Genomic DNA, 57,522 nt, shown 5'->3' with positions numbered 1-57,522 from the left:
TCGTCCAGGCGGACGGCTCGAGCGCCGCTTAACTCCAGCGCCAGGGCTCAAGCATGCAGACCGCCACTTCAACGGTCACCTGGATGTCAGCTGCCGCCTTCGTGGCCCTGTGGTTTGTGGCCGCATACTGTCTCGCGCGCGCTTACCCCCTCATCAAACAGCATGGGCGTCCATCACTACGAGCCGCCCTTTCGCTGTCATCGCACCGAGATCGCTCACATCCTGCGCATCGCCATGTGCACTGCTTTCTGTTCGCATGTATATTTTCCTTGGCTTCATGGGTTATCGCTGCCACGGTGGGCGTGTCAAGCGGCGTGTTTCACTAGCGCGCCACCCTGATGTCCCGTTCAAGGCGGACGGCTACGCCACTGCTTGACTCCAGCGTCAGATCTGTAGGGGAAGCATTGTGATCAGACAAATCGGGCTTGCACTACTTCTTCTACTTGCGCTGTCGGCCTGCTCTACGATGCAGTACACGCCGAATATGCAATCCGCGTCAGACGGCGGCGTTCGTGTCCTATACCGTTACCCGCACGCCAGTTACACAATTCTCCGCACATCCGATGTCGACTACTACTATCCACCGGGTAACCGCGAGCCATCCGTCACTGATGCGTTGCCATCACTCAAGGAGAAAGTCCTGTCGGCAGGTAGTAATGCGCTCATTGTGCGCGATCACCGCATGTGTAGTATCAATCGGTGCATCAGCATTTCGGCTGAGGTTCTGCGTGTAGACTGGTCGACGTTGGGGCGCACACAGCCCTGACATGTTGTTCAATGCGGGCAGTTATGCCACCGCTTAATTCCATCGTCAGGTCCTCCATGGGGCATCCATGAATTCCGAACAAGCCAATTCAGTCGCTGAGGCGGTCTTGCAGGAGCCGCAAGCTCAACAGGCTGCTGTCGCGCAAAACAGCGCTAGCCGTGTCCGCCTCCTTTCGGCCCGTCGTCGTGCAGCCATCTACGGTCTCGTGGGCTTTGCCGCTGGTGCGCTGGCGGGTTACTCGATCTTCCCCAGGGTTCTCCCTGCTGCGATCATCGGCATGGGGCTTGGTACGGTCATCGGGCGCTGGTTCGTTGGTCGCGGGGCCTGACCATTCATTCGAGGCGGACGGCTGCGCCGCCGCCCAACTCCATCGATATTCCTCAGGAGTAGCCATGTTGCAGCCCATCAAGAGCTTCGCTACCGGAATCGTGTCGGGCGCTCTCACTTATGCTGCATCCATTTACGTACTCGCTCATACGAATGCCCTCGTCATGCCACGTGGCTTTCCTCCTGCGTTGTGGATTGGGGTGGTCGTCTTTGGTCTGGGTGCGGCATTCGTGGCGTTCCTGATTCACTGCGTTGCAATTCGGGTACTTGCCGCAAGAGACATGCCCGCCTTCATCGGATTCGCAGCAACAGTTGTCGTTGTCATGGCTGCGACTGGTTTGCTGGCCAACAGTGGCAAAGCGATTGCCTCGTGGCTTGTCGGGGCGCTGTTGGCATCGTTGGTCCGAGGTCTTCGGAGGTCTGACCGGTCGTCCGCGCGGATGCGTGAAAAGCCGGGTCCTGCTTGAGTCCAGTGGCAGGCATCGCATGAGCAGCATCGCCATTCGAGAAATTCTGGAGAGCGACCACGCACAGTGGCTGCAACTCTGGGCTGGATACAACGCCTTTTACGGGCGGTCTGGCGCCAGCGCCTTGCCGACTGCGGTCGTGGAGACCACCTGGCAACGCTTCTTCGACCCGTCGGAGCCCGTCCACGCGCTGGTCGCGGAATGCCGTGGCCAGCTGGTCGGGCTTGCGCACTACCTCTATCACCGCAGCACCATACAAATTCAGCCCACTTGCTACATGCAGGATTTGTATACCGCGGAACAGTCACGCGGCCTCGGTGTTGGTCGCAAGCTGCTCCAGGCCGTGTACGACCGGGCCCTGGCAGCGGGTGCTCCCAGGGTCTACTGGCAGACGCATGAAACCAACAGCACTGCCATTCAGCTGTACGACAAGGTGGCGGAGCGCTCCGGATTCATCGTCTACCGCAAGCTGTTGTAGTCCTGGCGTCATTGGCGCCGTTTGCCCGGCATGTCGCTGCAGCCGACGTGCGACGGGCGAGGCAAGACGAGCATCGAGTTCGCCGCCCGCGGCGGAGCGGCAGCGCCCCGGTCGACCCCGGCACGCGTCACTCACAACAGCCGCAGCAGTTCCTTCATCAGCGGCAACCGGCGCACGCGGACGGCGCTGGCGCGGAACACCGCATTGGCCAGGGCCGGCGCGGCGGTGGGCATGGCCAGGAAGCTGGCGCCCGCCGGGGGCCGATCGTCCGGCACGGTGATGACTTCCACCGCGTTGGGGAGCTGGGCCACGCTGGCCAGCGGGTAGTCCTTGAAGCTGTGTTGCTGGACGCGGCCGTCCTTGAAGGTGATGGCCGGGTTCAGCGCGTTGGACAGCGCGTCGAGGGTCGCGCCGGCGACCTGGCCCTGCAGGCCCAGCGGATTGATCACCCGGCCGACATCGACGGCGCAGACGACGCGCTGGATGATCAGCTTCTCGCCCTGCATGGCGGCCTCGATGGCATGCGCCACGTACGCGCCGTCGATGTGCCAGCAGGCGATGCCGAGTCCGTTGACGCTGCGCAGCCAGTTCTTCCACTCGATGCGGTCGGCGACCAGTTGCAGCACGTTGAGCAGGCGGCCGATGTCGAGCATGCCGCCGCTGCTCAGCGGCAGCTGGCGTGCCTCGCCGAGGATGCGCAGGCGGGTCTTCAGCGGGTCCTCGTGCAGGAGATGGGCGATTTCGTCGATGAAGCTTTCCACCGCGAACGCGTTGCTCAGGTGCGGCATGCCGCGGAACGGGCCGCGCGGGATCGCACTGGCCTGGCTGTACCAGTCGCTGCGGTAGTTGGGGATCAGGCCGGCGGGCAACTGGTCGGCCTGCAGCTCGGACGTCCACAGGCGGTCGTCGGGCACGTTGCGATGAGCCAGTGCGGAGGCGCTGGCCATGCGCTGGTTCCAGCCGGTGACATGGCGCTTGCGGTCGATGATCGCGTTGAGCTGGTGCACGCTGCCGGAACGGTAATAGTCGTGACCGAAATCCTGCTCGCGCGTCCACAGCAGACGCACCGGTTTGTCGACCGCCTTGGCCAGCATGACGGCCTCGGCCACGTAGTCGTGGTCGAGCCGGCGACCCAGGCCACCGCCGACGCGGGGCACGCGGATGTCGATCTGGGCGGGGGCCAGGCCGGTCAGGCGCTGCACCACGGCCCAGGCTTTCTGTGGTGCCTGGGTCGGCACGACGAGACTGGCCTGATCCTTGTCGAGTCGCACCAGGCAGTTCATCGGCTCGGCGGTGGCGTGGGCCAGCCACGGCTGGAAATACGTGGCGTCGAGCCGCCGCGCGGCCTTCTTGCCGGCGGCCTCGATGTCGCCGTCGTTGCGTACGCGGGTGGTCGGGTCGGTCTGCCCGCCGAGCAGGGCGCTGGCCTGCTGCTCCAGCGCATAACTGCTTTCGCTGCCGCTGGCGCCGGGCTTCCATTCAAGCTTGAGTTTCTCGCGGCCCTGCAGCGCGGCCCAGGTGTCCTCGGCCAGCACCGCCACGGCCGGAGCGATCACCGTGCTGCCCCAGGGCTGGTTCGGCTCGGGTTTCAGCTGCACCACCTTGACCACACCCTTGACCGCGAGGGTATCGGCGGTGTCGATGCGCGCCAGCGTGCCGTCCGGCCAGGGGCAATGCACCAGCACCGCGACCAGCGCGTCGGCATAGTCCTGATCGATCGCGTAGCGGGTCTGGCCGGTGACGATTTCGCGCGCGTCGACATCGCCGACCGGCTGGCCGATCAGGCGATAACTCGCCGCGTTCTTCAGCGGCGGCAGCTTGGTGGGCAGGGCGATCTGGCTGGCATCGGCGGCCAGGCTGCCATAGGTGACGCGACGGCCGTCCGGTGCGATCACCGTGCCCGAATCGCAGCGCAACCGGTTGGCCGGGACGCCGAGCCGGCGTGCCGCCGCCTGCAGCAGCAGCCAGCGCGCGGTCGCGCCGACCTGGCGCAGGTCGTTCCAGGCGGCGGGAATCGAGCCGCCGGTGCCGCCGATCTGGCGCCCGTAGGTCCAGCGCGGCTGGCCGTCGTTGTTGCTGACGCCCAGGCCCAGCGGCACCACGTCGACCCGGTTCCAGTCCGCGTCGAGTTCGTCGGCAATGATCCGCGGCAACGCGGTGGCCACACCGGTGCCGGTGTCCGGGTCGCGCGCGCCGATCAGCACGGTGCCGTCGACGTCGATGCGCACGTAGGCACCGAGGTCGTAGAAATGGTCGCCGAGCAGGGCCGCCGGCAGCGGCGCATCGGCCGCGTCGGCCATGCGGATGCCGACCACCAGCGCCCCGGCGGTACCGGCGAGGACCTGCAGGAAGCGGCGGCGCGAGAGGCGGATCTGGTTGGTTGGCTGGCGATCGCGCGGCTGGCTCATGGCTGGCCCGCCTTGCCGGCGGCGACGCGCTTGATCGCGCGACGCACGCGGGTCTGGCAGCCGCAGCGGCACAGGTTCGGCAACTGGTCGATGTCGTCGTCGCCGGGTTTGCTCTTGCGCCTGAGCAGGTCGACCGCGGCGATCAGCCAACCGGGCGTGCAGTAGCCGCAGCCGATCGCATCCTCGTCGATGAAGGCCTGCTGCACCGGATGCAGGGTGCCGTCGTTGGCGGCCAGGCCTTCCACCGTGGTCACCTGGCTGCCGGCCAGCGTGGTGACCGGCTGGCCGATAGCCGACACTGCCTTGCCATCGACCAGCACCAGGTCGGCGCCGTTCTCGCCATGCTCGCCGGCGTACTTGGTGCCGGTCAGTCGCAGGATGTCGCGCAGATACCACAGCAGCGGCATCTGCGGATCGCCGGTATGACGGTAGTGCTCGCCGTTGATCTGAAGATCGATGCCGTCGCGCACCTTCTCGGGCACGATGCCGCTGGGCGGACTGGTCGGCAGGATCTGGGCTTGCACGGGCGTCATTCAAGCATTCCTCGAAAACTGTCCGCGTATTGTGGCATTGCCGCCGCTGCGTTAGGGGCGTGCGTGGCTGAACAGCCGGCGCCAGAAGAAATACACCGGCACGCCGGCGGCCATGATCAGCAGACCCATGCCCGCGTTGCGCGGATTGTCGCGCATGGTCATCGCCACCACCCACGCCACGATGCCGATGAACAGCAACGGCAGCCACGGGTAGCCAGGCACGCGGAAGCTGGTGGCCTGGTTCGGCTGGCGGCGATACCAGAACAGCGTGGCCACGCCGACCGCGCAGGCCAGCCAGTCGCCGAAGGTGGCGTAGTCCAGCAGCTGGCCGTAGCTGCCCGACAGCGCCAGCACGATCGACCAGCCGGACAGCAACAACAGGGCGGTATTCGGCGTGCGGTAGCGCGGATGCAGCCGCGCCACGGCGCGGAAGAACAGGCCGTCCTCGCCCATCACCTGCAGCACGCGCGCGCCGGCGACCAGGGTGATGTTGCAGAAGCCCAGGGTGGAGATCGCCACGCCGAGCGCGATCAGGCGGGCACCGAAGGAGCCGAACACCTGCTGCATCACGTCGGCGGCCGGCGCGTGGCTGGCCGCCAGGCCGGCATGGCCCAGCACCGCCAGGTAGGCCACGTTGACCAGCGCGTAGGCGGCGATCACCAGCAGCATGCCCAGGGTCAGCGCGCGCGGCAGGGTGCGCTGCGGCTCGCGCACTTCGCCGGCCAGGTTGTTGAGATAGGTGAAGCCGGAATAGGCGAACAGCACCGGCAGCGCCGCGCCGATGAAGCCGACCCCCGCGTGCGCCGGGTCGGCGGCCAGCACGCCGGCATGGCCGGCGCCGGCGAAGAACAGGCCGCAGACCACCAGCACCGCCACTGCCAGCAGCTTGAGCAGGGCGAACACGTTCTGGATCTGCGCGCCCAGGCGGATGCCGAACAGGTTGATGCCGCTGACGAAGACCAGCGCGCCCACGGTCAACGGCAGCGCCATCGACGGCGGCAGGCCGAACAGCGCCGAGGCGTAGCTGGCGAAGATCGTGGCCACCGCCGCGGTGGAGCCGGAATAGATCACCAGCAGCATGGTCCAGCCGAACAGGAAGCCGGCCAGCGGCCCGAACGCCTCGCGCAGGTAGACATAGGTGCCGCCGGCGTGCGGCCGGCGGGCGCCGAGCTCGGCAAAACACAGCGCGCCGATCAGGGTGAGCAGGCCCGCGCCAACCCAGATCAGCAGCAGCGCCAGCCCGGATTCGGTGCGCTGGGCGGCGATGCCCGGATTGAGGAAGATGCCGCCGCCGATGATGCCGCCGACCACGATCAGGGCGGCGTCCCACGGGCGCAGGCTGCGCAGGTAGGTGGATGAGGGCGGGGTCTCACTCATGCTGCGGTCGCTGCGGGAAGGGCAGGCGAGCATGGCGATTCGGCTGGCCGGCGGCAAGTCCCCCGAACACGAAGGCGGGCCGGATGGCCCGGCCCGCCATTGGAGTGCACATGCTGCGTGGAACGCGTGGTTCCTTCAGCGACGCGGGCGGCTAGAAGCCGCTGCGCAGGAACAGATCGAAGTTGGCGACGTTCAGCGTGCCGATGCCCGCACCCGGGTCGTAACCCGGTTTCCCGTCGTAGAACCAGTCGTCACCGGCCCGGATGTCGTGGAACGAGGTATACCGGCCCGAGCCGAAGATCGCGTGCAGCAGGTAGACGTGCGGGTTCCAGAAGCCGATGCGGTGGCGGGAGCTCTGCGTCAGCAGCGCGCTGATGCCGTTGAGCTGCGGCGCCACGAAGCTGGTGCCGCCCGAACTGCCCCATCCGCCATCCGTGCTGGAGTACACCGCATAGCCGGTCTCCGGATCGGCATTGAGCGAGATATCCGGGACGTTCCGGCCACGGAAATTGCCGGGCAGCTTCAGCAAGGTGGTGGGGCCGGCCTGCGGGTCGTTGTAGACCAGCGACTGCCTTTTCTCGCTGCGCCGGGTACCCCAGGTGATCCGCTGATACCAGGGCTGCCTCCAGTAGACGCTCACCCCGCCACCGCCGCCGACCGAGAACAGGTCGACCGCGCCGGGGCCGAAGTTGGTATCGAAATAGCTCTGCAGATAGCCCCAGCCCCAGACGCTTTCCTTGTCGATCGATCCGGTGGGATTGCCCGCGCCAAAGCTGAAGCTGAAGGGCCGGGTGGTGCCGCCTGCGGCCGTCACGTACGGGTCGGACGCCGGTGAGTCCACCGTCAACGGGGCGCTGAACTCGCCGGGGCCGTTGCCCGCGCCGAGGCTTCGGGCGGTGTCGTAGGCGCCGGAGTCGCCCGAGGCGACAAACACCGACTGGCCCTGGGCGGCGGCTTCCATGAAGATCTGGTCGAACGCCCGCAGGTCACCGACATCGCTGGTGTCGTTGTTGCTGGCGCCGGCGACATTCAGGGCAGCGAAGTTGAAGATTTCCGGGAGACCCCAGCTGGTGGAAATGCTGTCGGCCCGATTGTCCGACACGGCCTGCAGGAACGCGTCGGTGAACCCGTTGCCCGCATTCGGCGCGTCGTATACCAGGATATCGGCGGACGGCGCGATGCCGCCGGACTGCTCCACGTCCAGCACGGTTTCGCCGCTGCCGCCGTCGATGGCCGCACCGCCGTCGACGTGAATCTGGGTGATCCGGTCGGGCTTCGTGGTCAGGCCGATCGCGTCCCAGTAGGTCTGGGCATCGGCGGGGTAGAAGTTCGAGAGGGTGACGATGCCGATGGTCGAGCCTTCGCCCGTCACGCCATGCTTGTACAGCGGGTTGATGTTGTAGAAATCCGCCACGTCGCCCACCGTATAGTTGCCCGGCTGGCCACTGGCGGAGGGATTGCCATCGGCCTTGGCGCTGGTGCCCAGGGCATTGACCGTCGGCGCCAGCTTCATCGTGTTGCCGGGAAGCCGGGGTGCGCTGATGCGATGCGAAAGGTACTGGCGTTCGTTGCTCAAGCCCGTGGCGAACGCCACCGTGTTGGCGATGGCCGTCGGCAGCAGCAGCGATCCGACCGGTCGATGGAAATGCCGCCCCGTTTTCGGCGACGAAAATTCATGGATGGACGTCTGGAACATGTGGCTGAACTGGCTCATCGTGCCACTGGTCTGGATGGCCAGATGGTTGGCCATGATCTTGCTGTCGAGACCCTGGGCTTTGAGGAAGGCCTGGACGTGGGCGATTTCGGCATCGGTGGCGCCGTACGTCCTGGCGAACTGATCGGTGCTGAGGAACTTCTGGAAATTCGGGCTGCCCTGGGTGGTTGTCTGCTGGATGAACCTCTCCAGCGCCGTCTGGTTGTGCAGCTTGAGCATCAGCGTGACGTGGATCGGCTGGGCCGCCGGCGCCAGGCCCATGTCGGTTGCTGCTTGCTGACCGTTCGCCATGGCGACGGTGGTGAAGCCGGCGAACAGCAGCGTCAGTGATGCTGCCAATGCCTTGCGATGAAGCTTTGCGTGCATGAATTGAAACCTCCGAGTTGTCAGAATTTCTGCCGGGCAGCGAATGTCGTGCCGATGAATGGCCAAGGCACGGCCAACCCGCTTCCGGTCAGGCCGTGAAGCACGTCATCAAGAGCAGAAGTGGAGCCGTAGCTATCTACGGCAGTAGCGCTGCCCCCCGGCAGCGCATGACCCCGACCGAGTCTTGCACGCAAGCGGACGTGGTTGGAAGGCTTTTGCGCTAGGAAAGATTCCTAGCAAGGCCCGCGCATAGTCTCGTATCTGTTGGCTGCCAAGCGATGATGGATCCGGTCATTCCACGCACGTCGATTGAGTCATGCGCGACGTGCATGTGAAGACCTGCGCGCAGCTTTGCCTGGCCTGGGCCCGAATGGCCTGGCCTGGTGGCTTCCGATTGCACGCGAGCGGATCACACCATGCACGTCAGAGGCCTGCCTTCGGCTTGTCGGTCGATTTGCGGCACAATAAGAGGGTTGTGCGTCGCCAGCGGCCGTTGGCGCCGCGGCATTTTTCCGGAGCCGAAGCCAGCGCCATGACCCTCATCAAGCAAGACGATCTGATCCAGTCGGTAGCCGACGCCCTGCAGTACATCAGCTATTACCACCCGGTCGACTACATCAAGGGCCTGGCCGCCGCGTACGAACGCGAGGAAAGCCCGGCCGCGAAGGACGCGATGGCGCAGATCCTGATCAACTCGCGGATGGCGGCCGAAGGCCACCGGCCACTGTGCCAGGACACCGGCATCGTCACCGTGTTCCTCAAGGTCGGCATGAACGTGCAGTGGGACGCCACGCTGTCGCTGGACGAGATGATCAACGAGGGCGTGCGCCGCGCCTACAACGATCCGGACAACAAGCTGCGCGCCAGCATCCTGGCCGATCCGGCCGGCAAGCGCATCAACACCAAGGACAACACCCCGGCGATCATCAACGTGTCGATCGTGCCGGGCGACACGCTCGACGTGATCGTGGCCGCGAAGGGCGGCGGCTCGGAGGCGAAGTCGAAGTTCGCGATGCTCAACCCGTCCGACTCGATCGTCGACTGGGTGCTGAAGACCGTGCCGACCATGGGCGCCGGCTGGTGCCCGCCGGGCATGCTCGGCATCGGCATCGGCGGCACTGCCGAGAAGGCGATGCTGCTGGCGAAGGAGGCGCTGATGGAGCCGATCGACATCCAGGAGCTGATCGCGCGCGGTCCGTCCAGTCGTGCGGAAGAGCTGCGCATCGAGCTGTACGAGAAGGTCAATGCGCTGGGCATCGGTGCGCAGGGACTGGGCGGTCTCACCACCGTGCTCGACATCAAGATCAAGGACTATCCGACCCACGCGGCGAACCTGCCGGTGGCGTTGATTCCGAACTGCGCGGCGACCCGGCATGCGCATTTCACCCTGGACGGTTCCGGTCCGGTGATGCTCGACCCGCCGTCGCTGAAGGACTGGCCGCAGCTCACCTACGACAGTTCCAAGGGCCGTCGGGTGAACCTGGACAGCGTGACACGCGAGGACGTGGCCAGCTGGAAACCGGGCGAGACCCTGCTGCTCAATGGCAAGCTGCTGACCGGCCGCGATGCCGCGCACAAGCGCATGGTCGAGATGCTGAACAAGGGCGAGCCGCTGCCGGTGGATTTCAAGGGCCGCTTCATCTACTACGTGGGCCCGGTCGATCCGGTGCGCGACGAGGTGGTCGGCCCGGCCGGCCCCACCACGGCCACGCGGATGGACAAGTTCACCGAGCAGGTGCTGGCGCAGACCGGCCTGCTCGGCATGGTCGGCAAGGCCGAGCGCGGCCCGGCGGCGATCGAGGCGATCAAGAAGCACCAGTCGGTGTATCTGATGGCGGTCGGCGGCGCGGCCTACCTGGTGTCCAAGGCGATCAAGGCCTCGCGCGTGGTCGGCTTTGCCGACCTGGGCATGGAGGCGATCTACGAGTTCACCGTCGAGGACATGCCGGTGACGGTGGCGGTGGATTCGGCCGGCACCTCGGTGCACCAGACCGGACCGAGGGAGTGGCAGTCGCGGATCGGCAAGATCCCCGTGGTTGTTCAATAGGGAAAAGTCGTGCGCGCAGCGCACGCGTTCGCCTCCTCGCCCCGCCGGGGAGACGACTGAATGGATGCAGGAGGTAGAGCGATGCAGGGAGCGATTGCCGAGGATTGAGGTGAGGGCGGGTGCTCGCGGGAAGGTCTGGCAAACGGCTTTCCTCTGATGAGATTGCGTGGCGGCGTGTCCCCTCACCCCAGCCCTCTCCCCGGAGGGGAGAGGGGGCAAGGCAGGCGCCTCGGAAAGATTGGAAGTCTAAACGGCCAAACGAGAAATTCACGCCGGCCATTGCATTTGTTTTGCCGCAGCGCAACACTGGCGCGACGAATTTTTCGACCACACGACGACACCGGATAACCGTGAGCCTGCCAACCCCTGCGCCGCTGCCCGCCAACGCCCCCTGGATCGTGATGAAGTTCGGCGGCACCAGTGTCGCGACGTTGCCGCGTTGGCAGAACATTCGTGAGCTGGTCGCCAGCCGCCATGCCGAAGGCGCCCGCGTGCTGGTGGTGGTCTCCGCGCTGACCGGCGTCACCGACGCGCTGAAACAGCTGTGCGTCGAAGGCGAGCGGGGCCGGCGCAACGATGCCGCCAGGGCCATCGCGCAGCGCCACTACGAACTACTCGAACACATGCAGCTGGCCCTGCCGGACACGCTGGGCGCCCGGCTCGGTGATCTGGCCGGGCTCGCCGATGCCGGTGCCGCCGCCCTGGGCGAGCTGGCCTGGCAGGCGCAGGTGCAGGCGCATGGCGAGCTGATGTCCAGTGCGCTGGGAGCGGCGTTCCTCAGTCACAGCGGGCTGCCCACCGAGTGGCTGGATGCCCGCGACTGCCTCACCGCGGTGGCCTTGCCGAACCAGAACGAGCGCACCCGGCTGCTGTCCTCGATGGTCGACTCGCGCCCCGATCCGCAGCTGGCCGCGCGGCTGGCCGGGCAGGGCGAAGTGTTCATCACCCAGGGCTTCATCGCGCGCGAGGCCGGCTCGGACGCGCGCGCCGGCCGCACGGTGCTGCTCGGGCGCGGCGGTTCGGATACCTCGGCGGCGTACTTCGGCGCCTTGCTGAAAGCGCAGCGGGTGGAAATCTGGACCGACGTGGCCGGCATGTTCACCGCCAACCCGCGCCAGGTGCCGGGCGCGCGCCTGCTGCAACGACTGGACTACGAGGAGGCGCAGGAAATCGCCTCCACCGGCGCCAAGGTGCTGCATCCGCGCTGCCTGCAGCCGCTGCGCGAGCCGCGCGTGCCGTTGCTGATCAAGGACACCAACCGGCCCGAGCTGGAAGGCACGGTGATCGGGCCCGAGGTGCGCGCGCATGCGCCCAGCGTCAAGGCGATCAGCGCGCGCAAGGGCATCACCCTGGTCTCGATGGAATCGGTCGGCATGTGGCAGCAGGTCGGCTTCCTCGCCGATGTGTTCACCCATTTCAAGCAGCACGGCCTGTCGGTGGACCTGATCGGTTCGGCCGAGACCAATGTCACGGTGTCGCTGGATCCCACCGAGAACCTGCTCGACTCCGACGCCATCGCCGCGCTGGCCACCGACCTGGCCAAGGTGTGCCGGGTCAAGGTGATCGCGCCGTGTGCCGCGATCACCCTGGTCGGCCGCGGCATGCGTTCGATGCTGCATACGCTTTCCGGCGTGCTGGCCGAGTTCGGCCAGCTGCGCGTGCACATGATTTCGCAGTCCTCGAACAACCTCAATCTCACTTTCGTGGTGGACGAGGAGGTGGTCGACGCGCTGCTGCCGCACCTGCACGAGTTGCTGATCACCGCCGGCGCCCTGCGCACCGACGACAGCGACCTGTTCGGTCCCAGCTGGCAGACGCTCTACGGTGGCGGCGAAACGGCCGGCGCGGCGACCGCCTGGTGGCGCGGAGCGCAGCGGCCGGCGCTGCTCGAGCTGGCCCGCGAGGCCACGCCGCGCTACGTCTATCACCTGCCCACGGTGCGCCAGCAGGCGCACGCGCTGAAGACCCTGGCGGCGGTGGACCGGCTGCACTACGCGGTGAAGGCGAACACGCATCCGGCGATCCTGGCCGCGCTGGCCGCGGAAGGCTTCGGCTTCGAATGCGTGTCGCCGGGCGAGCTGAAGGCGGTGATGGCCGCGGTGCCGGAGTCGGCGCCGCTGCTGTTCACGCCGAACTTCGCCCCGCGCGAGGACTACGCCCGGGCGCTGGGAACCCGCGCCACCGTGTCGCTCGATTCGCTGTATCCGCTGGAACACTGGGGCGAGTTGTTCCGCGATCGCGAGATCGTGCTGCGGGTCGACCTGGGCCGTGGCCTGGGCCATCACGAAAAGGTGCGTACCGGCGGCAGCGGCAGCAAGTTCGGCCTGCCGGTGGATCAGCTCGATGCGTTCCTGCGCCTGGCCGATGCGCATGGCGTGAGCGTACGCGGCCTGCACGCGCACCTGGGCTCGGGCATTCTCGACGAGGCCCACTGGGGCGAGGTGTACGCCCAGCTGGCCAGCCTGGCCGAGCGCATCGGCAGCGTCGGCTTCATCGACATCGGCGGTGGCCTCGGCGTGCCGTCGCATCCGGGAGAGGCCGCGCTGGACATGGTGGCGCTCGATCGCGTGCTGCGCGAGGTGAAGGCCGCCTACCCGCACTACCAGCTTTGGATGGAGCCGGGCCGCTATCTGGTCGCCGACGCCGGCGTGCTGCTGGCGCGGGTGACCCAGCAGAAGGGCAAGGGTGCGCTGCGTTACCTCGGCCTGGACACCGGCATGAACAGCCTGATCCGCCCGGCGCTGTACGACGCCTGGCACGAGATCGTCAACCTGAGCCGATTCGACGAACCGGCCACCGGCCTGTTCCAGATCGTCGGCCCGATCTGCGAGAGCGGCGATGTGCTCGGCACCGACCGCCGCCTGCCCGAGGCGCAGGAAGGTGACGTGATGCTGATCGCCCAGGTCGGCGCCTACGGCAAGGTGATGTCCTCGCGCTACAACCTGCGCGACGAGGCCGATGAGGTCATTATCGATTGACGCCTATCCTCCTCTCCCCTTTGGGGAGACGACTGCATGGATGCAGGAGGTAGAGCAATGCAGGGAGCGATTGCCGAGGATTGAGGTGAGGGGCACGCCGCCTCAGGCTCACATCAAAAGGAGCGCTTTCAAGGATGAAACGCCAGAACGTGGATCGGGCGCGCGGACTGCGCCAAACCATGACCGATGCCGAACGCAAGCTTTGGTACCACCTGCGCAACCGGCATTTGTCAGGACACAAATTCCGCAGACAACATGAAATCGACCCATACATCGTCGATTTCGTGTGCGCCGACAGCATGCTGATCGTCGAGCTGGATGGCGGCCAGCACGCAGATCAGGTGAATTATGACGAGCGCCGCACGCGACATCTGCAAGCCGGGGGATACCTCGTGCTGCGTTTCTGGAACAATGACGTATTGATGAATATTGAAGGCGTGCTTACGGTGATCCTGGCTTCCCTCGCTAGCCCGACCCCTCACCCCAGCCCTCTCCCCGCAGGGGAGAGGGGGTAAATGCGCGGAGACCGATGCCTGTGACCACAACGATGCAACCGCGCCTGACCCAGGTGTTCCGCTTTACCCGTGTCAGCTATGCCGATGGCGTGGCCGAGCTCGGCTATGCGTTCGATGACGGCGAGGAGCTGGTCGAGCGAATCCGCTTTCCGCATGCGCCGGCGCTGCCGGCCGGGCGCCGGGAGGCGTTCGATGCCGCGCTCCGGATGCTGCATCTGATCGCCGGGATCAGCTATTACAAGGCCGGCGTGCCGCCGAAGATCGACGTGGCCGAGGGCCCGCTCGACGACGCCAGCGCCGAGCTGCTCGACGAGTTGTATCTGCACGGGCTGGCCGAATTCGCCTACCGCAACGGGCTCGACCTGCGCGGACGCATCCAGTTTCCGCGAAGCACAACATCTCCCTCTCCCCTGGGGGGAGAGGGTCGGGGTGAGGGGCTGGTCTCGCCGCAAGCCAACGATCGAAGCGCGGCGCCCAACCTCAACCTGCCCAAACGCACCCTGGTGCCGATCGGCGGCGGCAAGGATTCGCTGGTCGCGGTGGAAGCAATCAAGTCGATCGGTGGCGAGGCGACCGCGGTTTGGGTCGGCAATTCCGCATTGATCGCGGCCTGCGCCGAACGCACTGGCCTGCCCCTGCTGAACATCCAGCGCGAACTGGCGCCGGCGCTGTTCGAGCTGAACCGGCTCGGCGCCTGGAACGGGCATATCCCGGTGACCGCAGTGAACTCGGCGATCCTGGCGGTCGCGGCGATCCTGTACGGCTACGATTCGATCGCGTTCGCCAACGAACGCTCGGCCTCGGCCGCCACGCTGGAATACGACGGCCAGCTGGTGAACCACCAGTGGAGCAAGGGCTACGCGTTCGAGCAGTTGCTGGGCAACTGGCTGCACACGCACGTGGCCAGCGACCTGGATTACTGCTCGCTGCTGCGGCCGTATTCGGAGCTGGCGATCACCCGCGCGTTCGCGAAACTGACGCCGTACTTCGACGGCTTCTCCAGCTGCAACCGCAACTTCAAGCTGCTCGGTCCCAAACCGGCCGACCGCTGGTGCGGGCAGTGCCCGAAATGCCACTTCGTGTTCCTGGCGCTGGCGCCGTTCCTGCCCAAGCCGCGGCTGCTGTCCATCTTCGGCCGCAACCTGCTCGATGACGAAAGCCAGGCGGGCGGCTTCGATGCGCTGCTGGAATACCAGGATCACAAGCCGTTCGAATGCGTGGGCGAGGGCGCCGAGGCGCGCGCGGCGATGTACGCGCTGAGCCAGCGGCCGGAGTGGCAGGAGGACGCACTGGTGGCGCGCTTCCGCAGCGAGATCCTGCCCCAGCTCGACGCCAGCCAGCTGGCGCTGGAACCGTGGCTGGAGCCGTCGCCGGAACATCGCGTGCCGCCGCGCCTGCAGCCCGCGCTGGCGATGATCGGCTGATGCAGCTCGCCGCGCTGGCCGACCGTCGTGTCGCGATCTGGGGCTTCGGCCGCGAAGGTCGCGCCACGCTCGCCGCCTTGCGCCAGCGCTTGCCGCAGCAGCGCTTCACCCTGTTCTGCAGCGCCGCCGAAGTGGACGCGGCCCGCGCGTTCGATCCGACGCTCGAGGTGATCGGCGGTGAGCCGGATGCCGCCGCGCTGGGCCGCTTCGAGGTGGTGCTGAAGTCGCCCGGCATCTCGGCCTACAAGCCGGCGTTGCTGGCCGCGCAGGCGCAGGGCACGCACTTCACCTCGGGCACCGCGCTGTGGTTCGCCGAAAACCCCGACGCCCGCGTGATCGCGGTCACCGGCACCAAGGGCAAGAGCACCACCAGCGCGATGCTGGCCCACCTGGCGCGCAGCCTCGGCGTGCGCACCGCGCTGGCCGGCAATATCGGCTTGCCGTTGCTGGAACTGCGCGAGCAGCACGCCGAGCTGTGGGTGATCGAGCTGTCCAGCTTCCAGACCGCCGAAGCGGGCACACTGGAACTGGGCGTGCTCACCAGCCTGTACGAGGAACACCTCGACTGGCACGGCTCGCGCGAGCGCTACGTGGCCGACAAGCTGCGTCTGGTCGCGGTGTCGCGGCAACTGCTGGTCAACGCGCTGCAGCCGACCCTGCTCGAGCACACGCAGGCGCATCCGCACCGGCTGCTGTTCGGCCAGCCGCACGGCTGGCACGTGGCCGACGGCTACATCCGGCGCGGCACTCAGGACGTATTCCCGATCGACGCGCTGGCCGCGCCGGGCCTGCACAACGCACTGAACGCCTGCGCCGCGCTGGCCGCGCTGGCCGCGGTCGGCATGGATGCGCTGGCCGCCGCACCGGCGCTGGCAACCTTCCACCCGCTGCCACATCGGCTGCAGCCGCTGGGTCAGCACGACGGCTGGCACTGGATCAACGACTCGATCAGCACCACGCCGCTGGCCACCCTGGCTGCGCTGGAAAGCCTGTGCGGCCGCGCCGTCACCGTGCTGGTCGGCGGTCACGATCGCGGCCTCGACTGGACGCCGTTCGTCGAGGCGATGCGTGAAGCGCCACCGCACGCGATCGTCTGCATGGGCAGCAACGGTAGCCGCATCGCCGAGGCGCTGCGCATCGCCGATGTGCCGTGCCCGCTGGCACTGGTCGACCACCTCGCCGCCGCCGTCGCCGAGGCAAAGGCACTGACACCCGCCGACGGCGTCATCCTGCTGTCGCCCGGCGCACCCAGCTTCGATCAGTTCAGGGACTATGCGGAGCGGGGAAGGCGATTTGCGGAACTGGCGGGATTCGATGGCGCGGCCATCGTCGGGATCGATGGGCTGGGGATCGCCTGAAAACCGACGATGCGGTCACTTGGTCGGATCTGGCTCGAGGTGTCAGGCGGCGGCTTCCGACCCATTTGAGTCGGTCGGGAACGGCTGCTTTGGGGATGGCCAATTTGTGTCTGGGAGTGTTCCTCTGCCCGCCGAGGGCACACTATGAATCTGCTAAACCAACAAGAGAGTTCCCCCGGCTCTGCCGGGGAGGCAGTAGAAGTTTGACGTTTACAGAAGTACCCGTCGGCATTGAGGTTGTTCAAGTGTAGATATCGAACCGACGGCGCATTCGGGCTTGGAATGTCGTTTATTTGGCATGCCCGATAAGCGCGCGACTCAAGGCATGGATCAGCTCCATCCAGCCGTCTCCACAAGCAAAAAGGAGGTGACGAACTGAATCCAGTTAGTCGAGTGATCGAACGAACCGACACGCCGAATTTGATTTGCCACCACCTCCTTGTTCGTAATTTCTTGCTTGTTGACAACGACCTAAGCTTGGCAGGAACGTATAAAGAGATAGCCGCTGCCTTGGGTCCGATGAAGGCCAGCAGGACTAAGGACAGGGGGAGTCGCTGATGTTGGGGAGGACAGGGAATGGGTGCACTGTCATAGCTCGCGCACCAGGTAAAACGCGCGCGATCCGACCCACGTCGTCTCTCCCGCACTACGAGCCCTGATTCACCCCGCCTGCTCCCAATGTCGTGGACGCAACACCCTTGCGTCGACTGCCTTTTCGTCTGCCGTTTCCAATTCACCGTTTGCTGGGAGGGAACCCTTTCATGATGCACGCTAAGTCCCGCTGGTGCGCCGTATTTCTTTCCGCCTTCCTGTTGACGATCCTGTCGGGCGCAGTGAGTGCGCAAGACCAGGGTGCCGGGCAGCCGGCGAAGCAGAAAAATGCACCACCGCCAGTTCCCCCTCACAACCTCCCCACCGTCACTGTGAATGGAACACCTTACGATTCTGCTTCGCATGACGTTCATGGCTCTGGAACCGTGGCTCCGAACGCAGGGCCTTCGCACTTTATCGACCTACCGCCGGTGGAGGTCTTTGCGTCGGCCAACCGTTCTCCCGCTCAGGACAACGATCCTAGTGGCTGCCAGAACAAAACGGGTAAACCGATTCAGATAAGCAGCGGAACCAAGATGGAAACCTATCCCATCTTCGCCATGCCGGGCGAGATGGGTCTGAATTACACCCTCTACTACAACACCTCCACGTCGCCATCGCATTGGACAAGCAATTTTGATTATTGGCTAGACACGGCGTGCACAACCCAGGTCAATAACAATGGTCGCTGCGATCAGACCATTGCTCATTTTCCGGATGGCTCAGTTCTGACATTCAGCGGTGGTCCAACTGGCACGGTCTATATCGAGCAGTTCAATAACGGGCAGCACGTTATTGACCCCGTCGCCGTCCTGACGCGTAACACCACAACGGGTAATTACACGCTGACGGATGAAAGTGCTACGACCGAGGTTTTTTCATCAACCGGGCAGATTCAATCCCTCACGGACGCGTCGGGCATCGGCTGGACATTTACGTATTCAGCGGGGTCGCTGGTTCGTGTCACTCATACAGATGGTCAGTACATGACCTTTGCTGCAGGTCCACTTACCCAAAGCCAGCAAAATGGCCGAAACGTATTGGGCCAAGTCCTCACGGTGACCGATCCGGCGGGAAATGCGTACACGTTTGACTATGGCAGCGCCTACTCCCCCAATGCCTCAATCAATGATGTCGCCTCCATCACTTTTCCAGGTGCCCCTACCACCGTCATCTCTTTCAAGTACAACTCATACACAACGCCCCCGTATACGGAACAGATGATTGAAGCCGATTACAACGGAGTGCCCTATTCATACACCTCGTATGTCGCTGCATCCACCAGCCCTTACTATGAGTGGGCCAACAGCACGTCGCTGGCCGATGGCTCAGAGTTGGATTCGGTGGCCTACGCGCACGATAGCGCGGGCAATCTTGCCGCAACGATTACCAATCCGCTCGGCCAGGTGCGGGTCAACACCTACGATGGCACCAATGGTGCCGGCGGCGCTTACAACGGGCAGTTGAGCTCGGTGAGCAGCAATGCCATGTCCGATTGCGGGGCAACAGTGAACGCCCGAACCTACGATGCGAACGGCAATCTCTCGCAAACCGTGGACAACAACGGCAACGTGCATACATATACCTATGCGGCAAACGGCCAGCTGCAGACGGAAACCGAGGCTTACGGCACCAGCCTAGCGCGCACGACCGATTACACCTGGGACCCCAACGTCCAGCTCAATCGCCTACTCAGTGTGACGGTCGAGGGCTGGTCAAGGACGACCTATACGTACAACGCCCAAAATCGCCTCGCATCCATTGTGGTCACCAATCTGTCCGGCAACGGCATCGCGAACCAAACCCTGACGACGACCTACAATTACACCCTGTATGCGAATGGCATGGTGCACACGATGTCAGTGGCGGAGCCATCTCCGAACAACAGCGACAGCGTTGTCTATACCTATGACGCGATGGGCAACATCACCTCCCTGGCCAATGGGCTGGGTCAGGCCACGACCTACAGCAACTACAACGGACTCGGTGAGCCGCAACATATCGTCGGCCCCAACGGAGACGCCACCGACTACGTCTACGATGCACGTGGTCGCGTACAGACCAAGACGACTTATCCGAACGGCACGGCGGCGCACTGGCAATACACCTACGACGGATTCGGCCTGCTCCATACGCTGACCATACCCGACAACGAAGTCACCACTTGGAACCGCGATGCCGAGATGCGGGTCACGTCGATTACCCGCAACGACAAAGACGGGACCTCGACCGAGACTCTTGGCCACGATCCCAATAGCGATGTCACCAGTGACGTGGTCACGCGCGGGAGCGTGGTGGGCCTGTCGCAAACCATGCAGTACGACGCCTTGGGCCGCCTCTACAAGAAGCTGGGCAACCACGGGCAGGCGTTGACCTATGGCTACGACGGCAACGGCAATGTGATCTCCGTCACCAACGCCACCGGACATCTGGTCAGCTATCAGTACGACGCGCTTGACCGGGTGACCAAGACCGTCGAGTCCGGCGGGGCCAGCCCGCCGATGCCCAGTGTGGCGCCGACGCTGACCGTGCCGGCGACCAGTACCAACGGCAGCTATACGGTGAGCTGGAATGGCGTGAGTGGTGCTACGACGTATCTTTTGCAGGCGTCGGTGAATGGCGGCAGCTGGGCCAACGTGCAAAACACTAGTGCGACCAGCCTGACCACGAGTGGATTCAGCGGCGGCACCTACAGCTATCGCGTGCAGGCCTGCAACGCTACTGGCTGCGGTCCCTTGAGCAACGAGGGTAGCGTGACCGTCACCCACGTCATCGGCACGATCGATGGTGTGTCCTTCGATGGGTCGGGCAACGCCAGCGTCACCGGCTGGGCGTGCTCCACCGGATTACCTCAATCCATCGGCGTGGAGGTGTTCGCCGGCGGACCGTCCGGGGGCGGTGGTACGCGGATCACCACTGCGACGGCCAATGTGGCCAGCGAACCGGCGGTGGCTACAGCTTGCCAGAGCACTGGATCGGCTTACCGCTTCAGCATTGCGCTGACCAGCACCATGCGCAGCCAGTATCCGGGTGCCGCCATTTACATGTACGGTGACTCGCCGTTAAGTCTTGGTAATCTGGTGCTAGGCCAATCCGGCAACTTTGTTGTCCCGGTCAACGAACCGGCTGGTGCGCCTAGCCTGAGCGTGCCCGTCAGCACCAACGTCAGCCACTACACGGTGAGCTGGAGCGCCGTCACCGGAGCGACCAGCTATACCTTGCAGGAGCAGGTGAACGGCGGCGGTTGGACGTCAGCGCAAAGCTCCGCCGCGACCAGCTGGAATGCCACGGGCAAGAGCAACGGCACCTACGGCTACCGGGTGCAAGCCTGCAACAGCTCCGGCTGCAGCGTGTGGAGTTCGACGGGCACCATCACCGTCGCGATTCCGCCGATCCCGGCAAGCGCTCCGGCGCTCAGCGTACCCAGCGTAAGCTACACCGGAGGCTATACGGTCAGCTGGGGTGGCGTGAGCGGGGCAACCAGCTACACCTTGCAGGAACAAGTGAACGGGGGCGGCTGGAGCACCGTGCAAGCCACTGGGGCGGCCAGCTGGGGGACGAGTGGTCGCGGCGCGGCCACCTACGGTTACCGCGTACAGGCCTGCAACATCACCGGTTGCGGCCCGTGGAGTGGTACAGGCACGGTCACCGTGACGGCGCCCACGACGGCCCCCGGTCTCAGCGTGCCGGCCAACAATGGCACCGGCGCCTATGCGGTGTCCTGGAGCGGCGTATCAGGTGCCACCAGCTACACCCTGCAAAGGCAGGTCAACGGGGGTGCCTGGTCGACGGTGCAGAGCAGCGCGGCCACCAGCTGGGGCGCCAGCGGGCAGAGCAATGGAAGCTACGGCTATCGGGTCCAGGCCTGTGATCCGGTGGGCTGCGGCCCCTGGAGCGGTGTCGGCACGACGGTGGTGACCATCCCGGTTCCGATCGCCATCAATGGGCAAAGCTACTACTCCAGCTACATGATTACTTCGGGTGGTGGCTCGGCGCAGATCGGTTTCGAGATCAACGGTGGTAGTAGCTGGGAAGTGTTCACATCTACGCAGAGCGGAAGCGCGGTGCCGGTTGTCACCGGCAACGTGCCGTCCGGCGCCACCACGGTGCAATACACCTGGACCTTGATCGGTCTCGCCAACGGCGCCAATCTCGGCGGGGGCGCTGTAACCAACTATGCCAGCTCACCGACCGCGCTCAGCAGCAATCCTTTCAGCGAGTACAGCGTCGCGATGGGCAGGAACAGCACCGACGTCAAGGGGCAGACGTATCACCTTACCGTGACGTTCTACAACGCGGCCGGCATCAACGTGTCCAGTTCTACCTGCACGATGACGGCTGTCGTGGGAGGGTCGCTGTGATGAGAGATCAGCCCTGCCACGAGGTGCCCGCCGCTCTGACGTTGCGCAGAGATCCAAACAAACGTGCCCTTTCACGGAGGAAACCGAGCATGGAACTTGCCTTCGCCATCCGTCACCTTCTATCCCGGCATCGGGCGCTGCCTATCCTGCTGCTAGGTGGATTGATGGTTGCCCAGGCGGCCCACGCCGATAGCCCGGTGGTCACGCAATACACCTACGACGCGGGCGACCACGCAGCCACCGTCACTGATCCACGCGGCCTGGTCACCACCTACACCCATGACGGGCTGGGGCAGCTCTGGCAACAGGCCAGCCCGGATACTGGCACGACTAGCTACGTCTACGACGGATACGGGCGAATGGCCAGCATGACCCGGGCCGATGGTGTGCAGACCACCTATACCTACGATGGCATGAATCGGGTCACTAGCGTCAGTGCGGGTGGGCTCACGCAAAGCTTCGCATACGATAACTGCACCAACGGTGTAGGCCGATTGTGTTCGGACCGTGATGCCACTGGGGCGACGTCCTACACCTATACCCCGGAAGGGTGGGTCGCCGGTCGTGGGTTTTCGATCGGCGGAACGACCTACGCCATCGGTTACGGGCATGACACCGTCGGCCACGTCACAACAGTGGACTACCCGGATGGCAACCAGGCCAATTACACCTATACCAACGGCGTCGTCTCGAGTGTGGCGCTCACCGTCGGTGGCACGGTGGTGAACGGCGCCACGTCGATCAGCTATCAGCCGATGAACCTGGGGATGGCCTCCTGGACCTCCAGTAACGGTTTGGCCAACAGTATGAGTTACGACACTGACGGTCGCCTCACCGGCATCAACGCAACGGGAGTGGAGAGCCTGGGCTTGACCTATGACAATGCCGACCGCATCACGCAGCTTACCAACGGCATCAACACCAACCTGACCCAGAACTTCGGCTACGACGCCATGTCGCGTCTGGTCTCGGTGTACTCCGGTGTCGAAAACGAGAGCTACCAGTACGACGCCAACGGCAACCGCATCACGCAGGTGGTGAACGGCGCGTCGTCGATCCTCAACATCAGCGCCACCAGCAATCGGATCGCCAGTGCGTCTGGTGCGGCCAATGGGTCCTACGGCTACGACGCCAAGGGCAATACGACCACGCTGTCGTCGGTACCCACGTACAGCTACGACCCCTTCAACCGGCTCAGCAACGCCGGTGGGATGAGCTACTACGTGAACCCCGAAGGGCAGCGTCTGCGCAAGACAGGAACGGCGGGGACCAGCTATTTTGCTCCCGATCGGGGCGGCGCGATGCTGGCGGAAGACCCGAATGGCACCTGGATCGACTACGTCTGGCTCAACGGCCGGTTGATCGGACGGGTCAGTGCCGGCACGGTCGACGCCGTTCACGATGATCAGGTGGGCCGCCCAGAAGAGATGACCGATGCCTCTCAAGCGGTCGTGTGGCGTGCGCAGAACTACCCGTTCACGCAGCAGGTGACGGTGGCCAGCGCCACGCTCAATATTGGCTTCCCGGGGCAGTACTATGATGCAGAGACCGGCAACTGGAACAACGGGTTTCGCGACTACAATTCGGGACTAGGCCGGTATATCGAGAGTGATCCGATGGGGTTGGGCGGCGGCGCGAATACGTATGCCTATGTGCTCAATAATCCACTGAGTGGATCCGACATCTTTGGTTTACAAGAAGATAGCGTTAATAAGCAACAGGCTGAAGGTGCTGTTCAAGGCGCAGTAAACGAAGCATCAGCAGTGGTCATTCCCGACCGGGCAGGAGCAATCTCAGATGTAGGCGGGGATCTCGCGGCGGGTGCTATAGCGTTTGGGTCTGTGTTGCAGTCGGAGGCACAGTACGATTACTCAATGTCTAAGCAAGACCCCGGCAACCATTTTTATGCGAAGTTTGATGACATGGACTGGTCACAATACCCAAGTTTCTCCGAAGCATGGAAAGCATATCTAAAAAAGCATATGAAGGGAAAGAAATGCCCATAACCTATCAGCTTAATGTTGTTCTGCCTTCGACAGTTTGTCACTTTTTGTTGGCGTCATTTACCAAATTTTCCATAGCGCGATTTAACTTATGAGTGGACTATCACTATGGGATCTTTTAGGGCCAATCCTTCGGCCGTGGCCGTATCGCCTGCTGTTCTATGGAGTACTTATTATTGTTATGACCATTCTGTCACGCAGGCACATAGAACGAAATGGTGAGCTCCTTATCTCAACGGAGCATTTCGGACTTGCTTTGTTTGGCAGCCAATTTCTGGCGGCAGCCGCAACAATCTTATTTGTGGTTTGGGGCATCGGTTGGCAGACGCATCCTAATCCCGCGGTTTTCGAGAATTGGACTGGGACGTCCTGGCATTTTTACGTAGATAACTTTATTTCGGAGATTGGCCTCGGCTTGACAGTATTCACTATCGTATGGTTGCGCGATGCCACATGGGAATCACTTGGAGTTAGGCGACCCAATCTTTCTATTCCGTCAATTTTAGTTGCCGTTGCCACGGCTTACATTGTTCTGCATTTTCTAATAGGTCCAGTCAGCTTGAGTCTTTGGAAATATTGCCTCAGCTTTTTTGGAATTAATTTAACTCAAGGCTATGGCGATGTTGACCCATTGCAGTGGGAAGTATGGAGCTTAAGACAAGCTGCTGGTCAGATTGGCGTTTGGGGGGCAGCTCTTTTTGTGTTTTGCGTAGGTGTTTTGGTACCAGTATTTGAGGAGCTTTTTTTTCGTGGCCTCATCCTTACAGCCTTGTTAGAAAGGACTTCAGCTTGGGGCGCGCTGGTCAGTCAAGCATTTCTGTTTGCAGCATTGCACATCGATTTTATTCGACTTCCATATCTAATTGCGCTTGGCTTGATCCTTGGCTATCTGGTAAAGAGAACATCTTCCCTAGTGCCTGCGGTGCTTCTGCATATCTTAGTTAATGTTATTTCATTGACATCCGTTATAGATTAACGCATCGACTCGAGTATTGGTGCCACATTTTCTTGAAAGTAAGATCAATGACAATGAATTAGTATGGAATTTGAAAATTATATGGTTCATCGCATGATTGGTGTCGTTGTACTGATGGCTTGGCTGTGGATGGTCCTCCATATGCAAAGCTTGGCTCCTGGCTTGGATGTTGCAGCATCCTCCAATATCACCTTATACGCAGGTCGCGGCGGTGGCGTATTCTACGTCTCGCTCATACCACTGCTCGCGGCCGCCCTGCTGATCTTCCCCGATTTCTTTGCAGGCCACTTTAGCCCTTCATCTGAAATGACCAATGAGCCGCTACTCGGAGCAGGTTTCTGGCGGTTATCGGGATATTTTGCCTTATTGGTAAGCTGGGGTTTACTGCATCTGTTTCGCTGATTGGCACGCTCAAGTTTCGATCTTGAATCGCCCGGGGATTCTCGGAGGCCCCGAAATCCGTAACGGAGGAAGCTAACCTATGGGCAGCACCTCGCTCGGCGTGGCGGGCAACCCCGGCTTATACCCCCGGCGACCGGGCGATGGCGGCTTGGACCTCCAGCAACGGTCTTTCCAACACGCTGGGCTACGCCGCCACACCCAAGGCAAGCTGCTCGATGGCGGTTGGCTGTTCCCCGGCATGAACCGGATCAATCCGTTGACTCCGCGCCAGCTCAACCGCGCCATCCATGCCGCGGCGCAGGCAGCCGGCATCGTCAAGCGCGTGTCGATGCACACGCTACGCCACAGCTTCGCCACCCACCTGTTGGAACAGAAGGCGGACATCCAGGTGCTGCTGGGTCACAAGAAGCTCGAGACGACCGCGCTCTACGAGCGGGTCGCCACCGAGATCCTGCGCCAGGTGATCAGTCCCTTGGAGGGATTGCCGCCTGGATAGGCCCGTGGCACGCCCCGCCCTGGAGGTCGCGGATGTTTTCCGCGCACGTGGGCCGCACTGGCGGCGCGAACAGCGCGGCCATCTGAGCCTGGGCCAGCTCAAGGTGATGTCGGCCATCGAGCAGTGCCGCCATGCGGCGCTGGGTGCCCATAGCCTGCAGTGCCCCGCCTGAGACCACGCCCAGATCGCCTACAACTCCTGCCGCAACCCGCACTGCCCCAAGTGCCAGGGCAGTCTTGCCCGACGCTGGCTGGAAGCCCGGCAGACCGAGCTGCTGCCGGTGGATTACTGCCCCGTGGTCTTCACGCTACTCCCCACGACCTTACGTGCGAGTTAGCACCCCAACCAACATTGTGAGGCCTAGGCAGGCAACGGTAACGAACCCGTACGCCTGCTTAACGCGCCCTGGGCGTTCAGATGGTGGTGGTGCCGACTGATATAGAAGAAGAAGGAATGAAACAGATATTAGTAGGCAGTAAATGATTATTCTAAACACAGACTCACGCAGGAGTAGAGCGATTGTCGGAATGAAAAAGAAGAGCGGCTGAAATGGACTACCTATACTTCCACCAGTGCTGTACACAAGTCGTGTCACTACGACGATGTCCAATACGAAGACAGTGAGCAGCGCAGTCTCATCGCTTAGCCCGGAGAACGACGTACCATGAAAGAGAGGAGACCAAACGGATGACATGGTTACGGTGAAGACAAGTGCGCCCGCAGTGACTAGCAGGAGAACGAGGAGCTCCCACCAAATGGCGCGATACACGCGTTCACCCTTCCACCACGCATTGCGCGTTGACGCGCCGCTGAGGATGCCGCCTCCAACGAACAAGATGGTGACCATTAATATCTGAGACAGCAGAGCTCCAGAAACAATCGATGCCGGGTTCACCGAGACTTTCCCCTGTTGGTATATCTATTGAATCTACGGACCCACGGGTCCGGTTATACGTTTTGTTCAAGACCCCGCGAACGGTAGCACAACCCCATGATGTGGAAGGGACTTCACGGGGCTGTGTCAGCCTTCCGCATGCATCCGCAAGCACCCACTAACCGTCCCTTCAACGACTGCTATTCGGCAACTGTGTGGAAGCCGCGACCGGCAGCTCTTGGCCGAAGAAAGACATTGCGGCAGCCACTGCTTCCAAGAAAAAAGGGCCGCATTCACATGCGGCCCTTCGGCTTTTCAACATCTGAAACCCTTACCAGATCCTCACCCGATCCTTGGGCGCCAGATACAGCTTCTCGCCCGGCTTCACCTTGAACGCGGGGTACCAGGCGTCGAGGTTGCGCACGGTCTGGGCGCGAAACTGCGGCGGGGCGTGAACGTCGGTGGCGAGGCGCTGGCGCAGGGCGGCGTCGCGCATCCTGGAGCGCCAGGCCTGGCCGAAGGCGAGGAAGAAACGCTGGTCGCCGCTGAGGCCGTCGATCACCGGGGCAGGCTTGCCGTCGAGTGACTTGTGGTAGGCCAGGTACGCGATGGTGTCGCACTTCACTGTTGAATCCGCCGCTCCTGGACGTCTCAAATCACGCGACGATGGCTGGGGCTCAACGCCAATCAGGTAACGAAAGACACTTCACGCCGGTTGCACGGATCAGCAAATAACCTGCAAAAAACATTCCAGCGGTCAGTCGGCCGCGACAAGCTACTGCGAAATCTTCAGAGGATGCGGAAAAGCCAAATGCGCAAGATCGTCCGCATGGCGGTTGCTGCACGCTGCTGCAGATAGCAAACAAGCAGATATACACCTTTCAAGCGCGGGCGCGGTTCGATTCGACGTGCGCCGTATATCAGTGTGCCTCCGAAAATAACGTTTGCGACGCGTGCGATGGCGTTCGCGAACGTTTGATTCCGGATCTACCTTCTTGCAAGCGACTTCAGCGCGACGTTACATCTCCGGGCGTTGCTGTGAATGTGTATTTCGCCGCCGCATCCCCGACATCTATCAGCGGCCAAGAAAGTTGCCGCCCGAATAACCGATCAGCGTAATTGCCGCATGGCCTGCGTGAGCAGGTGCGCCAAGTCCGCGCCAGGAAGTCCGACATGAAAACGAAGAGGTTATTGCCGCTGGTGCTGCTGGCGCTGAGTCATGGTGCGCTGGCCCAGCAGGTGCCGGGTGCCGGTAGTCAGCTGCAGCAGCTCCCGCCAACTCCGGCGCCGCGGCAAGCCGCGCCCGACATCCGTATCGAAGAGACGGGCGCACCGACAGCGCCAGGCGCAGGCTCGGTCCGGGTGCTGGTGAAGGCGCTTCACGTGACTGGCGAGCACGTCTTTTCCGAGTCGAAACTGCTGGCCGTCTCCGGGTTCCAGGCCGGCTCGCAGCTGTCGTTGGCGGATCTGCAGGTGATGGCTTCGCGTATCACCGAGTTCTATCACAGCCACGGTTACTTCGTGGCACGCGCGTTCTTGCCGGCGCAGAAGGTCACCGGCAATGTGGTGACCATCGAGGTCAGTGAAGGCCGCTACGGCAGGGTGACACTGCGTAACAGCACCAACCTGTCCAACCGTCTTGCGCAGAGCAAGCTGGACGGGTTGAACAGCGGTGATCCGATCACGATCAAGCCGCTCGAAAGCCATCTGCTGCTGCTCTCGGATGTGCCTGGCGTACGCGTGTCCTCGACGCTGGCACCGGGGGCGTCGCCGGGAACTTCCGATCTGATCGTCAATCTGACACCCGCACCGCGCGTGAGTGGAAGTGTGGACGCGGACAATGCCGGCAATCCCTACACCGGCGTATACCGTGTCGGCGCGACGGTGAACCTCAACAATCCGCTTGGACTCGGCGATGTGGCCAGTCTGCGGGTGCTGACGTCGGGACGCGGGCTGCGCTACGGTCGCGCCTCCTATCAGATGCAAATTGATCGTGCCACGGTGGGCGTCGCCTACAGCAAGCTCGACTACGTGCTGGGCAAGCAGTTTGCCCCGCTCGGTGCGCATGGTTCGGCCGAGGTGGCAAGTATCTACGGCAGCTATCCGCTGCTGCGTTCCCGCGACAGCAATCTCACGGTCGGGCTCGTCTATGAGGACAAGCGTTTTCAGGACGTGATCGACCTGTTCCATTCGGTGACTGACCGCACTGCGCACGTCGTGACGGGGCAACTCTACGGCAGCCACCGGGACGGCTTTGGCGGCGGTGGCGTGAGCAGCTTCTTCGTGGGCCTTTCGGCGGGCTCGCTCAACATCAGCACGCCCGCGGCACGCATGGCAGATGCGGCCGGTCCGCGTACTGAAGGAGCGTATTACAAGCTCTGGTTCAACGCGGCACGAGCGCAGCGCGTCACCGACCTGGTGTCGCTGTATGCCAGCGTCACCGGGCAACTGGCGTCAACCAATCTGGATCCCTCGGAAAAACTCGTGCTTGGCGGGATGGAGGGCATCCGTGCCTATCCGCAGGGCGAAGGTTTTGGCGACGAGGGTTACCTGGCCAGCCTGGAAGCGCGCCTGCTGCTAGCCCGGTTGTCCGAACACGTAGTCGGCCAGGTGCACCTGCTCGGCTTCGTGGATACCGGACACATCACGATCAACAAGGATCCCTGGTATGTCGGATCCAACAGCCGAACGCTCAGCAGTGTCGGCGTGGGCGCCAGCTGGGATGATCCGGGCGACTTCTCGGTGAGGGCGTACTACGCGCGCAAGCTCGGTGGCGAAAGCGCCATGTCCGCGCCTGACAGGTCGGGCCGCTTCTGGATCCAGGTGATCAAGTACTTCTGATCCCCGTTTGGCCCTGGCACAGGGTCCTGAAAAAACATTCGAGAATTCACCATGAATCGTACTGATCACCTGACTCACAAACAGCACATGGATGCCACTGACACGCCATCCGGAACCATTCGCCACAGCGGGATCCGCAGCAGGTTGGTTGCGGCCAGGGCAGTCGGGCTGGCGTCGTTCACCCTGCAGGCCCTGTCGGCGTCGCTGCTGCTGGCGCTGGCCATGCCGGCGCACGCGAGCGGTCCCACGGGCGGTGTGGTCACCGCTGGCCAGGCCAGCATCGGCAGCAACGGCAGTACGACCACGATCACCCAGTCCAGCGCGAACGTCATCATCAACTGGCAGAGTTTCAGCATCGGCGCCGGCGATACCGTGCAGTTCGTGCAACCGGGTCGTACTTCGGTGGCACTGAACCGGGTGCTGGGTGCTGATCCCTCGATCATCCTGGGAAATCTCAAGGCGAACGGCAACGTCTTTCTGCTGAACCCGAATGGCATCCTGTTCGGCAACAGCGCATCGGTGAACGTGGGCGGCCTGGTGGCGTCCACCATGAGTATCACCGACGCCGACTTCATGGCCGGCCACTATGTGTTTGCCAACGCTGGGGACGGCTCGATCGTCAACCAGGGTCACCTTGGTGCGGCCAGCGGCGGCTATGTCGCCCTGATGGGTCGCAGCGTCAGCAACCAGGGTGTCATTTCGGCGCGGCTTGGCAGCGTGGCGCTGGCCGGTGGCGAAGCGGTGACGCTGGACGTGGCCGGCGACGGCCTGTTGAACGTATCCGTATCCAAGGGGGCGGTGAACGCGCTGGTGAGCAACGGCGGCATGATTCAGGCCGATGGTGGCCGCGTGCTGCTGACCGCACAGGCGGCCGGCACCCTGCTCAATACCGTCGTCAACAACACCGGCGTGATTCAGGCGCAGACGCTCGTGAATCGAGGCGGCACGATCTTGCTGCTGGGCGACATGCAAAGCGGTAGCGTGAATCTCGGCGGCACCCTGGATGCCAGTGCCCCGGGCATGGGTGACGGTGGCTTCGTCGAGACTTCCGCTGCCCACGTCAGCATTGGCGACGGCGCGCGCGTCAGCACCTCTGCAGTCCAGGGGCGGACCGGACAATGGCGGATCGATCCGCTGGATTTCACGGTGGGCAGCGCCCCGGGCGACAACATCGCCGGCTCGACGCTCTCGGGTGAGCTGGTCACCACCAACATCACCATCGATACCACCGGCGCTACCGGTGCCGGTAATGGCGACATCTTCATCAATGATGCGGTGAGCTGGACCGCCAGCAGCACGCCAACCACGCTCACACTCAACGCCAATCGCGACGTGAATATCAACGCGGCGGTAACCGCCACCAACGGCAGCTTTTCGGTGTGCTGCGGACGCGATATCAACGTCAAAGGTGCCCTGAGTACCACCAACGGCAGCATCAAGCTCAGCGCAGGCAACGACATCAATCAGCGTGCGGCCCTGACAGTGACGGACGGCAATCTGCTGATATGTGCAGGAAACAACGTCAATGTATTCGCTGCGCTCACGCAGACCCGCAGTACCGCCGACGCCACCCGCAGCCTGGGTCTGCCGTTGGGCATGACCTTGAGTGCCGACAGCGACGGCACCGGACCGGGGACGGCCGGCGGCACGGTCGTGTTCGACTCATTGGCACCCAAGGCCACGGTCACCGCGGCCCCGGCCAATATTTACTACAACCCGGTTTCCTACACGGCGCCGACGGATTACTCCAACAGATTCACCCTTACCAAAGGCGCTACCCTCACCCAATTCATGCTGGTGTTCGCCGCTGGTGGCGACAAGACTTTCGATGGCACCACGACCACCACGCTGACCGGATTGAAGGGCAGTCCGCCGGGGGTAACGCTGGTGAACGGCACCGGCAGCAGCGCAAACTTCGCTTCACCCGACGCAGGTGTGAACAAGGGCATCAGCTATTCCGGTTATACCCTGGCTGGTCCCAACGCAGCTGCCTACGCGCTACCGTTGAATTGCTGTGGACCGGTGTTGGCACATACCACCGGGACGATTGCTGTGGCGGCACCGGCACCGGCACCGGCACCGGCACCGGCACCGGCACCGGCACCGGCGCCAGCGCCAGCGCCAGCGCCAGCGCCAGCGCCAGCGCCAGCGCCAGCGCCAGCGCCGGCGCCGCCGCCGCCGCCTCCGCCCAGGCTGGTAGAGGGAGCGCCGATTCTGGGAGTGCTTCCGCCGCCTGTCCCGGCGTGGTCTGCTGCGCCAGCCACATTGGTTGAAGTGACTCCCGGGTCACCGCTGGCCATGACGATGGTGGAGGCTCCGGTGCCCCCGCCGCCGATCATGAGGGTCATTCCGTACGTGGCGCCGTATCACAAGCCGAAGCCGGAACGAAACTAGTGCGACAGACGGTTCTCGCGGAACCGCTGATGGCTGTGGCTTGTGCAGCAAGACTTCCGGCATATGCGGGTTTTCGCCACCTGCTGGTGGTGCTGACGCTCGTCATTGCGTGCCATTCGGCGACCGTCGCGGCGAGCCCCTGGATCGACTCGGCCTCCATCGGCCTCGGTACCGCGAAGGAGGCTTCGGACGGCGGGCTGAATTCACCGTCAGCGGAAGTCACCGACCTGGCACAGTGGGTAATCGCGTCGCGCAACAACGACGGCATGCCTTACCTGGTCATAGACAAGGTCAACGCCGCAGTGTTTGTCTTCGATGCGGCCGGTCACTTGCAGGCCGCCGCGCCGGCCCTGCTCGGGCTGGCACGGGGCGATCAATCGGTCGAAGGGGTTGGCGACGAGAAGATGTCGGCCATTCGGCCGCAGGATCGAATCACGCCGGCAGGCCGCTTCGTGGCGTCGCTGGGTCACGATCCACACGGCAAGGAGATCCTGTGGGTCGACTACAAGGATGCCATCGCGCTGCATCCGGTGGTCAAGGGCACCCCGCGGGAGCGCCGTGCCGAGCGGCTTCGGAGCCCCACCTCTGCAGACAACCGCATTTCGTACGGTTGCATCAATGTCCCTCTGAAGTTCTACAAAAGGTTCGTCAGTCCTGCATTCACGCACACCAGTGGCATCGTATACATCCTGCCGGAAACAAGCTCGGCACGTCGATTGTTCGGGTCGGGCAAAGTCGAGCCCGGCGCAACCTTGTCTGTTCCGGCGCAGCCGTAGCGGAGCGGCAGCGCGCCCGCTTCCTGTCGTCTGCCTGGGCTTGCAAGCGTCAGGAAACATGCCAGGGACCATTGCAGGATGCCGAGATCAGGGCGCGCATTGCAGTGCCCGCTCCCGATCAAAATCGATCATCGCGATTTGAATTCCACGCACAAGGGCCGCATTCACATGCGGCCCTTCGGTTTTGCAGCGTCTGAAATCCTTACCAGATCTTCACCCGATCCTTCGGCGCCAGGTACAGCTTCTCGCCCGGCTTCACCTTGAACGCGGGATACCAGGCGGCGAGGTTGCGCACGGTCTGGGCGCGAAACTGCGGCGGGGCGTGGACGTCGGTGGCGAGGCGCTGGCGCAGGGCGGCGTCGCGCATCTTGGAGCGCCAGGCCTGGCCGAAGGCGAGGAAGAAACGCTGGTCGCCGCTGAGGCCGTCGATCACCGGGGCAGGCTTGCCGTCGAGTGACTTGTGGTAGGCCAGGTACGCGATGGTGATGCCGGAGATATCGGCGATGTCCTCGCCCAGGGTCTGCTCGCCGCTCACGTGCAGGCCGGGCAGGGCTTCGTACTGGTCGAACTGTTTCGCCAGTTGCGTGGTGGCTGCCTTGAAGTGCGCCAGGTCGGCCGGGGTCCACCAGTTTTCCAGCTTGCCCTGGGCGTCGAACTCGGCACCGGTGTTGTCGAAGCTGTGGCTGATCTCATGCCCGATGATGGCGCCGATCGCGCCGTAGTTGCTGGCGGCGTCGGCGTTGGGGTCGAAGAACGGCGGCTGCAGGATCGCGGCGGGGAAGTTCAGCGCGTTCTGCAGCGGCAGGTTGACCGCGTTGACGGTCTGCGGCGTCATCCACCACTCGCCCTTGTCGACCGGCTGGCCGAGCTTGGCGCGCTGGTGTTCGTACTCGAACTGCTCCGCGCGCAGTTGATTTCCCAGCGCATCGTCGGCGCGGATATCCAGCGTGGCGTAGTCGCGCCAGGTTTCCGGGTAGCCCACGCTGACGCGCAGGGTGGTCAGCTTGGCCTTGGCCTTCTGGCGGGTGGCCGGGGTCATCCAGCTGAGCGTGTCGATGCGCTCGTTGAATGCGGCGATCAGGTTCTGCACCAGTTGTTCCACTTCGGCCTTGGAGGAGGCGGGGAAGTAGTGCTTGACGTAGATCTGGCCGACTGCGTCGCCGAGCTCGTTGTTGGTGGCGGCAACCGCGCGCTTCCAGCGTGGCTGCTGCTGCGGCGTGCCCTGCAGGGTGTGGCCGTAGAAGTCGAAGTGGAGATCGGCATACGCCCTGGGCAGCAGGGCGGCGCTGTGGTCGATGGTGTGGAACAGCAGCAGGTCCTTCCACGCCTGCAGCGGTTCGCTGGCGATCAACGCGGACAGGCCGGTGACGGCGGCAGGCTGCCAGGTGTCGATCTGCTGCTGGTCGTCGAGGCCGGCGGCCTTGAAATAGACGGTCCAGTCCAGACCCGGTGCCTTCCGGTTGAAGTCGGCCATGCGCCACAGGTTGTTGGCCTTGTGCACGTCCTGGCTGTCGAGCAGGCTGGCCTGCGCACTGGCGATTTTCGTTTCCAGCGCCACGATGGTTTTCGCCCGTGCTTCGGCGTCGGCGATGCCGGCCTGTTTCAGCAAGGCGCCGACGTAGGTCAGGTACTGGGCGCGGAACGCGGCCATGTGCGGATCGCTGGACAGGTAGTAGTCGCGACTGGGCATGCCCAGCCCGCCCTGCAGCAGGTAGGCGACATGGTGTTCGGGGTCTTCCAGGCCCTGGGTGACGAACAGGCCGAACAGGTGCTCGGTGTGGAAGTGGGTGGCGTTGATCGGGTCGACGTCGGCGCGAAGGCGGCTGCCCAGCACGCGGGCCAGATCCTGGCGCGAGGCGATCGCGTCGATCTGCGCCAGTGCCGGCTTGAGCGGGGCCAGGCCGTGCCGCTCGATCGCGGCGGTGTCCATCCAGGCGGCGTAGTAGTCGGCGATCTTGCGCGCATTGGAGCCGGCCGCGGGATGGCTGGTGCCGGCGTTGCGGATCAGTTCGGCGGTGTTCTTCTCGGCCCGCTCGAACACCTTGAGGAAGGTGCCGGTGCTGGAGCGGTCGGCGGGGATCTTCGCGGTCTTCAGCCAGTCGCCGTTGGCGTAGCGGAAGAAGTCGTCGCCGGGCTTCACGCTGTGGTCGATGCCGGCCAGGTCGACACCGACCGGACGGGCGGACGCTGGTGGCGTGGCGGCGGGCGAGGCGGCCCAGGCGGTCGGGCCGCACAGGACGGCGGCGGTCAGGATCCAGCGGATGCTTTGCATGAAGGTGTGTCCAGGCGGAAAAGTACCGCCCACCATAACGCCGCGCCGCGGGTTTGTGCGCATGACTGATGGGCTAAGCGGCAGCGATGGCCGCCTCCAGCGTGGCCAGCACCGCGGCCTCGTCCACGCCGGCGACGATCTCGGCCCGGCCGATGCCGCGCCACAGGATCAGCCGCAGCTGGCCGGCACTGTTCTTCTTGTCCAGCCGCATCAGCGCCAGCAGTTGCGCGGGCTCCATGCCGGGCGGAACCGCCACGGGCAGGCCGAGTTTCTCCAGCAGGCGCTGCAGCCGGGCGGTGTCGGCCGGCGCGCTCATGCCCAGTCGCTCGGACAATTGCGCGGCCAGCCGCATGCCGATCGCCACGCCTTCGCCGTGCAGCACGGCGGTGTAGTGGCCGGCCGTCTCGATGGCGTGCCCGAACGTGTGGCCGAGGTTGAGCAGGGCGCGCTCGCCCTGTTCGGTCTCGTCGCGGGCGACCACGCCGGCCTTGTATTGCACCTTGCGCGCGATCGCCTCCAGTACGGTGCCGCTGTCGCGGGCGGCCAGCGCGTCGGCGTGCTGTTCAAGCCAGGCGAAGAATGCCTCGTCGCCGATCGCCGCGCCCTTCACCACTTCGGCCAGGCCGGCGCGGTATTCGCGCTCGGGCAGGCTGGCCAGGGTGTCGATGTCGGCGATCACCGCGCGCGGCTGGTGGAAGGCGCCGGCGAGGTTCTTGCCGACCGGCAGGTTGACCCCGGTCTTGCCGCCGACGGAGGAGTCGACCATCGCCAGCAGGGTGGTTGGCATCTGGATGAAGTCGATGCCGCGCATCCAGCAGGCGGCGCTGAAGCCGGCCAGGTCGCCGACCACGCCGCCGCCGAGCGCGATCACGCAGGCGTCGCGGGTGGCGCCGAGCCGGCCCAGCGCTTCCAGTGCGCGACCGACGTTGGCGAAGCTCTTGTGCGCCTCGCCATCCTCGAGCAGGAACGAGGACCAGTGCAGGCCATCCAGCCCCGCCTCGATCCGCGGCAGGTACAGTGGCGCTACCGTGGTGTTGCTGATCACCAGCGCATGCCGGCCGCGCAGCAGCGCACGCCAGCGCGCATGGTCGGCGAGCAGCCCGGCACCGATCCATACCGGGTAGCTGCGCTGGCCGAGCGCCACGGTGATGTTCTGGGGTGAGAAGTTGCTCATGCGTTGTGCCGGTGCGGGGCGGGGGAGACGCGTTGCCAGTGTCGATCGATCAGCGCGATGCAGCGCTCGCTGGCGGCGGCGACGCTGCCATGTTCGCCGGGCACGGCGAGGTCGGCAAGCTCGCGGTAGATCGGTTCGCGCAGGGTGGCCATCGCCTGCAGCCGCTCGGGTCGGTTCGGCACGGCCAGCAACGGACGGCGGTGGTCGCGCTCCAGCCGCTCCAGTTGCTGCGCGATGCTGGTCTGCAGCCAGACCACGTAGCCGCGTTCGGCCAGATGCCGGCGATTGGCGGCGGCCAGCACGGCGCCGGCGCCGGTGGCGAGCAACACGCCGGGGCGCTGGCTGAACTCGTCCAGCAGGGCGCTCTCGCGGTGGCGGAAGCCGGCCTCGCCCTCGATCTCGAATACCGTGTTCACGTCAACGCCGCAGTGACGTTCGATCTCCTGGTCGAGATCGACGAACGGCAGTCCATAATGGCTGGCGAGCCGGCGCCCGATCGAGGTCTTGCCGGCGCCGGTCGGGCCGATGATGAAAAGATTGCGCGACGGATTCATGGGTAAATGCTAACAGGCGCAAACGGGGAGCAACGGTGGGCGAACGAGTGTTGCTGGCGGGTTGTGGGGACCTCGGCCTGCGTGTGGCGCAGCGGCTGCGCGCCCGCGGCGACGAGGTATGGGCGTTGCGTCGGCATCCTCCGGCGCCGGTCGACGACGGCATCCACTGGCTGCGCGCGGACCTGACCCAGCCACACAGCCTGCACGCGCTGCCGGCCGGGATCACCCAACTGGTCTACCTGCCGACGCCGGACCGGCGCGATCCGGCCGCTTACCGCGCCACCTTCGTGGACGGCCTGGGTCACCTGCTCGATGCGCTCGGTGGCACCTCGCTGCGCCGGGCACTGCTGGTTTCCTCCAGCGCCGTCTACGGTGAGCATGCCGGCGACTGGGTCGATGAGGACACGCCGCCGGCACCGCCGGGTTTCAATGGCGCGGCCTTGCTGGAAGCCGAGCAGCTGCTGGCCGCCCGGGCCGCCTGCCCGATCGTGCTGCGGCTGGCCGGCCTGTATGGACCGGGGCGTATGCAGTTGCTCGACCGCCTGCGCGCGGGACAGGTCGTCGCGCCGCGCCGCGTGCCGCACTGGGCCAACCGCATCCATAGCGACGATGCCGCCGGCGCGATCGTGCATCTGCTGCAACTGGCCGATCCGCTGCCGCTGTATCTCGGGGTCGACAGCACGCCGTTGCCGCAGGATGTGCTGTACGACCACCTGGCCCGACTGATCGGCGCGGCGCCACCGGCCGACGGTCCGGCACCGGCGGGCATCGGCAGCAAGCGGCTCAGCAATGCGCGGTTGCAGGCCAGCGGCTTCGTGCCACGCTGGCCGGACTCGCGCGACGGCTATGCGGCGCTGCTCGATGCCTGAATCTGGCTGACGGTCCGATCCTCAGCGGATCGATCCTGCCTCGAATCAACCCACCCTCGAATCATTCCACCCTCGAATCATTCCACCCTCGAATCAACCGACAAGGAGACACTGGCATGGCCAATACCGTTCCGCATCATCAAGTGACCACGGGCAACGAGATCGTCGGCTACCGGATCGTCCGTTCGCTGGGCATCGTGCGGGGAATCACCGTGCGCTCGCGCAGCGTGGTGGGCAACCTGGGGGCGGCGCTGCAGACGATCGTCGGCGGCAACATCTCGATCTACGCCGAACTCTGCGAGAAGGCGCGCGAGGAGGCGTTCGAACTGATGCTGCGGCATGCCGCCGCGATGGGCGCCAATGCCGTGGTGGCGATGCGCTACGACGCCAACGAGGTGGCCCAGGGCGTCACCGAGGTGCTGGCTTACGGCACGGCGGTGCTGGTGGAGTCGTCCAGCTGATGGCATGACGCGGTGCGACTTGTCCTCACCGATGGCCGCCGCGCAGACTGGGCGTCGGGACAGGGAGCGCCGCGTGCCGCCTGCACGCCTGGAAGGGAGATTCATGCCATGTCAGTAGCCAAGGTCATCGAAATCAATGCGTCATCGGCCAAGGGCATCGAGGACGCCGTGCAGCACGGTTTGCACAAGGCGGCGGAGTCGATCAACAAGATCAAGGGCGCCTGGGTCAACGAGATCAAGGTGGTGACGGCCGATGACGGCAGCGTGACCGAGTGGCGCGTCAACATGAAGATCAATTTCGTCGTCGACTGAGTCCGGCACGGGCCGGAACCGTGGCATGCCGCGCCGGCATCCGATCCGGCGCGCTTCCGGCGTGCGGCGGCACGGCTCAGTCGTGGTTCAATCCGGTCACGTGGCGATCGTCGTCGTATTCCACGCAGGTGTCGGCCACGCTAGGCAGCGTGGCCAGCGCGTGCCGGCTCAGTCGCTCGAAGTGCCGCAGGAATCGCTCCATCGTCTGCGCATCCATCGCCAGCGGCGCATGCCGCGCCAGCAGCTCCTGCTCCTGCTCGCCGCGCCAGCGGCGCACGATCTCCCAGCTCGGCGCCTGCAGCACGATCAGCGCATCGAACTTGCGCCACAGCGGCTGGTAGCTGCGCAGCTGCTTGTTGACCCATTGCCGCCAGCTGCCGTCGGGATCTTCCTCACGCTCCAGCGCGTTGACCGGTCTGGCCAGCGCCGCCTGCGACTGGGGTCGGATGCCCAGTGCCCAGCCTTCCACGATCACCAGCTTTGGCGCTTGCGTGATGCGCGGCCAGCGCGACGGTGAAAAGCGGGTGTCGCGACCCTTGTTGAAGCGGGGATGGGTCACCGGCAACTTGTCCGACGCGTGCGGCAGGGCGGCCAGCACCGACAGCAGCAGCTCGATCTCGTGGGTGCCCGGCACACCGCGGGTGCGCAGCAGCGGGTGCACATCGCGTGCCAGCGCCTCACGGTCGCTGCGGGCGTAGTAGAAATCGTCCAGCGAGAGCACTTCGGTGGGCCAGCCGCGCGTCGTGGCCTGCGCCTTCATCACCCGTGCCAGGGTGCTCTTGCCGCTGCCCTGCAGGCCGGACAGGCCCAGGATGTACGGGCGGCGGGAGCGGGCGATGCGCCCGGCGTAGTGGTCGAGCAGATGGCCGGCAAGCGCCTCGTTCTGCATTTCGGCGAGCGACATCATCCCCGGGTTACCGTGGTTCCGGGAGGAATCTCCGCGACGGGCAGGCAGCGCCAGCGGCCGGGCGGATCGCCGGCGCCTTCACATGTCGGGGAGGAAAATGGGTGGGCCGTCAGCCTCGAAGTGGTACTGGATGCAGGGGCCATTGCACTATCATCGGTCATGTTCATCCGCGCCATGATGGCGCGAGTCGGCCACGATGCAAAAGGAAAGTTTCAAACATCATGCTCAAACCCGAGATCCTGGACACCTTTCTGCGGCTGCTGGACGAGGCCAAGGCCAGCGGTGATGGCGATGCGACGGCGATGAATCTGGCCACCGTGGACAGTTCCGGCCGGGTCGCCTCGCGCATCGTGCTGCTCAAGGGCGCCGACGAGCGCGGTTTCCGTTTCTACACCAATTACGAGAGCGACAAGGGCAGCCAGCTCGAGGCGCATCCGCAGGTGGCCCTGTGCTTCCACTGGAAGCAGCTGCGCGAAGGCGTGCAGGTGCGCGTGGAAGGTCTTGCACGCAAGCTGCAGGGCGATGAGTCGGACGCCTATTTCGCCAGCCGGCCGCGCCTGAGCCAGCTCGGCGCATGGGCTTCGCTGCAGTCGCAGACGCTTCCGGATCGCGACACGTTCGAGCAGCGCATGGCGCGCTACGAGCACGAGTTCGAGGGGCGTGAGGTGAGCAGGCCGCCGCATTGGGGTGGCTACGTGGTCGAGCCGGACATGCTGGAGTTCTGGTACGGCGCCGAGTTCCGCCTGCACGAACGCGTGCGCTGGAGCCGCCACGGCCAGACCTGGACCAGCCGGCTGCTGTACCCGTGACCCGGCCGCTGCCCGCGCAGCACGTGGCGCAGGGCGGTTTCGCCGTGCATACGCGCGGTCGTGGTTTCAGCGACATCACCGCCCAGGTGGGTGATGCGGTGGCCAGCAGTCATGTGCAGACCGGGATCGCGAACGTGTTCACCGCGCACACCAGCTGTTCGCTGCTGCTCGGCGAGAATGCCGATCCCACCGTGCGCGACGATCTGGAGCGCTGGTTCGCCCGCGCCGTGCCGGACGGCGATGCGATCTTCCGGCATGACGCCGAAGGCCCGGATGACATGCCGGCGCACATCCGTTCGATCCTCACCGGGGTCAGCCTCAGCCTGCCGGTGCATGCCGGCAAGTTGCTGCTGGGCACCTGGCAGGGCATCTACCTGTGGGAACACCGCCTCGACCCGCACCAGCGCCGGGTCACGGTGACCGTGCTGGGGCATTGAGCGCATGAGCGACTACCGCGCGCCGGATCGCCCCGCGCCCGACAGCTACCCGCAACGCATCGTCTGCCTCACCGAAGAACCGACCGAGGTGCTGTACGCGCTGGGCGAGGACCGGCGCATCGTCGGCATCTCCGGTTTCACCGTGCGGCCGCCGCGGGCGCGCAAGGAGAAACCCAAGGTCTCCGCATTCACCAGCGCGAAAGTCGGCGAGATCCTGAAACTCGAACCCGACCTGGCGATCGGCTTCTCCGACATCCAGGCCGATATCGCCCGCGAGCTGATCAAGGTCGGCGTGGAGGTGTGGATCAGCAACCATCGCAGCGTCGACGGCATTCTCGCCTATATCCGCCGGCTCGGCGCGATGGTCGGTGCCTACGAGAAAGCCGAGGCCTATGCGCGCCGCGCCGAGCGGCACATCGCCGAGATCCGCGCCGCGGTGGCGTTGCTGCCGCGGCGGCCGAAGGTGTATTTCGAGGAGTGGGACGAGCCGATCATCACCGGCATCCGCTGGGTGGCCGAGATCATCGGCATCGCCGGCGGCGACGACTGCTTCCCCGAGCTCGCCCGCGAGCCGCTGGCCAAGCAGCGTATCCTGCCCGACGGCGACGAGGTGGTGCGCCGCGCGCCGGACATCATCCTGGGCTCGTGGTGCGGCAAGCGTTTCCGGCCCGAGAAAGTGGCCGCGCGGCCGGGCTGGGAGACCATCCCGGCGGTGCGCAACGGTGACCTGTACGAAATCAAGTCGCCGATCATCCTGCAGCCGGGCCCGGCGGCGCTGTTCGACGGGCTGGATGCGATCCACCGGATCGTTGCCGAGTGGGCGCGGCGGTCGTAGGAGCGACTTTGTGGGAGCGACTTCAGTCGCGATGCTTTTGCCATTTCCCGGTTCGGAGCAATTGCACCGCGACTGAAGTCGCTCCCACAGAAAGGCTTCCGGGTTAGCTGCCCATCGCCAGTCGGGCACCGAGGTCGAGCAACGGCGCGGCGATCAGCAGGCGGCCGAGCAGCAGTACGATCATCACGGCCATCGGGGCGAAGTCGATCTGGCCGGCCACCAGCTTGCCGTCGAGCGGGCGCAGCAAGGGCGCCACGATGCTGCCGGCCAGCCGCAGCAGCGGCTGCCGCCGGTCCACCGCGAACATGCTCAGCAGCGACCAGCCGAAGATCAGCACGATGTAGAACAGCAGCACGAAGTCGAGCAGTTCGGCCAGTGCCAGCAACGCCAGGCCGGCCGGGTGCGGCATCACCCCGAGCAGGGCGAACAGCAGCAGCCGTTTCAACAGCATCGCCAGCCACGCCAGCAGCAGCGCGGCCAGGTTGATCCGTCGCCAGTTCGGCAGCACGCGACGGATCGGCGCCAGCACCGGATTGGTGTAGCGGTAGACGAACTGGCTCAGCGGATTGTTGAAATCCGCACGACAGGCTTCGGCCAGCACGCGCAGCAACAGCAACGTGACCACGGCATCGAACGCCAGTTCGATCAGCATGGCCAGCGCATTCAGCAGATAGCTCACGATAGTTCGTCCAGCTCGGCGGCAAGTTCCGCGCCGCGATGGGTGGCGGCGGCGACGGCGCGGGCCACGATGCGCGGCAGCCCGTCGGCACTGAAGCTTTCCAGTGCGGCCTGGGTGGTGCCGTTGGGAGAGGTAACCCGTTTGCGCAACACGGCCGGATCCTCACCGCCCTCGGTGAGCATGCGGCCGGCGCCGAAGCAGGTCTGTGCCGCCAGTGCGCGGGCGGTCTCGCGCGGCAACCCCTGGGCCACGCCGGCATCCTCCAGCGCCTCGACCAGCGCGAAGAAATACGCCGGTGCCGAGCCGGAGATCGCGGTGACGGTATCCATCAGTGCTTCGTCGTCGATCCAGCGGGTCATTCCCGCGGCGTCGAGGATATGCTGCGCCTGCGCCTTCTGCGAGGGGCTGACCCGGCTGTTGGCGCACAGGCCGGTGGCGCCGCTGCCGATCAGGGCCGGGGTGTTCGGCATGCAGCGCACGATCGGCAGGCCGGCGCCGAACCAGCGCTCCAGCTGATCCAGCCGCACGCCGGCGGCGATGGAGATCAGCAGCGGACGGTTGCGTTGCAGGGTGTCGTGCAGCTCGGTGTGGATCGCCGGCATGATCTGCGGCTTGACCGCCAGCAGGATCACTTCGGCTTCCGCCGCGGCGAGCCGGTTTTCCGCATAGCAGGCCACGCCGAAATCCCGTCCCAGGCTCTGGCGGGCTTCGGCCATCGGCTCGGCCACGCTGATGGTTGCCGGGGCGACACCGGTCTTGAGCAGGCCGCCGATCAGGCTGCGCGCCATGTTGCCACCGCCGATGAAGGCTAGTCGTGTCATGCAGGGCTCCTTGGTTTGTCCAGACCGCGTACCTTACCGGAGCGGGCGTGACAGCGCAGTTCCATGCCGGGCGACAACGGCCTGGATGGCGTCGCCGGGCAGCCCGGTGGCGGGTGGTCGTGGATTTTCCGATCGAGTGCACAAACCGGATCGACAGTTTGCGTGATGCGGACGGGAAACACTGGCCGCGCGCCCCGTTGCGCGAGTAGTATCGACGCGGCTACAGGGGATTGGGGTAGTTCGTTCGTTGGGTCGATGGCGCTTGCGCCACGCGCTGCGGCGCACCACGCTGGCGAACGTCGCCCGACCTCCGATGTGGCATCCGAATTCATGCCATCCCAGACGATCGGTTGAGGGGAACGACAGATGGACATTGCCGAACTGCTTGCGTTCTCGGTGAAGAACAAGGCCTCGGACCTGCACCTTTCCGCAGGACTGCCGCCGATGATCCGTGTTGACGGCGACGTGCGTCGCATCAACATTCCCGCGCTCGAGCACAAGCAGGTGCATTCGCTGATCTACGACATCATGTCGGACAAGCAGCGGCGCGATTACGAAGAGTTCTACGAGACCGATTTCTCGTTCGAGATCCCCGGCCTGGCGCGCTTCCGCGTCAACGCGTTCAACCAGAACCGCGGCGCCGGTGCGGTGTTCCGTACCATTCCGTCCGAGGTGCTGACGCTGGAGGACCTGGGTGCGCCACGTATCTTCAAGGAACTGATCGAGCAGCCGCAGGGCCTGATCTTGGTGACCGGCCCGACCGGCTCGGGCAAGTCGACCACGCTGGCGGCGATGGTCGACCACATCAACAAGAACGAATACGGCCACATGCTGACGATCGAGGACCCGATCGAGTTTGTGCACACCTCGCAGAAGTGTCTGGTCAACCAGCGCGAGATCCATCGCGACACGCTGGGCTTCAACGAGGCGCTGCGCTCGGCCCTGCGAGAGGATCCCGACTACATCCTGGTCGGCGAGCTGCGCGATCTGGAAACCATCCGGCTGGCGCTGACCGCGGCGGAGACCGGCCATCTGGTGTTCGCCACCGTGCACACGAGCTCGGCGGCCAAGACCATCGACCGCATCATCGACGTGTTCCCGGCCGGCGAAAAGCCGATGGTGCGCTCGATGCTGTCCGAATCGCTGCGCGCGGTGGTCTCGCAGTCGCTGCTGAAGAAGGTGGGCGGCGGCCGCATCGCGGCGCACGAGATCATGGTCGGCATCCCGGCGATCCGCAACCTGATCCGCGAGGACAAGGTGGCGCAGATGTATTCGTCGATCCAGACCGGCACGCAGTTCGGCATGCAGACGCTGGACCAGTGTCTGCAGGATCTGGTCAAGCGTGGCCTGGTGACCCGCCAGCAGGCCTCCAGCTATGCCAAGAACAAGGACAGCTTCAAGTAAGGCCGGAAGCGGGCAGCGCAGCAGGGGAAGGTCGGAGAATCGCCAAATTCCCTCGCGCTGGCGCTATCCTGATCTCCAGTACTCGTCTCCCGGAGGAGACCCGCCATGAGCGATTTCGATTTCACCTCGTTCCTCAAGCTGATGGTGCACAAGAAGGCCTCGGATCTGTTCATCACGGCCGGCGTGGCGCCGTCGATGAAAGTGCAGGGCCGGATCGTGCCGATCACGCAGAGCCCGCTCAGCGTGCAGCAGTCGCGCGACATGGTGCTCAACGTGATGACGCCCGGTCAGCGCGAGGAGTTCGAGAAGACCCACGAATGCCAGTTCGCGATCTCCGCGCAGGGCGTCGGCCGTTTCCGCGTGTCCTGCTTTTACCAGCGCAATTGCGTCGGCATGGTGCTGCGCCGGATCGAGTCGAAGATTCCCACCCCGGAAGAGCTGAACCTGCCGCCGGTGATCAAGCAACTGGCGATGACCAAGCGCGGCATCATCGTGTTCGTCGGCGCGACCGGCTCGGGCAAGTCCACCTCGCTGGCGGCGATGGTCGGCTATCGCAACCAGAACTCGACTGGCCACATCATCACGATCGAGGATCCGATCGAATACGTGCACAAGCACGAGGGCTGCATCATCACCCAGCGCGAAGTCGGCATCGACACCGACAGCTGGGACAATGCGCTGAAGAACACCCTGCGCCAGGCGCCCGACGTGATCATGATCGGCGAAATCCGTACCCGCGAAGGCATGGATCACGCGATCGCCTTCGCCGAGACCGGTCACCTGGTGCTGTGCACGCTGCATGCGAACAACGCGAACCAGGCAATGGACCGCATCCTGCACTTCTTCCCTGAGGACCGTCGCCAGCAACTGTTGATGGACCTGTCGCTGAACCTCAAGGGCATCGTGGCGCAGATGCTGATCCCCACTCCCGACGGCAAGGCGCGCCGGGTGGCGGTCGAGGTGCTGCTGGGTACGCCGCTGGCGCAGGATTACATCCGCCAGGGCGAGATCCACAAGCTCAAGGAGCTGATGAAGGAGTCCACCCTGCTCGGCATGAAGACCTTCGACCAGGCGCTGGTCGAGCTCTATCACGCCGGCGAAATCAGCTACGAGGACGCCCTGCGTTATGCCGACAGTTCCAACGAGGTGCGCCTGCGCATCAAGCTGGCCCAGGGCGGCGACGCGCATACCCTGTCGCAGGGGCTGGACGGGGTCGAGCTGGAAGAGTCCAGTGATTCGCAGAACTTCAGCGGCAGCAACCTGCTGAATCGATGACGCGAATGCGCCACGATCGACCATGAAAAAGGGGCCCGCGGGCCCCTTTTTCAATTTCGGGGGCGGGCTTCCCGTCGTGCGGGTCAGCGACCGCTCATGCTCGGGGACGGTACGGCTGGCGCGGTGGCCGCGACGCTCAGGCCGGCCGCGTCGACGCTCTTGACGCCCTTGATCTTCCTGGCGATGCGAATGGCCTTCATTTTCTCGCGTTCGCTCTTCACCGTACCGCTGAGCGTGACCACGCCGTCGTTGGTGCTCACCGAGATAGCGGTGGCCGAAACGCCCTTGGCGGCGCCGAATTCGGACTTCACCTTGGTCGTGATCCATGCATCGGCGGCCTTGTCCGGCACGGTCCGGTTGTCCGAGGACTTCTGCATGGCGCCTGTGTCCTGGGCCGCGGCCTGGCCGAGCGGGACCGTGGCAAAAGCCACCACCATGGCAGTGGCAATCAGGCTGGTTCGGATCATTGAATCGTTGCGCATGGCAATCTCCTGGCAGGGAGGGGAGTCTGTCGCGGGGACAGCCGGACGCCGTGAAGCCGGCTTCCGTGAAGGCATGGCAGCAGCCACGGCGTGAAGATCATGTGGTTCGGCGACGTGCCGATTCAGCGGGCAATCATGACTGCGAGGAAGACGTCGCGACGATGTTGGAACGGTGTTCAGTCCCGCCACTGCGGGCATAAAAAGGCCGGGGCGCCGTGGCGCCCCGGCTCGTTTGTTTAGCTATGCGATTACTTCAGGACCGTCTGGCTGCTGATGACCATGCCGCCGCTGTCGACATGCATTTCGGCATCGATGCTGTCGACCCGAGCGGCCTGCGCCTTCATGGCGGCGAACTGGGCCTTGGAGCGTGCCGCGCTGGCCGCCGCCTGGGCGGTGCTGTCCGCAGCGTCGATCGAGGGCTCGTCGCTGCCGCTCATCGCGGCCGCCGCCGAGGCCAGGCTGTCGACTTTCTGTTCCATCAATTGCAGCCAGGTCAGGTACATCGTCCCGCTCAGGTGCATGCGGGTCATCTGGCCGGCACTGCCGCCGGCGTCCTTCAGGGTGTCGGCAAGCTTGGCGTCTTCGCCGACCCCCACGCCCAGTGCGAGCGCCTTGTCGTTCATTGCCACCCATGCCGGCTGGCCCAGCATCTTGATCATGTCCTTCGGCAACGGTTGCGGCTTGCCGTCACTGCCGACTTTCAGTTGGGCCAGTGCGGGCACCATCATCTGGCCCATCGCAAGCAGGCCGGCCGGGTTGTTGGTCGCCAGTATCAGGCGGCCGCTGGACGTGGGCAGACTGGAGGAAGGGCTCGGTACCAGCGAGTCCAGTGCGATGCGCAGTCCGAGCATGTCACCGAACGGCGGAATGGCCGCCTTCTGCATGGCCGGGCCGAGCTTGGCGAAACTGTCGTTGAGGTCGGTCAGCGAGGGGCAGGTGAACGGCTTGGCGGCCACGTCGTCGGCCTGCGCCAGCCAGAACGTGCGCAACGAGGCCACCGGCAACGCCAGGCTCAGGTCGAACGGGGCGGTGCCGGCAGCGCCCAGTCCGGGCAGCGCCACCTGAAGTCCGGCGAAGGCCTGGCTGATGTCGTTCGCCAGCGACACGTCGACACGTACGTCCTGATGTCTGGCATCCAGCCGGGTATACCCAAAACTGATGGCCGGTACGCGGGCCGCGATGCGGGCTGCATCGGTGGCGCAGCTCGGTGAGGTCTGCAACTGGTTGGCCACCGGCTCGCCGGTCTTGGCCGACTCGGCCTCCGCGTGTGCCTTGAGGATCGAGGCGATCAGCGGATCCTTGCCGCTCACCGCGAGCGGCAGCGCACGGGTCAGGTCCAGCTCGCCGACCAGCCATTTTCGGTAGCCCTTGCTCTTGGCCAGCGCCGCCAGACGACCACTGTCCTGCAGGCTGTCCTTCGGTCGATCCAGTCCCAGCGCCTGGCGTAGCAAGGCCGGTGTTGCATCGGCCGGCAACAGCGCGGCCACCGCCTGCTTGTCGACCAGGGCCAGGATCATCTGGGTGCCTGACGCGGCGAACGCATACCTGCGGTAGCTTTGCTTGCCCACGCTGGCCGTATCGAGTTTCTTGCCATAGGCGGTCTCCAGCCGGCTGACGAAGCCCTCGAACGCCGTCGGGTCGCTCAGCTGAAAACGCATGACCGGCGACATGCCCAGGCCGTAGAACGCGGAATAGCCCTTGAGATCCAGGCCGGCCGTCTGGGCGAAGCCCTCGACCGTCTTGCCATTGAACTCGGCGCGAAGCGCCCGCAGCAAGCGCGCGCCGTCCGGGTCCTTTGCGGTCATGCGGTCGGCCGCGGCATCCAGCTGGGTCAGCTGGGACGGCAGCTGCGCATCGGCCTGGGCCAGCAGCGCCTTGCGCGTGTCGTCGTCCATGACCTCCAGGTTGGCGACCACGTAGGGCGTGTCCGCCGGGACGAAAGCCAGCGGTGCATTCCTGTCCTTGTGCCCGCAGGCCGCCAGCATGACGCCGGCAAGACCCAGCGCGAGATAGCGCGTTGTCGATCGCATGAAGTTCCCCGGTGAAGTGGTGAATGGTGCGTCGACAATTATGCCTGTTTGACCCTGTCCGCGCCGATCGGCCGGGGTGCGGGCGGCGGATCAGCGGGCGAGCACCTCGTTGAGTACGGCCATGCGCACGAATACGCCGTTGCCGACCTGCTCGAGGATGCGCGACTGGGCGCCGTCGGCCACCTCCGAGGCGATCTCGATACCGCGGTTGATCGGGCCCGGATGCATCACCAGACAGCCCTTGGCGGCGAGTGCCAGCCGCCGTCGATCCAGGCCGTAACGGCTGAAATACGCGGCTTCGTCCGGCAGGTCGATCGAGGCCATGCGTTCTTTCTGCAGGCGCAGCATGATGACGGCGTCGGCCCCCTCGATGGCCTGGTCGAAACTGTCGTAGCGGCGCCCCTGCGGGACCTCGTCCACCGGCGGCATCAATTCGGCCGGGCCGCACAGGCGAATTTCCTTCACCCCGAGCGTGCTCAGCACGGTGATGTCCGTGCGCGCCACCCGCGAGTGCTTGATGTCGCCGCAGATCACCACATTGAGGTTCTCGAAGTCCGGTCGGTGCTGGCGGATCGTCAACGCGTCGAGCAGGCCCTGGGTGGGATGGGCGCGATTGCCGTCGCCGGCGTTGATCACCGACACGCCGCTCATCGCATGGCGGACCAGTTCCTCCGGTGTACCCGACTCCTTGTGGCGCACGATGATCGCGTCCAGATGCATCGCTTCCAGCGTATGCAGGGTGTCGAACAGTTCCTCGCCCTTGCTGGTGGAGGACAGCCCGATGTCGAAGTTGATCACGTCGGCACCGAGCCGTCGCGCCGCCAGCTCGAACGAGGTGCGGGTGCGGGTGGACGGCTCGAAGAACAGGTTCAGCACGGTGCGTCCGGCCAGCACGTCCAGCTTGCGGGTGCCGTGTGCGCAGGCGTCCCGCAGCGACTCGGCGCGGTCGAGCAGGCGCTCGATCGTCTCGCGCGGCAGGTTTTCCAGGGTGGTCAGGTGGCGCAGGCGAGGACTCATGGCGGCAGCTCTGAAGGGGGAGGGGCGGTGCGCTCAGTGACCGATGGGGTTGGCGGACGGCGAATCGGGATCGCTCAACCAGCGTTCGAGGATGACCGCGGCGGCTTCGGCATCGATGCCCGCGGCGTCGCGTCGGCGCTTGAGCCCGGCGGCGCGGGCGGCGGCAAACCGCTGGGCGGCTTCCTGCGAGCTGTGCCGTTCGTCGACGAAGACAACCGGCAGGCCGTAGCGCTGCACCAGTTGCGCGGCAAAATCGCGGGCGCGGCGACTGGCTGCCTGCTCGGCTCCTTCCAGGGTCAATGGCAGGCCGACGACCAGCGTATCGGGCAGCCATTCCTGGCGCAGCGCGTCGAGCCGGTGCCAGTCCGGACCGTCCTCACGCACGGCGACGGTGGTCAGGGCCCGCGCGCTGGCGGTGAAGGTATTTCCGATGGCGATACCGGTCAGCCGGCTGCCGACATCAAAGCCGAACACGCAGCTCATGCGTGGCCCGCGTAGCCGGACAGCTGGCGCGGATCGACTCCGACCAGGCCCGCGGCGGCACTCCATCGATCTTCCGGCGGCGTATCGAATACCACCCGGCTGCAGGCCTCGGCGGTGAGCCAGGCATTCGCCATCAGCTCCTGTTCCAGCTGGCCGGCATCCCAGCCGGCGTAGCCGAGCACCATGACGGCCTGACGCGGGCCCTCACCGGCCGCCATGGCTACCAGGATGTCGCGCGAGGTGGTGACCGACCAGTCGTTATTGATGCGATAGCTGGACTCCCAGTCGCCGGGCTCGCGGTGCAGCACGAAACCGCGCTCCTGCTGCACCGGGCCGCCGATCAGCACCGGTGCGTCGCCCAGTTCGCTGTCCGCGCAGTCGAGTTTCATCTGTGCCAGCACGTCGCCGAAGCGATATTCGGACAGCTGGTTCACCAGCAGGCCCACCGCGCCATCCTCGTCGTGCTGGCACAACAACGCCACGCCACGGCAGAACGGCGGATCGGCCAGGCTCGGCATGGCGATCAGGAAGTGCCCGGTGAGGGTGGAGGGTTGTATGGCGGCCATGCGCCTATTGTAAGCGCAGCGAGCCACCTGCGCTGCGTTTCAGCGTGTCTGCAGCACGTTGTTCGGCTGGAATTGCCAGGTTCGGGTGATGTTGAGCTCGTCGATGCGCTCGCCGGTCCGCGGTGCGGGCGGGAACGGCGCGGCCAGCCGCACGATGCGCTCGGCGGCGGCGTCCAGGATCTTCTCGCCGGAGCTCTGGATCACGTCGATGCTCTTGATGCTGCCGTCCAGGTTGAGCACCACGGTCAGCAGCACGTCGCCATGCAGGCCGCGGCGCCGCGCCTCCTCCGGATAGTTGAGGTTGCCGATCCGTTCGACCCGGTCGGACCAGCCGCGCATGTAGGCGGCGAAGGCGTATTCCCGGGTGTTCGCGGTGAGGTATTTCACCTTCGGCCGCTTGGCGTAGTCCACCTTCTTCCTGCGCAATTCGGCTGCCAGCTGGGCGATCGTCTGCTGGCGTCGCAGCTCGGCCGCGCTGGCGGTTTGCTGTTGCGGATCGACTTCGGTCTGCGCGGTATCGCTGGTGACGCTGAAATTGCTGGCACCGGTGGTGGTGACCATCCGGGTCGGCGTGGCCGGGCGCGGCGGTGGCGTGGTGGCCTCCACGGGTTGCGCCGCGATACCCGGGTCCGGCTTGGGCAGCGCCCCGGAGAACATCTCGGACGGCCGTGCGACGCGATCGCTCCGGCCGCCACCGCGATTGTTGGCCTGGGCCAGGAAATCCGCCTTGTCCGGCGCCTCCCGGTTGGCCACGTTGACCAGGGTGACATCGAGCGTCGGCAGGCTCGGCGTGGGTTTCACGAAATGGAAGGTGATGCCCAGCAACAGCACGCCGTGCAGCAGCAGCGAGAACAGCAGGGTGGCCCCGATCGGGTCGGGCGAGGAGGTGACGGTTGCAGTGGCGCTCACGCGGTACGATTTCCGATGATGTGCCGCTCGATGACGTCGAACAGCTGACCGGCAATGTTAAGCCCGAACTGCGCATCCAGTTCACGGATACAGGTCGGGGATGTGATGTTGATCTCGGTCAGGTAGTCGCCGATCACGTCCAGCCCGACGAACAGCAGCTTGCGTCGGCGCAATTCCGGCGCCACCTGGTCCACGATCCAGCGGTCGCGATCGGACAGCGGTATGCCCTCGCCGCGGCCGCCGGCGGCCAGATTGCCGCGAAATTCGTCGCCCTGCGGGATGCGGGCCAGGGCGTAGGGCACCGGTTCGCCGTCGACCACCAGGATGCGCTTGTCGCCTGCGCTGATCTCCGGGATGTACTTCTGCGCGATGACCAGCTGCCGGCCGAGGCCATGGGAGTCGCCGCCGAGCAGGGTTTCCAGCATCGAATTGAGATTGCTGTCGCCGGCCCGGACCCGGAAAATGCCGCGCCCGCCCATGCCATCCAGCGGTTTCAGCACCACTTCCCCGTGCTCGGCGGTGAACTTGCGCAATTCCGCCGGATCGCGCGCGACCAGGGTGGGTGCGATGCATGCCGGGAATTCCAGCGCAAACAGCTTTTCATTGCAGTCTCGCAGGGCGTGCGGGTCGTTGACCACGCAGACGCCGCCGCGCTGGGCTGCTTCCAGCACCATCGTGTCGTAGATGAACTGGGCGTCGACCGGCGGATCCTTGCGCATCAGCACGACATCGAGTTCGCGCAGGTCGCGCCATTGCGCCTGACCGAGCGTGTACCAGTGCTGCGGATCGTCGCGCACGCTCAGTGGAGCCAGCCGCGCCCATGGTGCGCTACCGCGCAGCGCCAGGTCGCCCTGTTCGAAGTAGTGCAGCGAGTGGCCGCGTCGTTGGGCCTCCAGCAGCATGGCGAGGGTGCTGTCCTTGGCAGTCTTGATTGCGCTGATGGGGTCCATCAGGACGGCGACCGAAAGGGTCATCAGGGTTCTCCGTTGGAAGCCGGGCTTGTGCGCCAGTGCCGGCAGGCGTGAATCGGCAGGCGGCTATACTAAGGTAAGGCGGACGGTTGCCGAGGTGCCTTGCCGGCAACCGTGGTGTTCAAACGGCTGTTGCCGGTGACCAGATGGTGCCAATATGGGTCACGTTGTGCGAGCGTTGGGCAGTGCCGGTGATTATTGCTTGACAGTTTTGCTGGGCAGGCAGTAAACAACTAGAGCTTGTAGAGCTTGGGATGTGCCGCAACAGAGCGGGTATCGGGCGGCTCGTTTTTGATATTTTTACATGCGCACCGTGCGGCATGGCTGTTGCATGTCTTGGTGCTTATCCTGAGCTCGTGGCGGGCCGCAGGGGGAGTAAGTGAATTTGAACGTGAGTGCTATTGACTTGGCTGGTCTGAAGGTCATGGTGATCGATGACTCGAAGACCATCCGCCGCACAGCGGAGACCCTGCTGAAAAAAGAGGGTTGTGAGGTGCTGACCGCGGTCGACGGATTCGAGGCATTGGCCAAGATCTCCGACCAGAAGCCCGCAATCATCTTCGTCGACATCATGATGCCGCGGCTGGATGGCTATCAGACCTGCGCGCTGATCAAGAACAACCCGCAGTTCCGTGCGACGCCCGTGATCATGCTCAGTTCGAAAGACGGGCTGTTCGACAAGGCGCGCGGCCGCATCGTGGGTGCCGAACAATACCTGACCAAGCCGTTCACGCGCGACGAACTGCTCGGTGCCATCCATCGCCATGTCAGCGCAGCTGCAAGCCACTGACTGCAGATTCTTAGGGGGACCTGTGGCCAATATTCTCATCATCGACGATTCGCCGACCGACGTGCGCGTGTTCACCACGCTGCTGGAACGGGCCGGACATCAGGTTGCCGCGGTCAGTTCCGCGGAGGAAGGCATCGAGCGGGTTCGCAGCGATCTACCCGACCTGGTCATCATGGACGTGATCATGCCGGGCATGAACGGCTTCCAGGCGACCAGGACATTGACTCGCGATCCCGTCACGGCAGCCGTTCCGGTCGTGATGATCACCACCAAGTCAATGGAAACCGACCGGGTCTGGGGGCTTCGTCAGGGCGCCCGCGCGTTCATCACCAAGCCGGTCAACGAAAAAGAGCTGCTGGCCTGCATCAATGATCTGTTGTCGAGCGAGACATGAACCAGTCCGTCAACCGTACCCCGTTCGAAATTCTGGCACGCTACGAGCGGCTGTCGCTGGCGCACGCGTCCGATACGAATGACAAGCTGGAAGCTCCCGGCTTGTGGCGTGGCATCGGTTTTCGTGTCGGTTCGCGCCTGCTGGTCAGCGGTATCGACGAAATCAACGAGCTGTTGGCGGTACCCGTGCTGACCCCGGTGCCGGGTACCCAGCCATGGCTTCTCGGCGTTGCCAATGTGCGCGGCAACCTGGTGCCGGTGGTCGATTTCGCCCGGTTCCTGTTCGGTGAACGGACGCAGCATTCCGATCGCAGCCGGCTGCTGGTGGTGCGCCAGGGTGGCGGCAGCGTGGCGTTGCTGGTGGACGAGGTATTCGGCCAGCGCACCGTGGATGAGGAACAGCGACGCGGGGCCGAACGCGAGGACGACCCCCGCCTCACCCGTTTCGTCGAGAACCGGGTGGGGGAACAGCAATTGGCGGTTTTCAGCATGAACCGGTTGGTGCGTGCACCGGATTTCCGGCATGCCGCGGCCTGAAACAAGGTCCGGTTGGGTATGTGAAGGGCCGGCGCCCACCAGGGCCGGAAACTCGGGACGACAAGTCCCTGGCCAGTAACCGCTTTCGATGATGACGCGGAACCGGCAACGTATTAGTTAGACGGATGAGGTGAACATGAGCACTACAGGGGGCGTCAGCCGGGAACGCGGGTACACCGCACTCATTGTCCTGTTGCTGGTTGCGATTGGTTTTGCGGCACTTGACTTCTTCCTGCTCAACCAGAAGAACGGTGAGGATCGCCAGGCGATCGCGCTGACCACGCAGATTCAGGTGCTGTCGCAGCAGACTGCGAAGTTCGCGCTGGAATCGGCGGATGGCAACATCGACTCCTTCAAGGAGCTCGAAGGAACCCGCAATTCCATTGATTCCGCCGTGCAGCGGCTGAACAAGGGCGATCCCAAGAGCGGCATGCAGCCCTACTCGGACAAGAACGCCACGCCTGCCGGCCGCGCGGTGAGCGCACTGGATGCCTCCTGGAAGCAGCTTGATGCCGACATCGGCAAGATCCTGTCGAACAAGGCGGTCGTGCTCGATTCCGGCCAGCGCGCCGCGACCCTGTCGCAGCAGATGCCCCTGCTCAACTCGAGCATGGAGCAGGTCGTCAACATCCTGCAGCAACGCAACGGCAGTTCCGAGCAGATGCTGGGGACTTCCCGCCAGATGCTGTCCGCCGACCGAATCATCCGACGGGTGCAGGAAGTGCTGCAGGGTGGCGACTCCGCCCAGTCGGCAGCCGATGGCCTGTCACGCGACGCGCAACTGTACGGCAATGTGCTGAAGGGCCTGATCGAGGGCAATCCCGACAGCGGCGTGAAGCCGATCAGCGACTCGAATGCGCGCAAGATACTCACCGAGATGGACGCCAGCTGGACAACCCTGGCCGATCCGGTCGCCAAGCTGGTTGCCGCGGCTGGCAACATCGCCGACGTGAAGCATGCAGGCAACCAGGCGTCACTGGATTCGCAGACCGTGCTGTTGCGCGCGAACGACCTGTCCGAGCAGATCGGCAAATTGCCGCTGCGCCGGCTGTTTCCGAATGTGTGGTGGGGCCTGTTCGGTGCGATCGCCGCGGTGGCGTTTGCGCTCCTGCTGGTCATTACCCTGGTCAGCGATCAGCGTCGCCGTTTTGCCAGCAGTACCGAGCTCAACCAGCGCAACCAGGAGGCGATCATGCGCCTGCTGGACGAAATGGGGTCGCTCGCCGAAGGTGACCTGACGGTCAAGACGACGGTGTCGGAGGACATCACCGGCGCGATCGCCGACTCGGTGAACTACGCCATCGACGAGCTGCGATCCCTGGTGACGACGATCAACGAGACCTCCGAACAGGTCTCGTCATCGGCGCAGGAAACGCAGACGACTGCCCGCCACCTGGCTGACGCGGCAGAGCAGCAGGCGCAGCAGATCAGTTCGGCGACATCGGCAATCAACCAGATCGTGAGTTCGATGGACGTGGTGTCCAAGGATTCCGCCGAGTCGGCCGACGTGGCAGAGCGCTCGGTGAAGATCGCCTCGCGCGGCGCCGAAGTGGTGCGCGAGACGATCTCCGGGATGGACTCGATCCGTGACCAGATCCAGGAAACTTCCAAGCGAATCAAGCGCCTGGGTGAATCCTCGCAGGAGATCGGCTCGATCGTGGAACTGATCAACGACATTGCCGAGCAGACCAACATCCTGGCGTTGAACGCGGCCATCCAGGCCGCCTCGGCGGGTGAGGCGGGTCGCGGTTTCGCGGTGGTGGCGGACGAAGTGCAGCGACTGGCAGAACGTTCGACCAGCGCGACCAAGCGAATCGAGACGCTGGTTCAGACGATTCAGTCCGATACCAACGAAGCGGTGAACTCGATGGAGCAGACCACCGCCGAGGTGGTGGCCGGTGCCCGTCTGGCCGAGGATGCCGGTAGTGCTCTGGGTGATATCGAGCGCGTTTCGCACGATCTGTCCGCGCTGATTCAGAATATCTCCACCGCGGCGCGCGAGCAGTCCGCGGCGGCGACGGATGTCTCGCATTCGATGAACGCAATTCAGGAAATCACCTCGCAGACCTCGCAGGGTGCGAGCCAGACGGCCGACTCGATCGGTACGCTGGCGCAACTGGCGAGTGACCTGCGACGCTCGGTGGCGCATTTCAAGTTGCCGGGTTGAGATATCGGCCGGGTTGATGTCAACCCGTTAGCCGGATTGAAATTAGCATTTTGACGGGGGGCAGTCTCGCTGGTTGCAGGATGTTTGCATTGTGCAACCGCTGAGAGAGGCGCATGAGACTTCAAGACCACATCGATTTCACCACACTGCAGTGGGTCAAGCCGGAGCTCGACGACACGTTGTCGATCGCCCGCGAGGCACTGGAGTCCTACGTCGACAATCCGGCCAAGCGCGATTTCATGCGCACTTGTTCGGATCACCTGCATCAGGTGCACGGCACCTTGCGGATGGTCGAGCTGTATGGCGCGGCGATGGTGACCGCGGAGATGGAGGCCCTCGCCATCGCGCTGCTGGAAGATCGCGTCGCCCACCGCGAAGAGGCCTACGCCGCCTTGATGCGCGGCCTGATGCAATTGCCCGATTACCTCGAGCGATTGTCCAGCGGCCATCGCGATGTGCCGGTGGTGTTGCTGCCGTTGCTCAACGACCTTCGTGGCAGTCGTGGCGAGCCGCCGCTGAGCGAATCGTCGATGTTCCACCCCAATCTCGACGCGTTCCTGCCCGAACAGGCGCCTGCAGCGATGAGCGAGGCCTACGCCGAGGCACATCGTGGCGAACTGGTGGATCTTCGCCTGCGTTTTCAGCAGCAACTGCTGGGCTGGTTCCGGGGGCAGGATACGGCGCAGCAGCTGATCGGCATGCGCAAGACCCTGCTGGCCATCACGGCGCGTTGCCATCACGTGCACGGTCGCCGCTTGTGGTGGATCGCCGCCGGCGTGCTGGAAGGTCTGGAACAAGGGGCACTCAAGGGCTTTGCCGGCGAAGTGCGTCAGCTGATCGGCAAGGTCGATCGCAATATCCGCCTGCTGATCGAGCATGGTGAAAACAGCTTGCGTGCGGGCGATGCGGACGAGGTGGCGAGCAAGCTGCTCTACATCGTGGCCCAGGCCAAGCAAAACAGCCCGCATATGGAGCAACTGCGCGCCACTTACGCGCTGGACAGCCTGCTACCCAAGGCCGGTGAACTGGAGCATGCCCAGGGCTCGATGGCCGGGCATAACCGCGCACTGCTCGATTCGGTATCGCGTGCACTGAAGGACGATCTGTTGCGCGTCAAGGAAGCGCTTGATCTGTTCCTGCGCCAGCACGATGGTGATCCCGCACAACTGGCCGCGCAGGGTGAAGTGCTCGAGCGAGTAGGCGATACGCTGGGCATGCTGGCGCTGGCAGTGCCTCGCCGTGTGGTCAATGAACAGCGTCGGGTCCTGGACGAGATCGCCAATCGCATGCGTGCGGTCGATGAGGAAACCCTGCTCGATGTGGCCGGCGCATTGCTGTACGTCGAGGCGTCGCTGGACGACCACATCGAAAGCCTGGGCTCCGAGGAGCAGCCGGCAACCGCCGATGCCATGCAGGGCTTGCCGCGAAGCGAGGCACTGGGCGTCGTCACTACCTTGATGCAGGAAGCGATCAGGAATACCGGCAAGGTCAAGGAGGCGATCGTTGCGTTCGTCGAATCCGGTTGGGAGCACGACCGCCTCGCTGGCGCGCCGACCCTGATGGACGAAGTTTCCGGCGCCATGCGCATGCTGTCGTCGCCGCGCCCGGCCGAACTGGCCCAGGGTGTCGGTCGCTTCATCGACTATGAGTTGCTGGAGGATCGACGCGTGCCCAGCGGCGCGCAGATGGATCATCTGGCCGATGCGCTGGCCGCCCTGGAGTATTACCTCGAGGCCGCACGCGAGCATCGCGGCGGGCTCGAGCATATCCTCGACGTGGCCGAACACAGCCTCGGTCTGCTCGGCTACTGGCCGGTGCCGTCGATGCGCGAAGTGACCCCGGCGCCGGTCCTGGCTGCAGTCGAGACGGCTGCGGAGGCCGTTGGCGACTTCAGCA

At 64.6% G+C, this 57,522-nt stretch carries 48 protein-coding genes and 1 pseudogene (1 of these 49 only partly in view); 31 read left to right on the top strand and 18 right to left on the bottom strand.

Going from position 1 to position 57,522, the window contains the following annotated elements; genetic code table 11:
• Nucleotides 1-833 precede the first annotated feature (833 nt).
• From ACFPPA_RS13385 to ACFPPA_RS13375, 3 genes are all read left to right on the top strand, one after another.
• Nucleotides 834-1,094 (top strand): hypothetical protein, encoded by a 261-nt coding sequence (locus ACFPPA_RS13385; RefSeq protein ID WP_377320639.1) that lies wholly within the window; start codon nt 834-836, stop codon nt 1,092-1,094.
• Nucleotides 1,095-1,158: 64 nt separating this feature from the next.
• Nucleotides 1,159-1,560, top strand: a complete 402-nt coding sequence (locus tag ACFPPA_RS13380) for a hypothetical protein (protein WP_377320637.1) — start codon at nt 1,159-1,161, stop codon at nt 1,558-1,560.
• Between the two features lie 19 nt (nt 1,561-1,579).
• Nucleotides 1,580-2,038 carry a GNAT family N-acetyltransferase gene (locus ACFPPA_RS13375; RefSeq protein WP_377320635.1) on the top strand — a complete coding sequence of 153 codons (459 nt, stop codon included), beginning with the start codon at nt 1,580-1,582 and terminating at the stop codon, nt 2,036-2,038.
• A 131-nt stretch (nt 2,039-2,169) separates the two neighbouring features.
• Here ACFPPA_RS13375 and ACFPPA_RS13370 read toward each other — a convergent pair whose 3' ends face one another.
• The 4 genes from ACFPPA_RS13370 to ACFPPA_RS13355 all read right to left on the bottom strand — a co-directional run bounded on the left by ACFPPA_RS13370 (nt 2,170) and on the right by ACFPPA_RS13355 (nt 8,436).
• Nucleotides 2,170-4,446, bottom strand: coding sequence for a xanthine dehydrogenase family protein molybdopterin-binding subunit (locus ACFPPA_RS13370; RefSeq protein WP_377320633.1), 2,277 nt, complete (start codon nt 4,444-4,446; stop codon nt 2,170-2,172).
• The gene (locus ACFPPA_RS13365) at nt 4,443-4,979 is read right to left on the bottom strand and encodes a (2Fe-2S)-binding protein (protein WP_377320631.1); all 537 of its coding nucleotides are present in this window, start codon (nt 4,977-4,979) and stop codon (nt 4,443-4,445) included. The genes ACFPPA_RS13370 and ACFPPA_RS13365 overlap by 4 nt, the downstream gene beginning before the upstream one ends.
• Before the next feature lie 51 nt (nt 4,980-5,030).
• Complete coding sequence (locus ACFPPA_RS13360) at nt 5,031-6,356, bottom strand: APC family permease (RefSeq protein ID WP_377320629.1); 1,326 nt, start codon at nt 6,354-6,356, stop codon at nt 5,031-5,033.
• 151 nt (nt 6,357-6,507) lie between these two features.
• The gene (locus ACFPPA_RS13355) at nt 6,508-8,436 is read right to left on the bottom strand and encodes a S53 family peptidase (RefSeq protein ID WP_377320627.1); all 1,929 of its coding nucleotides are present in this window, start codon (nt 8,434-8,436) and stop codon (nt 6,508-6,510) included.
• 532 nt (nt 8,437-8,968) lie between these two features.
• Between ACFPPA_RS13355 and ACFPPA_RS13350 the strand changes: the two genes are divergently transcribed.
• The 12 genes from ACFPPA_RS13350 (at nt 8,969) to ACFPPA_RS13295 (ending at nt 25,924) form a co-directional block, all read left to right on the top strand.
• A complete protein-coding gene (locus ACFPPA_RS13350) occupies nt 8,969-10,483 on the top strand; it encodes a fumarate hydratase (RefSeq protein ID WP_377320625.1) in 1,515 nt (504 codons plus the stop codon).
• Between the two features lie 350 nt (nt 10,484-10,833).
• The gene (locus tag ACFPPA_RS13345) at nt 10,834-13,461 is read left to right on the top strand and encodes a bifunctional aspartate kinase/diaminopimelate decarboxylase (protein WP_377320623.1); all 2,628 of its coding nucleotides are present in this window, start codon (nt 10,834-10,836) and stop codon (nt 13,459-13,461) included.
• 134 nt (nt 13,462-13,595) lie between these two features.
• Nucleotides 13,596-13,976, top strand: coding sequence for an endonuclease domain-containing protein (locus ACFPPA_RS13340; protein ID WP_377320621.1), 381 nt, complete (start codon nt 13,596-13,598; stop codon nt 13,974-13,976).
• Between the two features lie 14 nt (nt 13,977-13,990).
• On the top strand, nt 13,991-15,400 hold the full coding sequence (gene murL / locus ACFPPA_RS13335) for a UDP-N-acetyl-alpha-D-muramoyl-L-alanyl-L-glutamate epimerase (protein ID WP_377320619.1): 1,410 nt from the start codon (nt 13,991-13,993) through the stop codon (nt 15,398-15,400).
• Nucleotides 15,400-16,758 carry a UDP-N-acetylmuramoyl-L-alanine--D-glutamate ligase gene (gene murD / locus ACFPPA_RS13330; protein WP_377320617.1) on the top strand — a complete coding sequence of 453 codons (1,359 nt, stop codon included), beginning with the start codon at nt 15,400-15,402 and terminating at the stop codon, nt 16,756-16,758. The genes murL and murD overlap by 1 nt, the downstream gene beginning before the upstream one ends.
• A 761-nt stretch (nt 16,759-17,519) precedes the next feature.
• Nucleotides 17,520-21,710, top strand: coding sequence for a chitinase N-terminal domain-containing protein (locus ACFPPA_RS13325; RefSeq protein WP_377320615.1), 4,191 nt, complete (start codon nt 17,520-17,522; stop codon nt 21,708-21,710).
• A gap of 89 nt (nt 21,711-21,799) precedes the next feature.
• The gene (locus tag ACFPPA_RS13320) at nt 21,800-23,716 is read left to right on the top strand and encodes an RHS repeat domain-containing protein (protein WP_377320613.1); all 1,917 of its coding nucleotides are present in this window, start codon (nt 21,800-21,802) and stop codon (nt 23,714-23,716) included.
• 178 nt (nt 23,717-23,894) lie between these two features.
• The gene (locus ACFPPA_RS13315; RefSeq protein ID WP_377320611.1) at nt 23,895-24,689 is read left to right on the top strand and encodes a CPBP family intramembrane glutamic endopeptidase; all 795 of its coding nucleotides are present in this window, start codon (nt 23,895-23,897) and stop codon (nt 24,687-24,689) included.
• 63 nt (nt 24,690-24,752) lie between these two features.
• The gene (locus ACFPPA_RS13310; RefSeq protein WP_377320609.1) at nt 24,753-25,091 is read left to right on the top strand and encodes a hypothetical protein; all 339 of its coding nucleotides are present in this window, start codon (nt 24,753-24,755) and stop codon (nt 25,089-25,091) included.
• Between the two features lie 79 nt (nt 25,092-25,170).
• Entirely contained in the window at nt 25,171-25,587 is a 417-nt protein-coding gene (locus ACFPPA_RS13305; RefSeq protein ID WP_377320607.1) for a tyrosine-type recombinase/integrase, read from the top strand.
• A gap of 4 nt (nt 25,588-25,591) precedes the next feature.
• On the top strand, nt 25,592-25,759 hold the full coding sequence (locus tag ACFPPA_RS13300; RefSeq protein WP_377320605.1) for a hypothetical protein: 168 nt from the start codon (nt 25,592-25,594) through the stop codon (nt 25,757-25,759).
• Nucleotides 25,760-25,771: 12 nt separating this feature from the next.
• Nucleotides 25,772-25,924: a transposase zinc-binding domain-containing protein gene (locus ACFPPA_RS13295; protein ID WP_377320723.1), complete on the top strand. Its 153-nt coding sequence runs from the start codon at nt 25,772-25,774 to the stop codon at nt 25,922-25,924.
• Between the two features lie 868 nt (nt 25,925-26,792).
• Here the strand turns inward: ACFPPA_RS13295 and ACFPPA_RS13290 are convergent.
• Nucleotides 26,793-27,074 (bottom strand): annotated as a pseudogene (locus ACFPPA_RS13290) (M13-type metalloendopeptidase); the annotation flags it as partial.
• A gap of 560 nt (nt 27,075-27,634) precedes the next feature.
• Between ACFPPA_RS13290 and ACFPPA_RS13285 the strand changes: the two are divergent.
• Genes ACFPPA_RS13285 through ACFPPA_RS13275 form a run of 3 tightly spaced genes read left to right on the top strand, consistent with a single transcriptional unit; the run spans nt 27,635 to nt 32,472 of the window.
• Nucleotides 27,635-29,302: a ShlB/FhaC/HecB family hemolysin secretion/activation protein gene (locus ACFPPA_RS13285; protein WP_377320603.1), complete on the top strand. Its 1,668-nt coding sequence runs from the start codon at nt 27,635-27,637 to the stop codon at nt 29,300-29,302.
• 51 nt (nt 29,303-29,353) lie between these two features.
• A complete protein-coding gene (locus tag ACFPPA_RS13280; protein WP_377320601.1) occupies nt 29,354-31,696 on the top strand; it encodes a filamentous hemagglutinin N-terminal domain-containing protein in 2,343 nt (780 codons plus the stop codon).
• Between the two features lie 29 nt (nt 31,697-31,725).
• Nucleotides 31,726-32,472, top strand: coding sequence for a L,D-transpeptidase (locus tag ACFPPA_RS13275; RefSeq protein WP_377320599.1), 747 nt, complete (start codon nt 31,726-31,728; stop codon nt 32,470-32,472).
• Between the two features lie 202 nt (nt 32,473-32,674).
• Here ACFPPA_RS13275 and ACFPPA_RS13270 read toward each other — a convergent pair whose 3' ends face one another.
• The 3 genes from ACFPPA_RS13270 to ACFPPA_RS13260 all read right to left on the bottom strand — a co-directional run bounded on the left by ACFPPA_RS13270 (nt 32,675) and on the right by ACFPPA_RS13260 (nt 36,472).
• Nucleotides 32,675-34,744, bottom strand: a complete 2,070-nt coding sequence (locus tag ACFPPA_RS13270; protein WP_377320597.1) for a M13 family metallopeptidase — start codon at nt 34,742-34,744, stop codon at nt 32,675-32,677.
• 73 nt (nt 34,745-34,817) lie between these two features.
• Nucleotides 34,818-35,918, bottom strand: coding sequence for a 3-dehydroquinate synthase (gene aroB, locus ACFPPA_RS13265; RefSeq protein ID WP_377320595.1), 1,101 nt, complete (start codon nt 35,916-35,918; stop codon nt 34,818-34,820).
• A complete protein-coding gene (locus ACFPPA_RS13260; RefSeq protein ID WP_377320593.1) occupies nt 35,915-36,472 on the bottom strand; it encodes a shikimate kinase in 558 nt (185 codons plus the stop codon). The genes aroB and ACFPPA_RS13260 overlap by 4 nt, the downstream gene beginning before the upstream one ends.
• A gap of 35 nt (nt 36,473-36,507) precedes the next feature.
• Between ACFPPA_RS13260 and ACFPPA_RS13255 the strand changes: the two genes are divergently transcribed.
• From ACFPPA_RS13255 to ACFPPA_RS13245, 3 genes are all read left to right on the top strand, one after another.
• Entirely contained in the window at nt 36,508-37,341 is an 834-nt protein-coding gene (locus ACFPPA_RS13255) for an NAD-dependent epimerase/dehydratase family protein (RefSeq protein WP_377320591.1), read from the top strand.
• Nucleotides 37,342-37,457: 116 nt separating this feature from the next.
• Nucleotides 37,458-37,802 (top strand): YbjQ family protein, encoded by a 345-nt coding sequence (locus tag ACFPPA_RS13250; protein WP_377320589.1) that lies wholly within the window; start codon nt 37,458-37,460, stop codon nt 37,800-37,802.
• A 108-nt stretch (nt 37,803-37,910) separates the two neighbouring features.
• On the top strand, nt 37,911-38,114 hold the full coding sequence (locus tag ACFPPA_RS13245) for a dodecin family protein (RefSeq protein WP_377320587.1): 204 nt from the start codon (nt 37,911-37,913) through the stop codon (nt 38,112-38,114).
• A 76-nt stretch (nt 38,115-38,190) separates the two neighbouring features.
• Here the strand turns inward: ACFPPA_RS13245 and ACFPPA_RS13240 are convergent, their stop codons facing one another.
• A complete protein-coding gene (locus ACFPPA_RS13240; RefSeq protein WP_377320585.1) occupies nt 38,191-39,021 on the bottom strand; it encodes a kinase in 831 nt (276 codons plus the stop codon).
• 221 nt (nt 39,022-39,242) lie between these two features.
• On the opposite strand from ACFPPA_RS13240, the gene pdxH reads away from it, so the two are divergent.
• From pdxH to ACFPPA_RS13225, 3 genes are read left to right on the top strand one after another with little or no spacing between them, the layout of a single operon-like run.
• Nucleotides 39,243-39,830: a pyridoxamine 5'-phosphate oxidase gene (pdxH, locus tag ACFPPA_RS13235; protein WP_377320584.1), complete on the top strand. Its 588-nt coding sequence runs from the start codon at nt 39,243-39,245 to the stop codon at nt 39,828-39,830.
• A complete protein-coding gene (locus ACFPPA_RS13230) occupies nt 39,827-40,267 on the top strand; it encodes a secondary thiamine-phosphate synthase enzyme YjbQ (protein ID WP_377320582.1) in 441 nt (146 codons plus the stop codon). The genes pdxH and ACFPPA_RS13230 overlap by 4 nt, the downstream gene beginning before the upstream one ends.
• A gap of 4 nt (nt 40,268-40,271) precedes the next feature.
• Entirely contained in the window at nt 40,272-41,102 is an 831-nt protein-coding gene (locus ACFPPA_RS13225; protein WP_377320580.1) for a cobalamin-binding protein, read from the top strand.
• Nucleotides 41,103-41,205: 103 nt separating this feature from the next.
• On the opposite strand, the gene ACFPPA_RS13220 is transcribed toward ACFPPA_RS13225, so the two are convergent.
• On the bottom strand, nt 41,206-41,781 hold the full coding sequence (locus ACFPPA_RS13220) for a YggT family protein (RefSeq protein WP_377320578.1): 576 nt from the start codon (nt 41,779-41,781) through the stop codon (nt 41,206-41,208).
• Complete coding sequence (proC, locus tag ACFPPA_RS13215) at nt 41,778-42,602, bottom strand: pyrroline-5-carboxylate reductase (protein ID WP_377320576.1); 825 nt, start codon at nt 42,600-42,602, stop codon at nt 41,778-41,780. Before proC ends, ACFPPA_RS13220 begins: the two co-directional genes overlap by 4 nt.
• A 366-nt stretch (nt 42,603-42,968) precedes the next feature.
• On the opposite strand from proC, the gene ACFPPA_RS13210 reads away from it, so the two are divergent.
• Together ACFPPA_RS13210 and ACFPPA_RS13205 are read left to right on the top strand one after the other, a co-directional pair.
• A complete protein-coding gene (locus ACFPPA_RS13210) occupies nt 42,969-44,006 on the top strand; it encodes a type IV pilus twitching motility protein PilT (protein ID WP_072761722.1) in 1,038 nt (345 codons plus the stop codon).
• Between the two features lie 105 nt (nt 44,007-44,111).
• Nucleotides 44,112-45,281 carry a PilT/PilU family type 4a pilus ATPase gene (locus ACFPPA_RS13205; RefSeq protein WP_377320574.1) on the top strand — a complete coding sequence of 390 codons (1,170 nt, stop codon included), beginning with the start codon at nt 44,112-44,114 and terminating at the stop codon, nt 45,279-45,281.
• A gap of 83 nt (nt 45,282-45,364) precedes the next feature.
• Here the strand turns inward: ACFPPA_RS13205 and ACFPPA_RS13200 are convergent, their stop codons facing one another.
• The 7 genes from ACFPPA_RS13200 to gshB all read right to left on the bottom strand — a co-directional run bounded on the left by ACFPPA_RS13200 (nt 45,365) and on the right by gshB (nt 51,742).
• Entirely contained in the window at nt 45,365-45,763 is a 399-nt protein-coding gene (locus ACFPPA_RS13200) for a BON domain-containing protein (RefSeq protein WP_377320572.1), read from the bottom strand.
• A 248-nt stretch (nt 45,764-46,011) separates the two neighbouring features.
• On the bottom strand, nt 46,012-47,793 hold the full coding sequence (locus ACFPPA_RS13195; RefSeq protein WP_377320570.1) for a hypothetical protein: 1,782 nt from the start codon (nt 47,791-47,793) through the stop codon (nt 46,012-46,014).
• A 90-nt stretch (nt 47,794-47,883) separates the two neighbouring features.
• Nucleotides 47,884-48,810, bottom strand: a complete 927-nt coding sequence (locus tag ACFPPA_RS13190) for an aspartate carbamoyltransferase catalytic subunit (RefSeq protein WP_377320568.1) — start codon at nt 48,808-48,810, stop codon at nt 47,884-47,886.
• Nucleotides 48,811-48,843: 33 nt separating this feature from the next.
• Nucleotides 48,844-49,293, bottom strand: a complete 450-nt coding sequence (ruvX, locus tag ACFPPA_RS13185; RefSeq protein ID WP_377320566.1) for a Holliday junction resolvase RuvX — start codon at nt 49,291-49,293, stop codon at nt 48,844-48,846.
• The gene (locus tag ACFPPA_RS13180; protein WP_377320564.1) at nt 49,290-49,859 is read right to left on the bottom strand and encodes a YqgE/AlgH family protein; all 570 of its coding nucleotides are present in this window, start codon (nt 49,857-49,859) and stop codon (nt 49,290-49,292) included. Before ACFPPA_RS13180 ends, ruvX begins: the two co-directional genes overlap by 4 nt.
• Nucleotides 49,860-49,898: 39 nt before the next feature.
• A complete protein-coding gene (locus ACFPPA_RS13175; protein WP_377320562.1) occupies nt 49,899-50,768 on the bottom strand; it encodes a TonB family protein in 870 nt (289 codons plus the stop codon).
• On the bottom strand, nt 50,765-51,742 hold the full coding sequence (gshB, locus tag ACFPPA_RS13170; protein ID WP_377320560.1) for a glutathione synthase: 978 nt from the start codon (nt 51,740-51,742) through the stop codon (nt 50,765-50,767). Before gshB ends, ACFPPA_RS13175 begins: the two co-directional genes overlap by 4 nt.
• A 421-nt stretch (nt 51,743-52,163) precedes the next feature.
• On the opposite strand from gshB, the gene pilG reads away from it, so the two are divergent.
• The 5 genes from pilG to ACFPPA_RS13145 all read left to right on the top strand — a co-directional run.
• Complete coding sequence (gene pilG, locus ACFPPA_RS13165; RefSeq protein ID WP_377320721.1) at nt 52,164-52,529, top strand: twitching motility response regulator PilG; 366 nt, start codon at nt 52,164-52,166, stop codon at nt 52,527-52,529.
• A gap of 22 nt (nt 52,530-52,551) precedes the next feature.
• Entirely contained in the window at nt 52,552-52,923 is a 372-nt protein-coding gene (locus tag ACFPPA_RS13160) for a response regulator (RefSeq protein WP_377320558.1), read from the top strand.
• Entirely contained in the window at nt 52,920-53,459 is a 540-nt protein-coding gene (locus tag ACFPPA_RS13155) for a chemotaxis protein CheW (protein ID WP_377320556.1), read from the top strand. Before ACFPPA_RS13160 ends, ACFPPA_RS13155 begins: the two co-directional genes overlap by 4 nt.
• Nucleotides 53,460-53,595: 136 nt before the next feature.
• Nucleotides 53,596-55,626: a methyl-accepting chemotaxis protein gene (locus ACFPPA_RS13150; protein WP_377320554.1), complete on the top strand. Its 2,031-nt coding sequence runs from the start codon at nt 53,596-53,598 to the stop codon at nt 55,624-55,626.
• Between the two features lie 113 nt (nt 55,627-55,739).
• A protein-coding gene (locus ACFPPA_RS13145; RefSeq protein ID WP_377320552.1) for a FimL-related protein crosses the window boundary here: on the top strand, nt 55,740-57,522 show its 5' end (the start). It continues 4,226 nt past the right edge of the window; only the first 1,783 of its 6,009 coding nucleotides appear in the window; its start codon is at nt 55,740-55,742; the stop codon falls past the right edge of the window.

The organism is Rhodanobacter ginsengisoli (assembly GCF_042657065.1).
Classification (GTDB): Bacteria; Pseudomonadota; Gammaproteobacteria; order Xanthomonadales; family Rhodanobacteraceae; genus Rhodanobacter; species Rhodanobacter ginsengisoli.
This window is presented reverse-complemented; position numbering and strand designations above follow the sequence as displayed.

Bases quoted from the DNA above. Each gene is read 5' to 3' on its own strand.
- ACFPPA_RS13155 (WP_377320556.1), top strand. From the start codon at position 52,920: ATGAACCAGTCCGTCAACCGTACCCCGTTCGAAATTCTGGCACGCTAC.
- ACFPPA_RS13305 (WP_377320607.1), top strand. From the start codon at position 25,171: ATGGGCAGCACCTCGCTCGGCGTGGCGGGCAACCCCGGCTTATACCCC.
- proC (WP_377320576.1), bottom strand. From the start codon at position 42,602: ATGACACGACTAGCCTTCATCGGCGGTGGCAACATGGCGCGCAGCCTG.
- ACFPPA_RS13285 (WP_377320603.1), top strand. From the start codon at position 27,635: ATGAAAACGAAGAGGTTATTGCCGCTGGTGCTGCTGGCGCTGAGTCAT.
- ACFPPA_RS13380 (WP_377320637.1), top strand. From the start codon at position 1,159: ATGTTGCAGCCCATCAAGAGCTTCGCTACCGGAATCGTGTCGGGCGCT.
- ACFPPA_RS13205 (WP_377320574.1), top strand. From the start codon at position 44,112: ATGAGCGATTTCGATTTCACCTCGTTCCTCAAGCTGATGGTGCACAAG.
- ACFPPA_RS13150 (WP_377320554.1), top strand. From the start codon at position 53,596: ATGAGCACTACAGGGGGCGTCAGCCGGGAACGCGGGTACACCGCACTC.
- ACFPPA_RS13370 (WP_377320633.1), bottom strand. From the start codon at position 4,446: ATGAGCCAGCCGCGCGATCGCCAGCCAACCAACCAGATCCGCCTCTCG.
- ACFPPA_RS13280 (WP_377320601.1), top strand. From the start codon at position 29,354: ATGAATCGTACTGATCACCTGACTCACAAACAGCACATGGATGCCACT.
- ACFPPA_RS13325 (WP_377320615.1), top strand. From the start codon at position 17,520: ATGATGCACGCTAAGTCCCGCTGGTGCGCCGTATTTCTTTCCGCCTTC.
- ACFPPA_RS13250 (WP_377320589.1), top strand. From the start codon at position 37,458: ATGGCCAATACCGTTCCGCATCATCAAGTGACCACGGGCAACGAGATC.
- ACFPPA_RS13320 (WP_377320613.1), top strand. From the start codon at position 21,800: ATGGAACTTGCCTTCGCCATCCGTCACCTTCTATCCCGGCATCGGGCG.
- ACFPPA_RS13275 (WP_377320599.1), top strand. From the start codon at position 31,726: ATGGCTGTGGCTTGTGCAGCAAGACTTCCGGCATATGCGGGTTTTCGC.
- pdxH (WP_377320584.1), top strand. From the start codon at position 39,243: ATGCTCAAACCCGAGATCCTGGACACCTTTCTGCGGCTGCTGGACGAG.
- ACFPPA_RS13260 (WP_377320593.1), bottom strand. From the start codon at position 36,472: ATGAATCCGTCGCGCAATCTTTTCATCATCGGCCCGACCGGCGCCGGC.
- ACFPPA_RS13355 (WP_377320627.1), bottom strand. From the start codon at position 8,436: ATGCACGCAAAGCTTCATCGCAAGGCATTGGCAGCATCACTGACGCTG.
- ACFPPA_RS13245 (WP_377320587.1), top strand. From the start codon at position 37,911: ATGTCAGTAGCCAAGGTCATCGAAATCAATGCGTCATCGGCCAAGGGC.
- ACFPPA_RS13310 (WP_377320609.1), top strand. From the start codon at position 24,753: ATGGAATTTGAAAATTATATGGTTCATCGCATGATTGGTGTCGTTGTA.
- ACFPPA_RS13180 (WP_377320564.1), bottom strand. From the start codon at position 49,859: ATGGCCGCCATACAACCCTCCACCCTCACCGGGCACTTCCTGATCGCC.
- ACFPPA_RS13240 (WP_377320585.1), bottom strand. From the start codon at position 39,021: ATGATGTCGCTCGCCGAAATGCAGAACGAGGCGCTTGCCGGCCATCTG.
- ACFPPA_RS13365 (WP_377320631.1), bottom strand. From the start codon at position 4,979: ATGACGCCCGTGCAAGCCCAGATCCTGCCGACCAGTCCGCCCAGCGGC.
- ruvX (WP_377320566.1), bottom strand. From the start codon at position 49,293: ATGAGCTGCGTGTTCGGCTTTGATGTCGGCAGCCGGCTGACCGGTATC.
- murL (WP_377320619.1), top strand. From the start codon at position 13,991: ATGCCTGTGACCACAACGATGCAACCGCGCCTGACCCAGGTGTTCCGC.
- ACFPPA_RS13210 (WP_072761722.1), top strand. From the start codon at position 42,969: ATGGACATTGCCGAACTGCTTGCGTTCTCGGTGAAGAACAAGGCCTCG.
- ACFPPA_RS13360 (WP_377320629.1), bottom strand. From the start codon at position 6,356: ATGAGTGAGACCCCGCCCTCATCCACCTACCTGCGCAGCCTGCGCCCG.
- aroB (WP_377320595.1), bottom strand. From the start codon at position 35,918: ATGAGCAACTTCTCACCCCAGAACATCACCGTGGCGCTCGGCCAGCGC.
- ACFPPA_RS13195 (WP_377320570.1), bottom strand. From the start codon at position 47,793: ATGCGATCGACAACGCGCTATCTCGCGCTGGGTCTTGCCGGCGTCATG.
- pilG (WP_377320721.1), top strand. From the start codon at position 52,164: ATGGTGATCGATGACTCGAAGACCATCCGCCGCACAGCGGAGACCCTG.
- ACFPPA_RS13375 (WP_377320635.1), top strand. From the start codon at position 1,580: ATGAGCAGCATCGCCATTCGAGAAATTCTGGAGAGCGACCACGCACAG.
- ACFPPA_RS13315 (WP_377320611.1), top strand. From the start codon at position 23,895: ATGACCATTCTGTCACGCAGGCACATAGAACGAAATGGTGAGCTCCTT.
- ACFPPA_RS13225 (WP_377320580.1), top strand. From the start codon at position 40,272: ATGAGCGACTACCGCGCGCCGGATCGCCCCGCGCCCGACAGCTACCCG.
- ACFPPA_RS13270 (WP_377320597.1), bottom strand. From the start codon at position 34,744: ATGCAAAGCATCCGCTGGATCCTGACCGCCGCCGTCCTGTGCGGCCCG.
- murD (WP_377320617.1), top strand. From the start codon at position 15,400: ATGCAGCTCGCCGCGCTGGCCGACCGTCGTGTCGCGATCTGGGGCTTC.
- ACFPPA_RS13190 (WP_377320568.1), bottom strand. From the start codon at position 48,810: ATGAGTCCTCGCCTGCGCCACCTGACCACCCTGGAAAACCTGCCGCGC.
- ACFPPA_RS13350 (WP_377320625.1), top strand. From the start codon at position 8,969: ATGACCCTCATCAAGCAAGACGATCTGATCCAGTCGGTAGCCGACGCC.
- ACFPPA_RS13385 (WP_377320639.1), top strand. From the start codon at position 834: ATGAATTCCGAACAAGCCAATTCAGTCGCTGAGGCGGTCTTGCAGGAG.
- ACFPPA_RS13340 (WP_377320621.1), top strand. From the start codon at position 13,596: ATGAAACGCCAGAACGTGGATCGGGCGCGCGGACTGCGCCAAACCATG.
- ACFPPA_RS13200 (WP_377320572.1), bottom strand. From the start codon at position 45,763: ATGCGCAACGATTCAATGATCCGAACCAGCCTGATTGCCACTGCCATG.
- gshB (WP_377320560.1), bottom strand. From the start codon at position 51,742: ATGACCCTTTCGGTCGCCGTCCTGATGGACCCCATCAGCGCAATCAAG.